Annotated in this window: 52 protein-coding genes (2 of these 52 only partly in view); 28 read left to right on the top strand and 24 right to left on the bottom strand. The window is 69.2% G+C overall.

The features are described 5' to 3' along the window. The 3 genes in view from cydD to ACZ6ZN_RS20860 are tightly spaced (at most 20 nt apart) and all read right to left on the bottom strand, a layout consistent with a single transcriptional unit that may run on beyond the window. A protein-coding gene (cydD, locus tag ACZ6ZN_RS20850; RefSeq protein ID WP_469648291.1) for a thiol reductant ABC exporter subunit CydD crosses the window boundary here: on the bottom strand, positions 1–855 show its 5' end (the start). It extends 2,634 nt beyond the left edge of the window; the window shows 855 of its 3,489 coding nt (coding positions 1–855); its start codon is at positions 853–855; the stop codon falls past the left edge of the window. A gap of 12 nt (positions 856–867) precedes the next feature. After that, positions 868–1,872 carry a cytochrome d ubiquinol oxidase subunit II gene (gene cydB, locus ACZ6ZN_RS20855; protein WP_469648293.1) on the bottom strand — a complete coding sequence of 335 codons (1,005 nt, stop codon included), beginning with the start codon at positions 1,870–1,872 and terminating at the stop codon, positions 868–870. A gap of 20 nt (positions 1,873–1,892) precedes the next feature. After that, positions 1,893–3,398, bottom strand: a complete 1,506-nt coding sequence (locus ACZ6ZN_RS20860; protein ID WP_398109210.1) for a cytochrome ubiquinol oxidase subunit I — start codon at positions 3,396–3,398, stop codon at positions 1,893–1,895. 142 nt (positions 3,399–3,540) lie between these two features. On the opposite strand from ACZ6ZN_RS20860, the gene ACZ6ZN_RS20865 reads away from it, so the two are divergent. Further along, complete coding sequence (locus ACZ6ZN_RS20865) at positions 3,541–3,933, top strand: cyclophilin-like fold protein (protein ID WP_398109209.1); 393 nt, start codon at positions 3,541–3,543, stop codon at positions 3,931–3,933. A gap of 35 nt (positions 3,934–3,968) precedes the next feature. Here ACZ6ZN_RS20865 and hisC read toward each other — a convergent pair whose 3' ends face one another. After that, on the bottom strand, positions 3,969–5,048 hold the full coding sequence (gene hisC / locus ACZ6ZN_RS20870) for a histidinol-phosphate transaminase (RefSeq protein WP_469648297.1): 1,080 nt from the start codon (positions 5,046–5,048) through the stop codon (positions 3,969–3,971). Positions 5,049–5,479: 431 nt separating this feature from the next. Here hisC and ACZ6ZN_RS20875 point away from each other — a divergent pair, with 431 nt between their 5' ends. From ACZ6ZN_RS20875 to ACZ6ZN_RS20885, 3 genes are all read left to right on the top strand, one after another. Further along, positions 5,480–6,592: a LacI family DNA-binding transcriptional regulator gene (locus tag ACZ6ZN_RS20875; RefSeq protein ID WP_469648299.1), complete on the top strand. Its 1,113-nt coding sequence runs from the start codon at positions 5,480–5,482 to the stop codon at positions 6,590–6,592. Positions 6,593–6,926: 334 nt separating this feature from the next. Beyond that, the gene (locus tag ACZ6ZN_RS20880) at positions 6,927–8,021 is read left to right on the top strand and encodes a metallophosphoesterase family protein (protein WP_451875980.1); all 1,095 of its coding nucleotides are present in this window, start codon (positions 6,927–6,929) and stop codon (positions 8,019–8,021) included. A gap of 183 nt (positions 8,022–8,204) precedes the next feature. Next, the gene (locus ACZ6ZN_RS20885) at positions 8,205–9,074 is read left to right on the top strand and encodes a hypothetical protein (protein ID WP_469648302.1); all 870 of its coding nucleotides are present in this window, start codon (positions 8,205–8,207) and stop codon (positions 9,072–9,074) included. A gap of 81 nt (positions 9,075–9,155) precedes the next feature. On the opposite strand, the gene ACZ6ZN_RS20890 is transcribed toward ACZ6ZN_RS20885, so the two are convergent. Both ACZ6ZN_RS20890 and thiC read right to left on the bottom strand, forming a co-directional pair. Then, positions 9,156–10,262 (bottom strand): hypothetical protein, encoded by a 1,107-nt coding sequence (locus ACZ6ZN_RS20890; RefSeq protein WP_469648306.1) that lies wholly within the window; start codon positions 10,260–10,262, stop codon positions 9,156–9,158. Positions 10,263–10,341: 79 nt separating this feature from the next. Continuing rightward, positions 10,342–12,126: a phosphomethylpyrimidine synthase ThiC gene (gene thiC, locus ACZ6ZN_RS20895; RefSeq protein ID WP_469648309.1), complete on the bottom strand. Its 1,785-nt coding sequence runs from the start codon at positions 12,124–12,126 to the stop codon at positions 10,342–10,344. Between the two features lie 254 nt (positions 12,127–12,380). Between thiC and ACZ6ZN_RS20900 the strand changes: the two genes are divergently transcribed. Beyond that, positions 12,381–14,174, top strand: a complete 1,794-nt coding sequence (locus ACZ6ZN_RS20900) for a YibE/F family protein (protein ID WP_469648311.1) — start codon at positions 12,381–12,383, stop codon at positions 14,172–14,174. A 137-nt stretch (positions 14,175–14,311) separates the two neighbouring features. Here the strand turns inward: ACZ6ZN_RS20900 and ACZ6ZN_RS20905 are convergent, their stop codons facing one another. The 4 genes from ACZ6ZN_RS20905 to ACZ6ZN_RS20920 form a co-directional block, all read right to left on the bottom strand. Further along, positions 14,312–14,746 carry an SsgA family sporulation/cell division regulator gene (locus ACZ6ZN_RS20905; RefSeq protein WP_031115219.1) on the bottom strand — a complete coding sequence of 145 codons (435 nt, stop codon included), beginning with the start codon at positions 14,744–14,746 and terminating at the stop codon, positions 14,312–14,314. A 99-nt stretch (positions 14,747–14,845) separates the two neighbouring features. Beyond that, positions 14,846–15,610 (bottom strand): IclR family transcriptional regulator, encoded by a 765-nt coding sequence (locus ACZ6ZN_RS20910; protein ID WP_398109359.1) that lies wholly within the window; start codon positions 15,608–15,610, stop codon positions 14,846–14,848. A 276-nt stretch (positions 15,611–15,886) separates the two neighbouring features. Then, positions 15,887–16,099 carry a DUF5326 family protein gene (locus ACZ6ZN_RS20915; RefSeq protein WP_333931721.1) on the bottom strand — a complete coding sequence of 71 codons (213 nt, stop codon included), beginning with the start codon at positions 16,097–16,099 and terminating at the stop codon, positions 15,887–15,889. 162 nt (positions 16,100–16,261) lie between these two features. Further along, a complete protein-coding gene (locus ACZ6ZN_RS20920; RefSeq protein WP_369196851.1) occupies positions 16,262–16,579 on the bottom strand; it encodes a cupin domain-containing protein in 318 nt (105 codons plus the stop codon). Between the two features lie 59 nt (positions 16,580–16,638). Here ACZ6ZN_RS20920 and ACZ6ZN_RS20925 point away from each other — a divergent pair, with 59 nt between their 5' ends. From ACZ6ZN_RS20925 to ACZ6ZN_RS20945, 5 genes are all read left to right on the top strand, one after another. Continuing rightward, positions 16,639–17,016 (top strand): phage holin family protein, encoded by a 378-nt coding sequence (locus ACZ6ZN_RS20925; RefSeq protein WP_398109202.1) that lies wholly within the window; start codon positions 16,639–16,641, stop codon positions 17,014–17,016. Between the two features lie 5 nt (positions 17,017–17,021). Continuing rightward, positions 17,022–17,513 carry a low molecular weight protein-tyrosine-phosphatase gene (locus ACZ6ZN_RS20930; RefSeq protein WP_469648314.1) on the top strand — a complete coding sequence of 164 codons (492 nt, stop codon included), beginning with the start codon at positions 17,022–17,024 and terminating at the stop codon, positions 17,511–17,513. After that, complete coding sequence (locus ACZ6ZN_RS20935; RefSeq protein WP_451875974.1) at positions 17,510–18,658, top strand: cystathionine gamma-lyase; 1,149 nt, start codon at positions 17,510–17,512, stop codon at positions 18,656–18,658. The genes ACZ6ZN_RS20930 and ACZ6ZN_RS20935 overlap by 4 nt, the downstream gene beginning before the upstream one ends. Positions 18,659–18,815: 157 nt before the next feature. Further along, positions 18,816–19,298: an NUDIX domain-containing protein gene (locus ACZ6ZN_RS20940; RefSeq protein ID WP_451875973.1), complete on the top strand. Its 483-nt coding sequence runs from the start codon at positions 18,816–18,818 to the stop codon at positions 19,296–19,298. Between the two features lie 191 nt (positions 19,299–19,489). Next, positions 19,490–20,356, top strand: coding sequence for a GNAT family N-acetyltransferase (locus tag ACZ6ZN_RS20945; RefSeq protein WP_469648317.1), 867 nt, complete (start codon positions 19,490–19,492; stop codon positions 20,354–20,356). A gap of 68 nt (positions 20,357–20,424) precedes the next feature. On the opposite strand, the gene ACZ6ZN_RS20950 is transcribed toward ACZ6ZN_RS20945, so the two are convergent. Next, complete coding sequence (locus tag ACZ6ZN_RS20950; protein ID WP_469648320.1) at positions 20,425–20,847, bottom strand: GlcG/HbpS family heme-binding protein; 423 nt, start codon at positions 20,845–20,847, stop codon at positions 20,425–20,427. A 68-nt stretch (positions 20,848–20,915) separates the two neighbouring features. Next, entirely contained in the window at positions 20,916–22,124 is a 1,209-nt protein-coding gene (locus tag ACZ6ZN_RS20955; protein ID WP_469648322.1) for an MFS transporter, read from the bottom strand. 141 nt (positions 22,125–22,265) lie between these two features. Between ACZ6ZN_RS20955 and ACZ6ZN_RS20960 the strand changes: the two genes are divergently transcribed. Beyond that, the gene (locus ACZ6ZN_RS20960; protein WP_398109196.1) at positions 22,266–22,730 is read left to right on the top strand and encodes a MarR family winged helix-turn-helix transcriptional regulator; all 465 of its coding nucleotides are present in this window, start codon (positions 22,266–22,268) and stop codon (positions 22,728–22,730) included. 41 nt (positions 22,731–22,771) lie between these two features. Next, positions 22,772–23,224: a GNAT family N-acetyltransferase gene (locus ACZ6ZN_RS20965; RefSeq protein ID WP_398109195.1), complete on the top strand. Its 453-nt coding sequence runs from the start codon at positions 22,772–22,774 to the stop codon at positions 23,222–23,224. A 56-nt stretch (positions 23,225–23,280) separates the two neighbouring features. Here ACZ6ZN_RS20965 and ACZ6ZN_RS20970 read toward each other — a convergent pair whose 3' ends face one another. Continuing rightward, positions 23,281–24,669: a serine hydrolase domain-containing protein gene (locus tag ACZ6ZN_RS20970; protein ID WP_469648325.1), complete on the bottom strand. Its 1,389-nt coding sequence runs from the start codon at positions 24,667–24,669 to the stop codon at positions 23,281–23,283. 80 nt (positions 24,670–24,749) lie between these two features. Continuing rightward, entirely contained in the window at positions 24,750–26,228 is a 1,479-nt protein-coding gene (dnaB, locus tag ACZ6ZN_RS20975) for a replicative DNA helicase (RefSeq protein WP_398109193.1), read from the bottom strand. A 460-nt stretch (positions 26,229–26,688) separates the two neighbouring features. Here dnaB and ACZ6ZN_RS20980 point away from each other — a divergent pair, with 460 nt between their 5' ends. Continuing rightward, positions 26,689–28,026, top strand: a complete 1,338-nt coding sequence (locus ACZ6ZN_RS20980; RefSeq protein ID WP_469648328.1) for an MATE family efflux transporter — start codon at positions 26,689–26,691, stop codon at positions 28,024–28,026. A gap of 174 nt (positions 28,027–28,200) precedes the next feature. On the opposite strand, the gene rplI is transcribed toward ACZ6ZN_RS20980, so the two are convergent. The 4 genes from rplI to rpsF form a co-directional block, all read right to left on the bottom strand. Then, complete coding sequence (rplI, locus tag ACZ6ZN_RS20985; RefSeq protein ID WP_398109191.1) at positions 28,201–28,647, bottom strand: 50S ribosomal protein L9; 447 nt, start codon at positions 28,645–28,647, stop codon at positions 28,201–28,203. An 18-nt stretch (positions 28,648–28,665) separates the two neighbouring features. After that, positions 28,666–28,902, bottom strand: coding sequence for a 30S ribosomal protein S18 (gene rpsR, locus ACZ6ZN_RS20990; RefSeq protein ID WP_003949403.1), 237 nt, complete (start codon positions 28,900–28,902; stop codon positions 28,666–28,668). A gap of 45 nt (positions 28,903–28,947) precedes the next feature. Beyond that, on the bottom strand, positions 28,948–29,532 hold the full coding sequence (locus ACZ6ZN_RS20995) for a single-stranded DNA-binding protein (protein WP_398109190.1): 585 nt from the start codon (positions 29,530–29,532) through the stop codon (positions 28,948–28,950). 71 nt (positions 29,533–29,603) lie between these two features. Then, positions 29,604–29,894, bottom strand: a complete 291-nt coding sequence (rpsF, locus tag ACZ6ZN_RS21000; RefSeq protein ID WP_003991486.1) for a 30S ribosomal protein S6 — start codon at positions 29,892–29,894, stop codon at positions 29,604–29,606. Between the two features lie 264 nt (positions 29,895–30,158). Between rpsF and ACZ6ZN_RS21005 the strand changes: the two genes are divergently transcribed. The 3 genes from ACZ6ZN_RS21005 (at position 30,159) to ACZ6ZN_RS21015 (ending at position 32,944) form a co-directional block, all read left to right on the top strand. Beyond that, a complete protein-coding gene (locus ACZ6ZN_RS21005) occupies positions 30,159–30,464 on the top strand; it encodes a hypothetical protein (protein WP_398109189.1) in 306 nt (101 codons plus the stop codon). 163 nt (positions 30,465–30,627) lie between these two features. Beyond that, the gene (femX, locus tag ACZ6ZN_RS21010) at positions 30,628–31,749 is read left to right on the top strand and encodes a peptidoglycan bridge formation glycyltransferase FemX (protein ID WP_398109188.1); all 1,122 of its coding nucleotides are present in this window, start codon (positions 30,628–30,630) and stop codon (positions 31,747–31,749) included. A gap of 163 nt (positions 31,750–31,912) precedes the next feature. Beyond that, positions 31,913–32,944: an alanine racemase gene (locus tag ACZ6ZN_RS21015; RefSeq protein ID WP_398109187.1), complete on the top strand. Its 1,032-nt coding sequence runs from the start codon at positions 31,913–31,915 to the stop codon at positions 32,942–32,944. Between the two features lie 78 nt (positions 32,945–33,022). On the opposite strand, the gene ACZ6ZN_RS21020 is transcribed toward ACZ6ZN_RS21015, so the two are convergent. Next, positions 33,023–34,534 (bottom strand): glycosyltransferase family 87 protein, encoded by a 1,512-nt coding sequence (locus tag ACZ6ZN_RS21020; protein ID WP_469648925.1) that lies wholly within the window; start codon positions 34,532–34,534, stop codon positions 33,023–33,025. A gap of 122 nt (positions 34,535–34,656) precedes the next feature. Then, a complete protein-coding gene (locus ACZ6ZN_RS21025; RefSeq protein WP_469648333.1) occupies positions 34,657–36,927 on the bottom strand; it encodes a transglycosylase domain-containing protein in 2,271 nt (756 codons plus the stop codon). Between the two features lie 766 nt (positions 36,928–37,693). On the opposite strand from ACZ6ZN_RS21025, the gene ACZ6ZN_RS21030 reads away from it, so the two are divergent. The 5 genes from ACZ6ZN_RS21030 to ACZ6ZN_RS21050 all read left to right on the top strand — a co-directional run bounded on the left by ACZ6ZN_RS21030 (position 37,694) and on the right by ACZ6ZN_RS21050 (position 42,503). Then, the gene (locus ACZ6ZN_RS21030; protein WP_398109185.1) at positions 37,694–38,377 is read left to right on the top strand and encodes a PadR family transcriptional regulator; all 684 of its coding nucleotides are present in this window, start codon (positions 37,694–37,696) and stop codon (positions 38,375–38,377) included. Between the two features lie 45 nt (positions 38,378–38,422). Then, entirely contained in the window at positions 38,423–39,505 is a 1,083-nt protein-coding gene (locus ACZ6ZN_RS21035) for an inositol-3-phosphate synthase (RefSeq protein WP_451875965.1), read from the top strand. A gap of 89 nt (positions 39,506–39,594) precedes the next feature. Beyond that, complete coding sequence (locus ACZ6ZN_RS21040) at positions 39,595–40,860, top strand: MFS transporter (RefSeq protein ID WP_469648338.1); 1,266 nt, start codon at positions 39,595–39,597, stop codon at positions 40,858–40,860. A gap of 126 nt (positions 40,861–40,986) precedes the next feature. Beyond that, positions 40,987–41,466 (top strand): LppU/SCO3897 family protein, encoded by a 480-nt coding sequence (locus tag ACZ6ZN_RS21045; RefSeq protein ID WP_469648341.1) that lies wholly within the window; start codon positions 40,987–40,989, stop codon positions 41,464–41,466. 269 nt (positions 41,467–41,735) lie between these two features. Beyond that, positions 41,736–42,503 carry a hypothetical protein gene (locus tag ACZ6ZN_RS21050; RefSeq protein WP_469648343.1) on the top strand — a complete coding sequence of 256 codons (768 nt, stop codon included), beginning with the start codon at positions 41,736–41,738 and terminating at the stop codon, positions 42,501–42,503. Positions 42,504–42,597: 94 nt separating this feature from the next. On the opposite strand, the gene ACZ6ZN_RS21055 is transcribed toward ACZ6ZN_RS21050, so the two are convergent. After that, on the bottom strand, positions 42,598–44,043 hold the full coding sequence (locus ACZ6ZN_RS21055) for a CCA tRNA nucleotidyltransferase (protein ID WP_469648345.1): 1,446 nt from the start codon (positions 44,041–44,043) through the stop codon (positions 42,598–42,600). 255 nt (positions 44,044–44,298) lie between these two features. On the opposite strand from ACZ6ZN_RS21055, the gene ACZ6ZN_RS21060 reads away from it, so the two are divergent. From ACZ6ZN_RS21060 to trxA, 7 genes are all read left to right on the top strand, one after another. Beyond that, on the top strand, positions 44,299–46,689 hold the full coding sequence (locus ACZ6ZN_RS21060) for a DUF6049 family protein (protein WP_469648348.1): 2,391 nt from the start codon (positions 44,299–44,301) through the stop codon (positions 46,687–46,689). Positions 46,690–46,732: 43 nt separating this feature from the next. After that, the gene (gene murJ, locus ACZ6ZN_RS21065; RefSeq protein WP_469648351.1) at positions 46,733–49,033 is read left to right on the top strand and encodes a murein biosynthesis integral membrane protein MurJ; all 2,301 of its coding nucleotides are present in this window, start codon (positions 46,733–46,735) and stop codon (positions 49,031–49,033) included. A 139-nt stretch (positions 49,034–49,172) separates the two neighbouring features. After that, positions 49,173–50,864: a protein kinase family protein gene (locus ACZ6ZN_RS21070; protein WP_469648353.1), complete on the top strand. Its 1,692-nt coding sequence runs from the start codon at positions 49,173–49,175 to the stop codon at positions 50,862–50,864. Positions 50,865–50,891: 27 nt separating this feature from the next. Next, positions 50,892–51,617: an RNA polymerase sigma factor SigM gene (gene sigM / locus ACZ6ZN_RS21075; protein WP_469648355.1), complete on the top strand. Its 726-nt coding sequence runs from the start codon at positions 50,892–50,894 to the stop codon at positions 51,615–51,617. Next, positions 51,614–52,552 carry an anti-sigma factor family protein gene (locus tag ACZ6ZN_RS21080; protein WP_469648358.1) on the top strand — a complete coding sequence of 313 codons (939 nt, stop codon included), beginning with the start codon at positions 51,614–51,616 and terminating at the stop codon, positions 52,550–52,552. Before sigM ends, ACZ6ZN_RS21080 begins: the two co-directional genes overlap by 4 nt. Positions 52,553–52,720: 168 nt before the next feature. Beyond that, positions 52,721–53,689 (top strand): thioredoxin-disulfide reductase, encoded by a 969-nt coding sequence (trxB, locus tag ACZ6ZN_RS21085; protein ID WP_469648361.1) that lies wholly within the window; start codon positions 52,721–52,723, stop codon positions 53,687–53,689. 45 nt (positions 53,690–53,734) lie between these two features. Next, positions 53,735–54,067 (top strand): thioredoxin, encoded by a 333-nt coding sequence (gene trxA, locus ACZ6ZN_RS21090; RefSeq protein WP_398109174.1) that lies wholly within the window; start codon positions 53,735–53,737, stop codon positions 54,065–54,067. 94 nt (positions 54,068–54,161) lie between these two features. On the opposite strand, the gene ACZ6ZN_RS21095 is transcribed toward trxA, so the two are convergent. The 3 genes from ACZ6ZN_RS21095 to ACZ6ZN_RS21105 form a co-directional block, all read right to left on the bottom strand. Continuing rightward, complete coding sequence (locus ACZ6ZN_RS21095; RefSeq protein ID WP_398109173.1) at positions 54,162–54,779, bottom strand: GNAT family N-acetyltransferase; 618 nt, start codon at positions 54,777–54,779, stop codon at positions 54,162–54,164. A 318-nt stretch (positions 54,780–55,097) separates the two neighbouring features. Beyond that, positions 55,098–56,195, bottom strand: a complete 1,098-nt coding sequence (locus ACZ6ZN_RS21100) for a ParB/RepB/Spo0J family partition protein (RefSeq protein ID WP_469648365.1) — start codon at positions 56,193–56,195, stop codon at positions 55,098–55,100. After that, positions 56,192–56,900, bottom strand: partial view of a ParA family protein gene (locus ACZ6ZN_RS21105; protein ID WP_469648927.1) — the 3' portion only. The gene runs 368 nt beyond the window's last position; only the last 709 of its 1,077 coding nucleotides appear in the window; its start codon lies beyond the right edge, outside the window; the stop codon is at positions 56,192–56,194. The genes ACZ6ZN_RS21100 and ACZ6ZN_RS21105 overlap by 4 nt, the downstream gene beginning before the upstream one ends.

The raw sequence follows: 56,900 nt of genomic DNA on the forward strand, positions 1-56,900 counted from the left end.
GGGCGCCAGGATCAGGATGACCAGGCCGATGGACAGGTCCATCTCGCCGTGCACGAGCCGCATGCCGACGGTCACGGCGACCAGTGCCACCGAGATCGTCGCGAGGAGTTCGAGCGCGAAGGACGACAGGAAAGCGATCCGCAGCGTCCGCATGGTCGCCCGCCGATATGCGCCGGTGATCTGCCGGATCGACTCCGCCTGCGCCTTGGCCCGGCCGAAGACCTTCAGCGTCGGCAACCCGGCGACCACGTCAAGGAAGTGCCCGGACAGCCGCGACAGCAGCCGCCACTGACGGTCCATCCGGGACTGGGTCGCCCAGCCGATCAGCACCATGAAGACCGGGATGAGCGGCAGAGTGCCCACGATGATCGCCGCGGAGACCCAGTCCTCGGTGACGATCCGCGCCAGCACCGCCACCGGCACGACCACTGCGAGACCCAGCTGCGGCAGGTACCGCGCGAAGTAGTCGTCCAGTGCGTCGACACCCCGGGTGGCCAGGGCGACCAGCGAACCGGTCCGCTGCCCGCCCAGCCACCCCGGTCCCAGGGAGGCCACACGCTCCAGCAACCGCCCCCGCAGCTCCGACTTCACCGCCGCACTCGCCCGATGGGCGGCGAGTTCCGTCAGCCAGCCGACCAGCGCCCGCCCGGCCGCCACGGCGGCCAGCAGCACCAGGGGAGTGGTGAGGTCGGACACCGTCATGCGGTGCTGGAACGCCCCGACCACCACCTCGGCGATGAGCATGGCCTGCGTGATGACCAGCCCCGCCCCCAGCGCACCGAGGGCAACGACGGCCACCAGGAACACCCGGGTGGCACGGGCGTACCGGAGCAGACGCGGATCGATCGGTTTCACGTGAAACACACCTCAGTGCACGGGATCGGCAAGGTGCTGGGTGCCGATCCGCTTGCGGAAGACCCAGTACGTCCAGCTCTGGTAGAGCAGGACCACAGGGGTGGCGATCCCGGCGCACCAGGTCATGATCTTCAGCGTGTACGGGCTGGACGAGGCGTTGGTGACCGTCAGGCTCCAGTCCGCGTTCAGCGTGGACGGCATGACGTTCGGGAACAGCGTCAGGAACAGCATCGCCACGGTGGCGACGATCGTGACGCCCGACAGGGCGAACGCCCAGCCCTCACGCCCCGCCCGTGCGGCACCCAGGGCCGCGACCAGCGCCGCCACGGCCACGACCAGCGCGACCAGCGACGCGCCGTCACCGCGCTCTGCCTGCGTCCAGAGCAGGAAGGCGAGCGCCAGCACGGCGGTGACCGCGCCGACCCGCAGTGCCAGCGTCCGCGCCCGTTCCCGGATCTCCCCGACGGTCTTGAGGCCGACGAACACCGTCCCGTGGAAGGTGAACAGCGTCAGCGTGACCAGACCGCCCAGCAGCGCGTACGGATTGAGCAGGTCCAGGACCCCACCGGCGTAGTTGAAGTCCTGGTCGATCTTCACGCCCCGCACGATGTTGCCGAAGGCCACGCCCCACAGGAAGGCCGGCAGGAGCGAGGTCCAGAAGATCGCCGTCTCCCAGTTGCGCTGCCACGTCTCCTCGGGCCGCTTCACGCGGTACTCGAAGGCCACGCCCCGGACGATCAGGCAGACCAGGATCAGCAGCAGCGGCAGGTAGAAGCCGGAGAAGAGCGTGGCGTACCACTCGGGGAAGGCGGCGAAGGTCGCGCCGCCCGCCGAGAGCAGCCACACCTCGTTCCCGTCCCAGACGGGCCCGATGGTGTTGATCAGGACCCGCTTCTCGGGCCGGTTGCGGGCCAGCAGCCGCGTGAGCACCCCGACCCCGAAGTCGAAGCCCTCCAGGAAGAAGTAGCCGGTCCACAGGACGGCGATCAGGACGAACCAGACGTCGTGCAGTTCCATGACTGTGCAGCTCCCTCGGCCTAGTACGAGAAGGCCATCGGCTTGTCGGCGTCCCGGGAGTCGCCGCCGATCTTCGTGGGCGGGTTGAGGTCGGCCTCGGTGAGCTCGGGCGGCCCGGCCTTGACGTACTTCACGAGCAGCTTGACCTCGATCACGGCGAGGACGGCGTACAACGTGGTGAAGACGAGCATCGAGGTGAGGACCTCGGCCTGGGAGACGCCGGGGGAGACCGCGTCCCGCGTCTGGAACAGCCCGTAGACGACCCAGGGCTGACGGCCCATCTCGGTGAAGATCCAGCCCCACGCGTTGGCGATCAGCGGGAAGGCCATCGTCCAGACCGCCGCCAGCCACCACAGGCGGGTGAGACGCGGCTGCAGCGGCTTGCGCAGCAGCACCAGATGCGGCACCTCGTCGTCGCCGGTGCGCCAGGCGGCCGGCAGCAGGAACTTCTTGCGGGTGAGCCACAGTCCGAGCAGGCCGATCGAGAACGACGCCATGCCGAACCCGATCATCCAGCGGAAGCCCCAGTAGGCGACGGGGACGATGGGCTTGTAGTCGCCGGGGCCGAACTTCTCCTGGAGCGCCTTGTTGGTGTCGTTGATGCCCGGCACGTACGACTCGAAGTCGCTGTGGGCCAGGAAGGAGAGCAGTCCGGGAATCTCCAGGGCGACCTTGTTGTGGCCCTCGTCGACGTCCCCGTAGGCGAACACCGAGAAGGGCGCCGGCTTCTCGCCGTCCCACAGCGCCTCGGCGGCGGCCATCTTCATCGGCTGCTGCTCGTACATGACCTTGCCCAGCGTGTCGCCGCTGACCGCGGTGAGCAGGCCGCCGACGGCGACGGTGACGAGGCCGAGGCGGAGGGAGGTCCGCATGACGGGGATGTGCTTCTTGCGCAGCAGGTGGAAGGCGGCGATGCCCACCATGAAGGCGCCTCCGGTCAGGAAGGCGGCGGAGAAGCTGTGGAAGACCTGGTTGAGCGCGGTGTTCTGGGTGAGTACCAGCCAGAAGTCGGTGAGCTCGGCGCGGCCCTTGGACTCGTTGATCCGGTAGCCGACCGGGTGCTGCATCCAGGAGTTGGCGGCCAGGATGAAGTACGCCGACAGCAGCGTGCCGATCGAGACCATCCAGATGCAGGCCAGGTGGATCTTCTTCGGCAGCTTGTCCCAGCCGAAGATCCACAGGCCGATGAAGGTGGACTCGAAGAAGAACGCGATGAGGGCCTCGAAGGCCAGCGGAGCACCGAAGACGTCACCGACGAAGCGCGAGTAGTCGGACCAGTTCATGCCGAACTGGAACTCCTGCACGATGCCCGTCACCACGCCCATCGCGATGTTGATCAGGAAGAGCTTCCCCCAGAACTTGGTCGCCCGGAGGTACTTCTCCTTCTCCGTCCGCACCCAGGCGGTCTGCAGACCGGCCGTCAGCGCGGCCAGCGAGATCGTCAGGGGGACGAACAGGAAGTGGTAGACGGTGGTGATGCCGAACTGCCATCGCGCCAGGGTCTCCGGCGCCAGAGCCAGGTCCACGTCGCCGCTCCTTACCTACGCTTGTGAAAGCGTTCACATTCACAAGCCATTATGCAGCACGCACATTCGAGGGTCGGAGGGGGCCCCGTGTGATGCTCGTCAACCCTTGGCGGGAACTTCAACATAATGTTGAATCTCCCGCATGCAGACGCACACACCGACCCGGATCCGGATCTCCTGGCCCTCCGGGCACCTCACCGCGACCCTCGACGACACTCCGACCACCCAAGCCCTCAGCAAGACGCTGCCGCTGGTTTCCACCGCCCGGACCTGGGGCGAAGAGGTGTACTTCGACACGGGAGTGTCGGTTTCACGTGAAACAGGCGCCCGGCAGGTCGTCGAGCCGGGCACGGTCGTCTTCTGGATGGACGGTGACGCACTGGCGCTCCCCTACGGCCCCACGCCCATCAGCCAGGGCGACGAATGCCGTCTCGCCAGCCCGTGCAACGTCCTGGGCCGCGTCGACGGCGACCCCAGGCTGCTGGCCACCATCCGTGACGGCGACCCGATACGCGTGGAGCCGGTCGACGACTGACGCCGACCGGCTCCACCACGGTTGTCCCGCTCGATTCAGAGCTCCCTGCGGAACCCTTCCGCCACCTTCAGGAAGATGTCGTTCGCCTCGGCCTCGCCGACCGTCACCCGCACACCCTCGCCCGGGAACGGTCGCACCACCACGCCCGCCTGCTCACAGGCCTCCGCGAAGCCGACCGTGCGCTCCCCCAGCCGCAGCCACACGAAGTTGGCCTGCGTCTCCGGCACGGTCCAGCCCTGGGTGCGCAGCCCGTCGACCACGCGCGTGCGCTCACACACCAGCGAACCGACCCGTCCGAGCAGCTCGTCCTCGGCCCGCAGCGAGGCGATCGCCGCCTCCTGCGCGAGCTGACTGACCCCGAACGGTACCGCGGTCTTGCGCAGCGCGGCCGCCACCGGCTCGTGGGCGACGGCGAACCCGACCCGCAGGCCGGCCAGGCCGTACGCCTTGGAGAAGGTGCGCAGGACGCAGACGTTGGGCCGGTTCCGGTACAGCTCGATGCCGTCCGGCACCTCGGGGTCGCGGATGAACTCGCGGTAGGCCTCGTCGAGCACCACCAACACGTCACCGGGGACCCGGTCGAGGAAGCGCTCCAGCTCCGCCCGGCGTACGACCGTGCCGGTCGGGTTGTTGGGATTGCAGACGAAGATCAGCCGGGTCCGGTCGGTGATGGCGTCCGCCATCGCGTCGAGGTCGTGGACATCCCCCGAGGTCAGCGGCACCTGCACCGAGGTCGCGCCGCTGATCTGCGTGATGATCGGGTACGCCTCGAAGGAGCGCCAGGCGTAGATCACCTCGTCGCCCGGACCGGAGGTGGCCTGGATCAGCTGCTGGGCGACGCCGACCGACCCGGTGCCGGTGGCCAGGTGGGTAGGGGGCACGCCGAACCGCTCGGACAGCTCGTTCATCAGCGCCGTGCAGGCCATGTCCGGGTAGCGGTTGAAGGTGCAGGCCGCCGCCGTCACGGTCTCCATGACGCCCGGCAGCGGCGGGTAGGGGTTCTCGTTGGAGGACAGCTTGTAGGCCACCGGTCCCCCGGCCGCAGCGGGCTTGCCCGGCTTGTAGGTGGGGATCCCCTCCAGCTCGGCGCGCAGCTTGGGGCTCGTCTCGCTCACCGCAGTCCTCCTCGTGAAGACCGGCGGCCCATGACCGCCGCCGACATCCAATACTCCTCACCTTATGAGGATTCGGCGCCGCTGCGTATAGCCACGGCGAAGCGACCGTGCGAGGGGCCCGGCAGCCCACCGGCATCCGGGGCATCGACGTATGAAGGCGTACGAATCCGGGGGCGCGCCGCACATATATCTACGCGCCGGTGGTGCACGCCCTGGCGCGCATCACCCGTGCAGGTGAGTTGAGACCTCTTCGCAACATCCGCCACGGGGCAGGTACGCACGCGCCACCACGTCACGTACTGCCATGGGAGCGCTCAACCCCCTTTGCTTCGCAGGCAATTGACGCCAAATGATCATGCAGAAACGTGTCTGTCAACGCGTGCATATGCGTCCGCCCTACCCCACCGCATGAGCCCTACTATCGGCTCGCCATGACAGCAGCAGGGAAGCACCAGGTGAGCCGCGCGGAAACCTCACGGCGAGGCAGCCGGCCGGGTCGGGCGGGTATCAGAGACGTGGCCGCCGCCGCCGGAGTCTCCATCACGACCGTCTCCGACGCCCTCAACGGCAAGGGCCGGCTCCCGGACGCCACCCGGCGGCATGTCCGAGAGGTCGCCGACCGGCTGGGCTACCGGCCCTCGGCCGCCGCCCGGACCCTCCGCACCGGCAAGTCGGGCCTCATCGGCCTGACCGTGACGACGTACGGGGATGAACCTTTCACCTTCACCGAGTTCGCGTACTTCGCCGAGATGGCACGGGCCGCCACCTCCGCCGCGCTGGCCCGCGGCTACGCCCTCGTCATCCTGCCCGCGACCTCCCGGCACGACGTGTGGTCGAACGTCGCGCTGGACGGCACGGTCGTCATCGACCCCTCCGACCAGGACCCGGTGGTCGGCGAACTCGTCCGGCAGGGTCTGCCCGTCGTCTCCGACGGCCGCCCGGCCGGCGCGCTGCCCGTCACGGCCTGGGTCGACAACGACCACGAGGCCGCCGTGCTCGGCATCCTCGACCACCTGGCCGACGCCGGCGCCCGCCGCATCGGCCTGCTGACCGGCACGAGCACGGACACCTACACCCACCTGTCCACCACCGCGTACCTGCGCTGGTGCGAGCGCGTCGGCCAGGACCCGGTCTACGAGGCCTACCCGGCGCACGACCCGTGCGCCGGGGCCGTTGCGGCCGACCGGCTGCTCGCCCGGCCCGACCGCCCCGACGCCGTCTACGGGCTGTTCGACCCGAACGGCACCGACCTGCTCGCCGCCGCCCGGCGCTACGGCCTGCGCGTCCCCGAGGACCTGCTGCTCGTCTGCTGCAGCGAATCCACCGTCTACGCGAACACCGAACCGCCGATCACCACGCTCTCCCTGAAGCCGCGGCGCATCGGCACGGCGGTCGTCCAGCTCCTCATCGACGCCATCGAGGGCGTCGAGTCGGAGCAGCCGGTCGAGCAGGTGATACCGACGGAGCTGATCGTGCGCACGTCGTCCCAGCGCCGGCCGCCGCGCACGACGGTCAGCCCGCCGCGGTCGCCCGAGGAGATGTGAGGCCCCGCTCCCGGGTGACTGCTCCCGGGTGGCTGCTCCCGGCCGGCTGCCTCCGGGTGGCCGCTCCCGGGTGACGGAAGGTCGCACTCCCCGGGGAAACGGGCCCGGTCCCCCGGAGAGACGGGATCGTTCTCGCGAAGAGAACAAGCGCGAGGACGGTCCCACGGTGGTGGAAGTCCGGCGTAATCGGGGCGAAAGCCGCGGCGAACCGGAGTCTTGGTCCGATTCACCACCCCTGGGTCATCACATGGCGCGATCCGCATTCCTATGATGGGCCCACGACACCGGCGGGCCGCTACGACCAGGCAGTCCGATGCGGTGCAGATGCGGCGCGATGGTGGAGGGGTCGATGACTCAGGGGGCCGGTCAGGGACCCGCGGTGGAGCGGACGGCGACGTTGCGCGACTTCCGGGTGCCCGCGTACGTCCACGAGACCGGTCCGTACGTCCACAGCGTCCACCCCGGCGAGGTCACCCCGCCGCCCGCCGAGACGTATCCGGAGGGCTACACGCCGACCCAGCGCGACCTTCCGGTCGTGAACCGGGGTGACACTGTCCAGGTGACCGTCGAACCCGAAGCCGCCGCCGCCCCGCAGTCCGCCGCCACCGGGCAGGGCCCGCTGTACGTCGTGGGTGACGTCCACGGCTACCTCGACCAGCTGGTGGCCGCCCTGCAGGAGAAGGGCCTGCTCGACACCGCCGGCAACTGGTGCGCGGGCACCGCCCGGCTGTGGTTCCTGGGCGACTTCACCGACCGCGGCCCGGACGGCATCGGTGTGATCGACCTGGTCATGCGGCTGTCCGCCGAGGCCGCCGCCGCCGGCGGCTACTGCAAGGCACTCATGGGCAACCACGAGCTGCTGCTGCTGGGCGCGAAGCGCTTCGGCGACACACCCGTCAATTCCGGGGCCGGCACCGCCACCTTCCAGGCGGCCTGGCTGCTCAACGGCGGCCAGAAGACCGACATGGACCGCCTCCAGGACCACCACCTGCAGTGGATGGCCCGCCTGGACGCCGTCGAGGAGGTGGACGGGCACCTGCTCGTGCACTCCGACACCACCGCCTACCTCGACTACGGCCGCTCCATCGAGGAGGTCAACGACACCGTCCGCGAGACGCTCACGCGCAACGACGCCGACGAGGTCTGGGACCTGTTCCGCAAGTTCACCAAGCGGTTCTCCTTCCGCGACGAGGGCGGCGCCGACGCCGTGCGCTCGCTGCTCGACACCTACGGCGGCACCCGCATCGTCCACGGCCACAGCCCGATCCCGTACCTGCTGGGCGAGGCGGGCTCCGAGGAGGACGAGGAGGCCACCGACCCCGTCGTCGAGGGTCCGCACGTCTACGCCGACGGGCTGGCCATCGCGATGGACGGCGGCGTGACGATGGCCGGGAAACTGCTGGTCCAGCAACTTCCCCTGGCCACCTGACCGTTCACCGGGCGGCAGCGGCCGTCCCCGGGGCCCCTCCCACGGGGGGCCAATTTCGGTAAACCCCCTGTCACCGCACACCGTCACCGCTCTACCATCGGCTTATCCGTAGCAGGCTCCCCTCCGTTTCTGCCCGACGGCTCGTCAGCATGCCGAGCCCCAAGCCCTACGGAGCATCGGGGGATGCACATGAACAGCGTTCCGCAGCACCTGCTGAGCGAGGACCGCCAGGAGTACGAGCGGGTCCTCGATGAGGCGCTGCGCTCCGCCCCACACCGTCCGGAACTGTCCGCCCTCGGACAGCGGCTCAACTCCGAGCAGTTGCGCACCATGGCGCTGAACGCCACCGCGCTCATCACGGCCGCCGCGTCGGCCGAGTACCAGCACTACGTCAAGCTCCGCGACGAACTCCGTCAGCCCGCCCCGTCCGCCTCGGCGCCCGTGCGCGACACGGGCTCGTCCGAGGAGGGCTCGGGCGCGGCCGGGCTGGCCGCGACCGTGGGCGAGGTCGCCGCCGAGACCGCCGGCGCGGGCGCCGTCGCCGTCGTCGCCGTGCTCGCCCCCGTCCTGGCCGGCACCGCCGCCGCGATCTTCCTGCTCGTCGGCTACATCCTGCGGATGATCGACCCCGACCAGGGATTCGCCCGGACCATGCTCACCACCGGCTGGGTGTTCGGCGCGGTGACCGCGGTCGCCATCCTGGTCGCCGCGGTCGGGCTGCTGCTCACCGCCCTGCGCAACAAGCCGACGGCCGACACGGGCCCGTACGGCGAGCTGCGCAGAGAGGTCGACCGGGCCCGGGAGGCATGGCGCGAGGCCCTGCTGGAGCGGGGCATCCTGCCGTTCCTGCGGGAGGCGCTCGCCGACCCCGGCGCGGCCGCCGCGCTCCACCACCCCGCGCCCTCGGCACCGGTCAGCCGCATGCCCCACCTGGGGTACGACCGCCCGGGCTTCTCCAGCCCGGACGACGGGGGCCGCGGCTCGCGGCCGAGCTTCAGCAGCCCGGACTACACGAGCCCGGACTTCGGGGGCCCGGAGCACCAGCCGGACTAGCCCCGGGCGCCCGCCCCCCGACGGGCGCCCGACGACCGCGCTTCCCGGACGACCCGGGCGCCGGGAAGCGGGGTCCCGGTTTCACGACAGGCGCCGGACGATCTGCGCTGCCACCCTCTCGACCGACGTGCGCCCGTAGGTGTGCACCAGAGCGAGATGGAAAAGGGCGGGGGCGAGTGGAGCCCACCGATGGATGCGATCGGCACGGAGCATGTACTTGATGACCGGCGCAGGGCGGAAAGGCACGTAGTCGATGGCCTGGTGTTCCCATCGGTCCGCGACCCCGCGGCTCATGCGTGATTGCAGCCCCTCACAGGTCAAGTCCGTCAGCCTGGCCTGGAAGTGGGCGCTCCAATGACGCTTGTCGAGGTCCAGCACGAAGGCCAGCAACTCGAGTGCGTACTCGTTCGGCTCGATCGCAAGCTCCTCCCGCATACCCCGCCGGGCGACGCCGTGCAGGTCGGGGGCGCTTCGGCCCGACGAGTCGATGTGCCGGGACAGCCCTTCGTTGACGGAGGAGTTCCACACGCCCGGGGCCATGCGAACCCGGTCGCTTCGACGGCTGACCACCAGCATGTCGTCAGCGGTCACCACCGCGATGTTGACGGCGAAACTGCAGTGCAGAAACGCGGGGGCCCGCAGCGGATCGTCCGGGTCGAGATAGCGGGTGCGCGGGGTCGTGCCGTCGGCCAGCCGGCGATCGAGCTGCTGGGCCGCGAGGAACGTGTAGTAGTCCGTCGGGCGCAACCGCAGGTGGATCTCGGGCTGCTCGTCGAGAGCGGTCCGGGACACGTCGAAGGACTCGACCGCATAGCGTGAACCGTTCCACAGGGGAGTCCGGCCTTCTGCCCGCAGGCGCACGCTCTCCGCCTCGATCTCCTCCCGCCAGCCCGCCATGTCCGCGGGCAGCCGGATCTCCTCGTCGAGTACCTGGACGAAGACGGAGTCGTTGGCTATGGACGACTCGCCGTCCCCCTCCACGATCAGGGCGGACGTGTGAAGGGGACCCAGGGAGAAGGTCCGCCACGCAGGGCCGGACTCCTCTCGCTGCCGCAGGCTGCGTACCGCCCTCATGGAGCGAGTACGCAGCCTGTACCAGGCGTCCTGCAGCGGTTGCTGGAAGAGCACCGCGCACAGCATCCCCAGCACGGCACCGACGACTCCGTTGGCCACGTCAACCCCACCCATGCCAGGCATGGTAGGGACTGCGATCACACCGCGCGTGATCTTGTCCTATTCAGGGGACCGTGGGCCTGCGTGAGCCGGCTCAGTCCGCGATCGGCAGGTACACCCTGTTCCCGCTCGCCGCGAACTCCTTGGACTTCTGGGCCATGCCCTCCTCGATCTCGCTCCGGCTGCCGCCGTGCTCCCGGCGGATGTCCTGCGAGATCTTCATGCTGCAGAACTTCGGGCCGCACATCGAGCAGAAGTGGGCCGTCTTGGCCGGTTCCGCAGGGAGCGTCTCGTCGTGGAACTCCCGGGCCGTGTCCGGGTCGAGGGCCAGGTTGAACTGGTCCTCCCACCGGAACTCGAAGCGGGCGTCGGACAGGGCGTCGTCCCACTCCTGGGCGCCCGGGTGCCCCTTGGCGAGGTCGGCCGCATGGGCGGCGATCTTGTACGTGATGACGCCGGTCTTCACGTCGTCGCGGTTCGGCAGGCCCAAGTGCTCCTTGGGCGTGACGTAGCACAGCATCGCCGTGCCCCACCAGGCGATCATCGCGGCACCGATGCCGGAGGTGATGTGGTCGTACGCGGGCGCGACGTCGGTGGTCAGCGGGCCGAGCGTATAGAACGGGGCTTCATCGCAGATCTCCTGCTGAAGGTCGATGTTCTCCTTGATCTTGTGCATCGGGACATGCCCCGGGCCCTCGATCATGGTCTGTACGTGGAAACGCTTCGCGATCCGGTTGAGTTCCCCGAGCGTCCTCAACTCCGCGAACTGGGCCTCGTCGTTGGCGTCCGCGATGGAACCGGGCCGGAGGCCGTCACCGAGCGAGTACGTGACGTCGTACGCCGCGAGGATCTCGCAGAGTTCCTCGAAGTTCTCGTACAGGAACGACTCCCTGTGATGCGCGAGGCACCAGGCAGCCATGATCGAGCCGCCGCGGGAGACGATGCCGGTCTTCCGGTTCGCGGTGAGCGGCACGTAGGCGAGGCGCACGCCCGCGTGGACGGTCATGTAGTCCACGCCCTGTTCGGCCTGTTCGATGACCGTGTCCTTGTAGATCTCCCAGGTCAGCTCCTCGGCGCGGCCGTCGACCTTCTCCAGGGCCTGGTAGAGCGGCACGGTGCCGATGGGGACGGGGGAGTTGCGCAGCACCCACTCGCGCGTGGTGTGGATGTTGCGGCCGGTGGACAGGTCCATCACCGTGTCGGCACCCCAGCGGGTCGCCCAGGTCATCTTCTCGACCTCCTCCTCGATGGAGGACGTCACCGCCGAGTTGCCGATGTTGGCGTTGACCTTCACCAGGAACCTCTTGCCGATGATCATCGGCTCGATCTCCGGGTGGTTGACGTTGGCCGGCAGAACGGCGCGGCCCGCAGCGATCTCGTCCCGCACCACCTCGGGTGCCACGTTCTCCCGGACAGCCACGTACTCCATCTCCGGGGTGATCTCGCCCCGTTGTGCGTAGGCGAGCTGCGTGACCGCCTTGCCGTCCCGGCTGCGGCGCGGCTGGCGCGGGCGCCCGGGGAAGACGGCGTCGAGGTTGCGGAGGCCGCCGCGGGGCGAGGTGTGCTTGATGCCGTCGTCCTCGGGACGGACGGGACGGCCCGCGTACTCCTCGGTGTCGCCGCGGGCGACGATCCAGTTCTCGCGCAGGGGGGCCAGACCCCTGCGCACGTCGGTCTCGACGAGTGGATCGGTGTACGGGCCGGACGTGTCGTACAACGTCACCGACTGCCCATTGGTGAGGTGCACCTGCCGGACAGGCACGCGCAGGTCGGGGCGGCTGCCCTCGAGGTACGCCTTGTGCCAGCCGATGGACTTCCCGGCCTCCTCGGACTGTGCGTCCTGAACGGAGGCAGGCGTGCGTGCGTCCTTGTTGGTCATGAGACCTACTCCCTACGCCGGCATTACCCGGTAACAGGTTCGGCGGTCGACGCAGCGGCTTCCGTCCTCCGACGTTCCGTGGGAAACATCACCCGACTTCGGTGATGTTTCATGTGAAACATCGCTGGGACGAAGGTCAGCGCCCTCTCAGCCCGGTGCTCCGAGCTCCCGCGTGTACAAAAGGTGACTCCACGCTAGCGGCAATCTTGGCGCGGTGACCAGAGGGCCCCCCTCGTTCTTGCGATGATCGGTGGGTGACCACCACGCATCGCTCCCCCTACCCACCGCCCGAGCCGCCCCGCGGACCCGGCGCCGGCAACGGCAACGGCAACGGCAACGGCCGGGGAGGCGACCACGACTTCGCCGCCGGTTCCGGCCATGGGCCGGGCATGGAGCGGGGACGCGGTCCTGCGGCGGTGCCGCCGCCGGAGCCACTCCAGGGTGACTGGCCGGGGCACGGACCGTCGGGTGCCTTCGGGCAGGGCCCGGGAGCTGAGCGGGGGTCAGGCGCGGGACCGGGCTACGAGCCGGGCACGGGTTTCCGCCCCGGCGACGGAAACGGTTCCGGAGCCGGCCACGGCGGCGGGCACGGCCATGGTGCCGACCACGGCGGCGTCGACGGCGGCGGCGGGCACGGCGGACCCGGACACGGGCACGGCGGACCCGGACACGGGCACGGCGGACCCGGACACGGGGGCGGCCACGGAAGCGGCCAGGGAGGCGGCCACGGCTCCGGTCCCTCTCCGGGGGGCGGGCACGGGCACTCGCACAGCCACGGCCCGGCCGCTCCCGTCTCGCAGCATCTGCGCAAGGTCATCGCCGCTGTCCTGATCCCGTTCGCGGCGGCCGTACTCATCGGTCTGGCCGTGCTGTGGCCGGGCGGTGCGCCGGGCCACGAGCGCACGGGCGTCGGGTTCGACCGGCAGACACAGCAGGCCACGGTGACCAAGGTCGTGGAGGTGAGTTGCAAGGAGGCCGGAGCGCAGGGCGTCCCGCCCACCGGCGACACTTCCACCGCCGAGGGCTCGTCCGCGAAGCAGCAGGAGGAGGGCACCTGCAAGCGGGCGACGATCCGGGTCGACACCGGCCCGGACGAGGGCCGCACGTTCACGGAGATCATCCAGCCCGACCAGTCCCGCCAGTTGAGCGAGGGCCAGGGGGTCGTGGTCGCCTACGAGCCCTCCGCGCCGAAGGATCTGCAGTACTCGGTCACGGACGTCGACCGGGGGCTGCCCCTCAGCCTGCTCGCCGGCATCTTCGCGGTCGCCGTGGTGGTCGTCGGGCGGCTGCGGGGCCTCATGGCGCTCATCTCGCTGGCCATCAGCTTCATGGTGCTGAACTTCTTCATCCTGCCCGCGATCCTGCAGGGCTCGAATCCGCTGCTGGTGGCGGTGGTCGGCTCGAGCGCGATCATGCTCATCGCGCTGTACCTGTGTCACGGCCTGTCCGCGCGGACCTCCGTGGCGGTGCTGGGCACGCTCATCTCGCTGCTGCTGATCGGCGTCCTGGGTTCGGTGTTCATCGACTGGGCCGCCCTCACCGGCAACACCGACGACAACACCGGCCTCATCCACGGCCTCTACCCGACGATCGACATGAGCGGTCTGCTGCTCGCCGGGATCATCATCGGGTCGCTCGGCGTGCTCGACGACGTGACGGTCACCCAGACCTCGGCGGTGTGGGAACTGCACGAGGCCAATCCCACGATGGGCTGGCGGGGGCTCTACCGCGCGGGCATCCGGATCGGCCGCGACCACATCGCCTCGGTCGTCAACACGCTCGTCCTGGCCTACGCGGGTGCCGCGCTGCCGTTGCTGCTGCTGTTCTCGATCGCGCAGAGCAGTGTGGGGACGGTCGCCAACAGCGAGCTGGTCGCCGAGGAGATCGTGCGCACGCTGGTCGGCTCGATCGGCCTGGTCGCCTCGGTGCCGGTCACCACGGCCCTGGCGGCGCTCGTGGTCTCCGCGGACCGTCCGGGATCGCAGCCGGCCACGGAGGCCACCGCCGCACCCGCGCGTGGAGGCAGAGGCCGCCGCCGCAAGCGCTGACGCGCGCCCGGGGGACACCCGCCTCATCGACGGCGGCGCCCCGCCCTCGGTCCCGACGGCACCTCACAAGAACGTTCCCGCAACCGTCCGGCGGCGCCCGGTGAAGCGTTCCTCCACCGTGCCGCGCGGACAGTCGGTCAGCCGGCGCCCTGTTCGGCGAGAATGCGGTCCAGCGCCTCGTCGAGATGGGCGTCGAAGTCGGCGAGGGAACCTTCCTGTCCCAGGGGCACCAGCTTGTCGGTGCGGTCGAGGAAGGCCACCAGCGGGGCCGTCGATGACCGGAACAGCGCCTGATCGCTGCCGACCTGAAGGCGGATCAGCACCTCGCCCAGCGCGTCGGGTTCGACGGGCGTGACCCGCACGTCGCCCTCCCCGCACGGCCGGCCGACCCCGTCGATCAGCAACTCCCGCCCGAAAGCCCAGGTGACCGGGGCGTCGCCCGGCAAGTGGAACGTCAGTCGGACGGCATAGGGATCACTGGTCTCATAGCGCAATTCCACCGGAATGCGGAACGAGAGCTCCTCGGACACGAGAAAGCTCATCATGACCTCTGCCTGTACGGACTCGCGCATCGATAACCCCGTCATTCGCCGTCGACTGGCCGGGTACGAACCTCTGACACTGGGAGGAATCTTGCTGAACGTACACAGCAGATCACAAGGAGTGAGTTTTCACATACTGATAGAGAGCGCCAGCGAGCCGAGCATCCGGCCGATCTCGCACTGCAACTGCCGGGCCGCAGGCAGCAGACGGTGCTCCTGGTGGGCCGGCAGCGAGATGGCGACGGTCGCGGCCGTGGCGCCCAGGGTGAGGGGGATCGCCGCGCAGACCGCGCCGAGGGCGTACTCCTGACGCTCGGTCACCGGCTCCATCCGCCGGAGCCGCTCCAGCCGCCTCAACAGGTTGTGGCTGTCCCGCACCGTGTACGGCGTGAGTGCCTGCACGGGATAGCGGTCGAGGTGGTCCCGCCGGGCCTCCTCGTCGAGCTGGGACAGCAGACACTGCCCGATGGCATGCGCGTGCCCCGTCTCGCGGAAGTCGGCCCACTCCTCCACCGCCGGGGTACCGGGGCTGTCGGAGACGCACATGATCTCGATCTCGCCCTCGCGGTACACCGCGTAGTACACGGGCACGCCGAGGGTGTCACGCCAGTGCGCGAGGGCGTCCACCACCGTGCTGCGACGTTTCTGCCGTGCTCCGCTGCTGCCCAGCCGCTCGGCGGCCTCACCGAGGAAGAACAGCCCCTTGTCCCGGCGCAGATATCCCTCGTGCACCAGGGTGCGCAGCAGGTGGTACGTCGTGGGCAGGGCCAGCCCCGTCTCGCGGGCCAGTTGCTTGGCCGGGGCGCCGTACTCGTGCCGGGCAACGGTCTCCAGCAGACGCATCGCGCGCTGCACGGATCCGATGAGCGTCGCCGGCGCTGCGGCGGGCGGCAGCGGTGGGACGGACGCCGCCGAGCGGGGCTGTGCGGGGACCGCGTGCAGGTGGACGGTGGCGGTGTCGGCGGGGACCAAGGGTCACTCCCGGAGCGCGAGGGGGAGACCGTGCGGGAAACACGGGTGGGGGCCGCTCGCGGGGTTGTCCCCGCGTCGAGTTCAGGACTCTATTCGCCCGCCACCGCGCGCAGACGGCCCAGGCGGGAATGTTCCCCCGCCCGAGGGAACCGATGATCCCACCCGTTTCCCTCTACCCCCACCGGTGTCCCAGGGGTCTCACCAGTCGCTGCGGGACGAAGAACTCGAGGTGAACTTCCGTACGACGTAGATCAGTCCGCCGACCAGGGCCACGAAGACCAGCAGCTTGAAGAGCAGTCCGATGACGAACCCGACCACGCTGGCGATGAGTCCGCCGAACACGACCAGGGCGATGACCGGCACCGCGACCCACTTCACCCACCACGGCAGTCCTGCGAAGATCTCACGCATCGCCCTCGTCCTTGCCTCTCCGCCCGTTCGTGCCGGGTCCTGTCGGTTGTGCGGACCTCTGGTGTCCTGCACTCGATGCTAGGTCCGCGAGGGTGCCCGGCGGGGGCCTCGCACCCCCCGTCTGCCCCTGACCGAACCCCTAGGGAACCCCGAGGCGCCGCGTCAGCTCTCGGGCGGAGAGAAGACCACCACGACCCTCAGGTCCTCGGTGATGTGGTGGAACTTGTGGGCCACGCCCGCCGGTACGTAGACCACGCTGCCGCGCGCCACCTGGGTCGTCTCCAGGCCGACGGTGATCGAGGCGCGGCCGCTGACCACGAGGTAGACCTCGTCCTGGTGGTGCGGCTTCTGTGGATCCTGCTCGCCGGCGTCGAGTGCGTACAGGCCGACCGACATGTTCTGCTCGCGAAGGAACTGCAGGTAGGCGCCCTCGTTGGCGGCGCGCTCCGCCTCCAGTTCGTCCAGCCGGAATGCCTTCATGCCTTGTCCGCCCCTGCCTCTTGTGCCCGCGTCCGATCACGTCTGCCACGATCAGACACATGAAGAATTTTCTAGTCAAGACGATCGCCAACGCGGGCGCCCTGGCCGTCGCGGTGTGGCTGCTCGACAAGATCACCCTGACCGGTGACAGCACGGCCAAGGAGATCGGCACGCTGATCGTCGTGGCGCTGCTCTTCGGGCTGGTGAACTTCCTGGTCAAGCCGGTCGTCAAGCTGCTGAGCCTGCCGCTGCTCATCCTGACGCTGGGCCTGTTCACGCTGATCGTCAACGCGCTGATGCTGCTGCTGACTTCATGGCTGGCCGGTCTGTTCGACCTCAGCTTCCACGTGGAGGGCTTCTGGACCGCCGTCCTGGGCGGCCTGATCATCTCGGTCGTCTCCTGGGCGCTGAACGTCGTCCTGCCGGACGGGGACTGAGCGGCATGACGTACCGCGTCTGCTTCGTCTGCACGGGCAACATCTGCCGCTCCCCCATGGCCGAGATCGTCTTCCGCGCGCGCGTCGCGGAAGCCGGGCTGGAGGGCGAGGTGGTGGTCGACAGTGCCGGCACGGGCGGCTGGCACGAGGGCGACGCCGCCGACCCGCGTACCGCGGCGGTCCTGGCGGAGAACGGCTACGCCACCGGTCACACGGCCCGGCAGTTCCAGCCGTCGTGGTTCTCCCGCCTCGACCTGGTGGTCGCACTCGACTCCGGCCACCTCGCGGACCTGCGCCGCCTGGCCCCGACGGAACAGGACGCACGGAAGGTACGGCTGCTGCGCTCGTACGACCCCGCCGCCGGCGACGACCCCGACGTTCCGGACCCTTACTACGGGGGCGCCGAAGGCTTCGACGCGTGTCTTGAGATGGTGGAGGCGGCGAGCGACGGCTTGCTCGCCGCAGTGCGCGAGGACATGGAAGGAAGAGCGGCATGAGCGAATCCGCTGCGGGTCACACGCTTGCGGGGGACGGCACCCGTGCGGTGCGGGCCGGGCTGCCCGAACCGGTGAAGCACGAGCCCACCCTGCCCGGCCCCGTCTTCGCCGCCCACTTCCACCTGCCCGGCGACCCCACCGGCCCCTACACCTACGGGCGCGACGAGAACCCCACCTGGACGCTGCTGGAACGCGCCATCGGTGAGCTGGAGGCCCCCGGCCACGACGACGTCGAGACGCTCGTTTTCGCGTCCGGCATGGCCGCGATCTCCGCGGTGCTCTTCTCGCAGCTGCGCACCGGCGACGTGTGCGTCCTGCCCGACGACGGCTACCAGGCGCTCCCCCTCGTGCGCGCACAGCTGGAGGCGTACGGCGTCGAGGTGCGCACCGCCCCGACCGGCGGTGACGCCCAGCTCGACGCCCTCGACGGCGCCAAGCTGCTGTGGATCGAGACCCCCTCGAACCCCGGGCTCGACGTGTGTGACGTCAGGCGGCTCGCCGAGGCGGCACACGCGCGGGGCGCCCTGGTTGCCGTCGACAACACCCTGGCGACCCCGCTGGGACAGCGTCCGCTGGAGCTGGGCGCCGACTTCGCGGTGGCCAGCGGCACCAAGCAGCTCACCGGGCACGGCGACGTCCTGCTGGGCTACGTCGCCGGCCGCGACCCCGAGGCCATGGCCGCGGTGCGCCGCTGGCGCAAGATCGTCGGCGCGATCCCCGGCCCGATGGAGGCCTGGCTCGCCCATCGGTCGATCGCGACCCTGCAGATGCGGGTCGACCGGCAGTGCGCGACGGCGCTGACGGTCGCGGAGGCGCTCCGCGACCGCCCGGAGGTGACGGGGCTGCGCTACCCCGGGCTGCCCGAGGACCCGTCGCACAAGATCGCCGCACAGCAGATGCGGCGCTACGGCTGCGTGGTGTCCTTCACCCTGCCCTCGCGCGAGCAGGCCGATCGCTTCCTGGAGGCGCTGCGGCTCGTGGACGACGCCACGAGCTTCGGCGGCGTGCGCTCCACGGCGGAGCGGCGCGGGCGCTGGGGCGGGGACGCGGTGCCGGAAGGCTTCATCCGTCTGTCGGTCGGCGCCGAGGACCCGGAGGACCTGGTGGCGGACCTGCTGCACGCTCTGGACGCGTCGAGGCCCTGAAACCTTCGGCGGACGGTCCGGGCCTCCCTTTCCTTATGGCTCGGACCGTCCCCCGGTTCCTCGTAACCGGGGCGCACGGAACACCGCCTCACCCGCGAAACCCTGCGGACCTGTGCGGCAATGTTTCACGTGGAACCAGCCGGGCCACATTTCCCCCATGACCGTCCGACCCGTGGTCAAGCGCACCGCCCGCGCCGTTCTCCTGGACGGTGACGACCTGATCCTGATCAAGCGCACCAAGCCGGGTGTGGATCCGTACTGGGTCACGCCCGGCGGCGGGGTCGAAGCCGACGACCCGACCGTCGTCGATGCCCTGCACCGGGAGGTGTACGAGGAGCTCGGCGCGAAGATCAGCGACGTGGTGCCGTGCTTCGTCGACACCGTGGAGCACATCGGTGACGACGGCGGCGCCACGGGTGTGAAGGTGCAGCACTTCTTCGTCTGTCACCTGGAGTCCATGGACGCCTCGCTCCGCCATGGCCCCGAGGTGGACGAGCCCATCGGCGAGTACGAGATCGTGCGCGTGCCGTTCACCCGCGTCGGCATCGCCTCGGTGCATCTCGTTCCCCTGTCGCTGCGGCACTACCTGGACGGCAACATCGAGGGTGTCCGCGCCATGCACGCACCCGACCTGGGCTGAACCGGTGGTCAGTACCCGGCCAGGACCGCCCCGCCAGCGGGAATGCGCCATGGTGCTGTTCCGCCGTGTTTCACGTGAAACGACCAGCGCCTGACCGCAGGTGGTGCGAGCGGCTACAACTGGCCAAAAGCTCGCGTCTCTCCACCGAAACAGGTGGACGCCGGGGGTCTTCGTCGGACAGCCTGACCTGCGTGCCGACTCCTTCCCTTGCCTCTCTGCCCGTTCGCCGTCTGACGCTTCGCGACCTCACCGCCTGCGCCGACCTGTCCGAAGACCGGGGGTGGCCACGGGAGGAGCACAAGTGGCAGTTTCTGCTCACAGCAGGCAAGGCCTACGGCATCGATGATCCCGACGGCGGTCTCGTGAGCGCCTGCGTGGTCACCGAGTACGGCCCGAGGGATCGTCCCGCCCTCGCCGCCATCGGCATGGTGCTCGTGGCCGGACGGCACGCTCGGCAGGGTGTGGGACGCCGTCTGATGCAGTACGTCGTGGCCGAGATGGGCACCACGCCTCTCACTCTGCATGCCACACCGTACGGCCGGCCTCTCTACGAGGAGCTCGGCTTCAAGGTCACCGGACGGGCCGAGATGGTGAGCGGGCACTTCGTCCCGGGCGGACCCGAACTCGAGGTCGCCACCCGTGCGGCCACCGCCGAGGATCTGGCGGCGATCCTCCGGCTCGACGAGCAGGTCTTCGGGGCGGACCGCACACACATCGTCACGCGGCTGCCCGCCTTCGCCGACCAGCTGCGGGTCGCCGAGGAGAACGGGCGGATCATCGGCTACGCGGCCGCGTGGCCGAACATGGCCACTCATGTCGTCGGCCCTCTCATCGCCCGGGACACGGCGGTGGCCCAGGCCCTCATCGCCTCTCTCGCCGCCCACACCGATCGCCCCCTGCGCACCGACATCGACGTGCGGCACGAAGACCTCCTGGCCTGGGTGAAGGAACGCGGCCTGGACTCCATCGCCTTCAACGCGGTGATGACGTACGGCATCACCGAGCTGCCCGGGGACTGGAGCCGGCGGTTCGCTCCGGTCACGGTGGCGGCGGGCTGACGTTCCGAGACGACGAACGCCGGCTCCCCTGGGACGAGGGAGCCGGCGTTCACGCTGTGGGAGCCGGGTCAGGCGAGAGATTCCACGGCCGCCGTGGCGAAGGCGTGGTCCTGCTCCGGAGCGCCGCCGCCCACGCCGATCGCACCGATCAGGCGGCCGTCGCGGTGCACGGGTACGCCGCCGGCGATGAACAGCAGAGGCCGGTCGAGCGCGGTGGGCAGCGTGTGGAAGGGGCCGCCGGGCTGCACGGCGTCCACGAGGTCGGCGGTGGGCGCGTTCAGCTGGAGGGCGGTGTAGGCCTTGCGGGTGCTGGTCTCACCGGAGATCAGCACGGCCCGGTCGTCACGCCGGAAGGCGAGCAGGTGTCCTCCCGCGTCGAGGACGGTGATGCTGACGGTGACGCCTGCGGCCTCGGCCGCACGGCCGGCGGCGGTGACGAGGGCGTCCGCGTCCTGCGTGGTCAGCGGGGCGACGGCGGTGGTGGTGCTCATGAGGTGTTTCTCCTGAAGAGTGGCCGAACAGGTGGAGGGGACGAGGTGGGCCTGGGCGGCCCGCATGCTCACTGGTGGACGCTGACCCGCTGCCCGGCGGAAGCGGGCCCCTCGACGACAGGGGCGGAGGTGCTGCCGCGGCGTTCCAGGGCGGCCGAGAGAACGGCCAGGACCAGGGCGGCAGCGGCGAGAGCGGCACCCACCCAGTTGGGGGCGGTGTAGCCGAGCCCCGCGGCGATCACGATGCCGCCGAGCCAGGCGGACAGGGCGTTGCCGAGGTTGAAGGCGCCGATGTTCACGGCCGAGGCCAGGGTGGGAGCTCCGTGTGCCTGGTCGAGAACCCGCTTCTGCAGCGGCGGCACGGTGGCGAAACCGAGGGCACCGATCAGGGCGATGGTGACGGCGGAGAGCACCTTGTCATGGGCGGTGAGTGTGAACAGCGCCAGCACGACGGCCAGAGCGCCCAGGGAGACGTACAGCATGGGCATCAGGGCGCGGTCCGCGAACTTGCCGCCGACCAGGTTGCCGCCGACCATGCCGAGGCCGAAGAGGACCAACAGCCAGGTGACCGAGCCGTCGGCGAAGCCGGCGACGTGGGTCATCATCGGCGCGATGTAGGTGATGGCCGCGAAGACTCCGCCGAAGCCGAGGACGGTCATCGCCATCGCAAGCAACACCTGCACGTTCTTCAGGGCGGCCAGCTCGTGCCGCAGGTGCACGCCTTCCGCCTTGGGCATGTCGGGGACGAGCCGGGCGATGCCGGCCAGGCCGATCACGCCGAGGGCGGCCACGATGGCGAAGGTGACCCGCCAGCCGATGGACTGACCGACGAGTGTGCCCAGCGGGACTCCGACGACGTTGGCCACGGTCAGACCGGTGAACATCATCGCGATGGCCCCGGCCCGCTTGTGCGGGGCGACGAGGTCGGCCGCGACCACCGAACCGATGCCGAAGAAGGCGCCGTGGGCGAGCGAGGCGACGATCCGCCCGAGCAGCATGACGGAGAAGGTCGGGGCGACGGCCGAGAGCAGGTTGCCGGCGATGAACAGGCCCATGAGCAGCATCAACATCCGCTTGCGGGAGACCTTGGTGCCGAGCACGGTCATCAGCGGAGCGCCGAACATCACGCCGAGCGCGTACCCGGTCACCAGGTACCCGGCGGTGGGGATGGAGACCCCGTAGTCGGCAGCGACCTCGGGCAGCAAGCCCATGATCACGAACTCTGTCGTTCCGATCCCGAAGGCCCCGATCGCGAGGGCCAGAAGCGCGAGAGGCATGGAGGGGTTACCTTCCCAGAAGATTGCAGGAGCGCTTTGCGTGCGTCCACAATAGTTGCACACGCGGGCTATATGCAACCGCCGTCTATTGCGGCGTTGCCCTATCCTGGAAGACAGCCGCTCGGGACGGAGGAAACGCCAATGACAGCGACGGACCCCGCGCTCACCGCTCTCGCCCAGGGGTGGTGCGCCCTCTCCCTGCTTCACGGGAGGATCGAGGCCCACATCGAGCGCGCCCTACAGGCCCAGCACGACCTGAGTGCGCGCGAATACTCCCTGCTGGACGTACTCAGCCGACAGCACGACGGCGAGGGGGGCCATCTGCAGATGAAGCAGGTGGCGGACGCGGTGGTCCTCAGCCAGAGCGCCACCACGCGCCTGGTCACCCGACTCGAGGACCGCGGACTCCTGGAGCGCTACCTCTGCCCCACCGACCGCCGGGGCATCTACACGAACGTCACCGAGGCGGGTCTGGCGTTGCTCGAGGCGGCACGGCCCACGAACGACGCCGCTCTGCGTGAGGCTCTCGACGAGGCGGCGAAGAACCCCGAGCTGGCTCCCCTGGTCCGGGTCGTCGAGACGCTGAAGGCCCCGGTACCGGCCTGAAAAGGGGGCCGGACAGCGGTCCACCTGCGTAGGGTGCCGCTATGGGAGATCTTGAAATACGTCCTGTCGTCGCCGACGACGTCCCGGCGATCGTCGCCATGCTCGCGGACGACCCCCTGGGTGCCCGCCGGGAATCACCGGACGACCTGACGCCGTACCTGACGGCACTCGAGCGGCTCAGCGCCGATCCGAACCAGCACGTGGTGGTGGCGGTCCGGGAGAACAGGGTCGTCGGCACGCTCCAGCTGACGATCATCCCCGGACTGTCCCGGCGGGGGTCCACCAGGTCGATCATCGAAGGTGTGCGTATCCACGCCGACGAACGGGGCAGCGGCCTCGGCACTCAGCTCATCGAATGGGCCATCGACACATCCCGCGAGCAGGGCTGCCAGCTGGTTCAGCTGACCTCCGACAAGACCCGCGTCGACGCCCACCGCTTCTACGAGCGGCTCGGCTTCGAAGCCTCGCACACGGGCTTCAAGCTCCAGCTCTGACCGAACATGGGAAGGGGCCGCTGTTTCACGTGAAACAGCGGCCCCCGTCCTTACGCCTACCGATCGATCCCGCGCCACCCGCCGGCGTCGACCCCGCCCGGCACCTCGGCTCCCTGCTCATAGGGCTGCCGTGTGAACACGAACGACCCCACGTCGAGATGGTCGACGCGCCCGTCACCCCCTCGCACGATCTTCAGCAGCTCGCCGGCGTAATAACCCTCCAGACCGGTCCAGGAGCCGTCACCGTTCGGCCGGAACCTTGAACGGCGGCCGCTGCCGGACAGCGGCTCCAGCGAGGCCAGTCCGTCGGACCTGAAGCGCAGAGCGAAGGCATACGTTCCCCAGTACCACTGACCTGCCAGCTCCAGCACCGTCGGATCGGCCTGGCGCAGCGGCGTCCAAGGGACGGGGATGCGCGGCTCGGCCTCGGCCACGATCCGGACCAGGTCGGCGGCGACCGTGGCCACCGCCGGGCCGGAGGTGCAGTTGGCCAGGACGACCGCCGCGGCATCGTCCTCCACGCTGATGGTCACGGTGGCCAGGAACCCCGGCAGGGAGCCCGAGTGCCCGACGAGGAGCCGGCCGTGCCGTCCCTGGATCTGCATGCCGAGGCCGTAGGCGTCACCGGACATCACGTCCGCCGCCTCTGCGGGTGCCGCCGGTGTCCGCATCTCCCGCAGGGACTCGGCGCTCAGCACCCGGTCGTCGCCCCGCACCAGGAAGGAGGCGAACCGGGCCAGATCCCCCGTCGTGGACCAGAGCTGGCCGGCCGGGGCCATCCGCCCGAGATCCTCGGCCGGTTCGGGCAGCAGTACGTCCGCCCAGGGGTGCACGGCCCAGCCACTCGCGTGGGGGGCTTCCGGCCGCACGCCGGTTCGGTTCAGTCCCAGCGGTTCGAGCACTTCCCGCCGTAGTGCCTCTTCCCAGGACGTCCCGCGCACCTCTTCCACGAGCGCGCCCAGGAGCGTGTAGCCAGGGTTCGAGTAGTGGTGCCGTCGACCGACGGGGTGGACCAGGGGCTGCTCGCCGAGGACGTCGGACAGTTCCGGCCGGAGGGATCCGGGAGTGCGCTCCCACCACGGCCCGGGGGACTCGGCCGCCAGCCCGCCGGTGTGGGCCAGCAGTTGGGCGATCGTGATTTCCCCGGCGCCGGTGCCCGGCAGGTGCTTCTCCAGGGGATCGTCGAGCCCCACCAGCCCTTCGTCACGCAGGCGCATCACGAGAACGGCGGTGAAGGTCTTGGTGATCGAGCCGACGCGGTACTGCGTGTTCTCATCGGGCGCGTGCCCCTCCACCGAGGACCTGCTCCCGTGCCACACCGCCCGCCCGTCACGCACGACGGCCGCGACGAGCGAGGGTGCCCGCCCCTCGGTCTGGGCCACGGCGATCCGATGCAGCAACGCCCGACGCGTGCCGGGGAGCAGCTCTTCCTGAGGTGTCGTCATGCCCCCAGTCCACCCGCCGACGGGCCCGGAGTCGACTCCATTTCACCGCGGGCGGAGCGGGTTCTCCCCATTCCCGGCGATCAGGTCTGCGCCATGTCCACGAAACGGGAGTAGTGGCCCTGGAAGGCCACCGTGATCGTTGCCGTCGGGCCGTTACGGTGCTTGGCCACGATCAGGTCGGCCTCACCCGCGCGTGGGGACTCCTTCTCGTAGGCGTCCTCGCGGTGCAGCAGGATGACCATGTCGGCGTCCTGCTCGATGGAGCCCGACTCACGCAGGTCGGAGACCATCGGCTTCTTGTCCGTACGCTGCTCGGGGCCACGGTTCAGCTGGGAGAGCGCGATGACCGGGATCTCCAGCTCCTTGGCGAGCAGCTTGAGGTTACGGGACATGTCCGAGACCTCCTGCTGGCGGCTCTCGGCTCGCTTGGAACCGCCGGACTGCATCAGCTGCAGGTAGTCGATGACGACCAGTCGCAGGTCGTTGCGCTGCTTCAGGCGCCGGCACTTGGCGCGGATCTCCATCATCGACAGGTTGGGCGAGTCGTCGATGTAGAGGGGTGCGGCCGAGACGTCCGGCATCCGCCGAGCCAGGCGGGTCCAGTCCTCGTCCGTCATCGTGCCGGACCGCATGTGGTGCAGGGCGACGCGGGCCTCGGCGGACAGCAGGCGCATCGCGATCTCGTTGCGCCCCATCTCGAGGGAGAAGATCACGCTCGGCAGGTTGTTCTTGATCGACGCCGCCCGGGCGAAGTCGAGTGCGAGCGTCGACTTACCCATGGCAGGACGCGCGGCGATGACGATCATCTGCCCCGGGTGCAGACCGTTGGTCAGCGAGTCGAAGTCGGTGAAGCCCGTCGGCACACCCGTCATCTCACCGCTGCGCGATCCGATCGCCTCGATCTCGTCGAGCGCGCCCTCCATGATGTCTCCCAGCGGGAGGTAGTCCTCGCTGGTGCGCTGCTCGGTGACCGCGTAGACCTCTGCCTGGGCGCGGTTGACGATCTCGTCGACGTCGTCGTCCGCCGCGTATCCCATCTGCGTGATGCGCGTGCCCGCCTCGACGAGACGGCGCAGCACCGCCCGCTCGTGGACGATCTCCGCGTAGTAGGCGGCGTTCGCCGCCGTGGGTACCGTCTGGACGAGGGTGTGCAGATACGAGGCCCCGCCGACCTTGTTGATCTCGCCGCGCTTGGTCAGCTCGGCAGCGATCGTGATGGGGTCGGCCGGCTCGCCCTTGGCGTAGACGTCGAGGACGGCCTGGTAGATCGTCTCGTGAGCCGGCTTGTAGAAGTCGTGTCCCTTGAGGATCTCGACGACGTCGGCGATGGCGTCCTTGGACAGGAGCATGCCGCCGAGGACGGACTGCTCCGCGTCGATGTCCTGGGGGGGTACCCGCTCGAACGACGGGGCCGAGCCGCCGTCCCATCCGTTGTCCCTGCCGCGCTCGTGTTGCTCCTCGCGGCCCCGCGCTCCGTCACCGCGTCGGCGGGAGGCGGGCAGACGATCACTGGGACCGCTGTCGGCCCACGGGTCGTCCAAGGGCTCGGAAATGCTCACCGAGCCACCTCCTCCCGTCCGCCGCAGCAGACCTCGCCGTGCCCCTTCTTTCTACGGCACGGCACTGACAAATGAGAGGCCCAACTCCGGTTGACGGAGGCCGGTTTTGTGGTGTTTTGAAAACCGGCGGACGGAGCGGGCGCCGGACCACCGTAGGCCCGTCGGCACCGTCAGCCAATCTGGTTATCCACAGGCCATGTGGACGACGGCCCAGATGCTGTGGAGAACTCCACGAAACCTGTGCACGACCCGGTGGACAGTCCTGTGAACAAGCTCCAACCGCCGCTCTCCTCAACCAGCTGACCTGCGACTTTGCCGTCCACCGGCTGTGCAGAAGAAAAACTTTCCCCGGCGGAGCAAGATCGCTTCGAATGGTGCACAGCAGTACGCACGACAGGAGGCCAAGTAAGGGTCGGAGAACCTTTGCATCTCTTACCTGTGGACGATTAGATTGGTGCACATGACACAGGCCCCCGAGCGCCGCCCAACCGGCCGCAGACAGCACGACCGAGAGATCGTCGCGCTGGCCGTTCCGGCCTTCGGCGCGCTCGTCGCCGAGCCCCTGTTCCTCATGGCCGACACCGCCATCGTGGGCCATCTGGGCACCGCACAACTCGCCGGACTCGGCGTCGCCTCGGCCTTGCTGATGACCGCGGTCAGCGTCTTCGTCTTCCTCGCCTATGCCACCACCGCGGCGGTCGCCCGACGCGTGGGCGCCGATGACCTCCCGGCCGCCATCCGACAAGGCATGGACGGTATCTGGCTGGCCCTGCTTCTCGGCGCCGCTGTCGTCGCCGCTGCTCTGCCGACGGCACCGCACCTCGTCGACCTGTTCGGCGCGTCCGACGCGGCCGCCCCGTACGCGACGACCTACCTGCGCATCTCCATCCTCGGCGTCCCCGCCATGCTCGTCGTCCTGGCCGCGACCGGTGTTCTGCGCGGCCTGCAGGACACCAAGACGCCGCTCTATGTCGCCGTCGCCGGCTTCGTCGCCAACGGCGCTCTCAACGTGGGGCTCGTCTACGGCGCCGACCTGGGCATCGCCGGTTCCGCGTGGGGCACGGTCATCGCCCAGTGCAGCATGGCCGGCGTCTACCTCGCGGTCGTCCTGCGAGGAGCCCGCAAGCACGGTGCCTCCCTGCGACCCGACGCAGCCGGGATCCGGGCCTCGGCGCAGGCCGGTGTGCCCCTGCTGGTGCGTACCCTCTCCCTGCGCGCGATCCTGATGATCGCTACGGCGGTCGCCGCCCGGCTCGGGGACGCCGACATCGCCGCCCACCAGATCATCCTTTCCCTGTGGAGTCTGCTGGCCTTCGCCCTGGACGCCATCGCCATCGCCGGGCAGGCCATCATCGGGCGTTACCTCGGAGCCGGTGACGCCGAGGGCGCCCGTGCCGTGTGCCGCCGCATGGTGGAGTGGGGAATCGCCGTCGGAGTCATTCTCGGTGTTCTGGTGGTCGCCGCCCGGCCGGTCTTCCTGCCTCTGTTCACCAGCGATCCGGCGGTCAAGGACGTGGCACTGCCCGCCCTGATCATCGTCGCCCTCTCCCAGCCGATCTCCGGGATCGTCTTCGTCCTGGACGGTGTCCTCATGGGCGCCGGTGACGGCCCCTACCTGGCGTGGGCCATGCTGGTCACGCTGGCGGTCTTCACACCGGCCGCCCTGCTGGTCCCGGTGCTCGGCGGTGGACTCACCGCCCTCTGGGTCACGATGACGTTGATGATGATCGTCAGGATGCTGACCCTGTGGCTGCGAAGCCGGTCGGGCCGCTGGATCGTGACGGGCGCGACGCGCTGACAACTCAGGGAAAGCCGAGGGCGCGTTTCACGTGAAACGAGCACCGGCCCACTGTTGAGCATCGGTCCGCCGAGGACGGTGTTTCACGTGAAACCAGCTCACAGCCGACACGACGAGGGGGCCGCATCCCGAAGGATGCGGCCCCCTCGCTCACTTCGTCAGTGAGGGCGGCACTCAGGCCGCGACGACCTCGATGCTGACCTTGGCGTCAACCTCGGGGTGCAGACGCACGGACGTCGTGTGGGCGCCCAGCGTCTTGATCGGCGAGCCGAGCTCGATGCGGCGCTTGTCGACCTCGGGGCCACCGGAAGCCTTGATCGCCGAAGCGATGTCGGCCGGCGTGACGGAACCGAAGAGACGACCGGCGTCGCCGGAGCGGACGGCCAGACGGACCTTGACACCCTCGAGCTGGGCCTTCACAGCGTTGGCCTGCTCGATGGTCTGGATCTCGTGGATCTTGCGAGCACGACGGATCTGCTCGACGTCCTTCTCGCCACCCTTGGTCCAGCGGATAGCGAACTTCCGCGGGATCAGGTAGTTGCGAGCGTAACCGTCCTTGACGTCGACGACGTCGCCGGCGGCACCGAGGCCAGAGACCTCGTGGGTGAGGATGATCTTCATGTGTCGGTCACCCTTCCCTTATCGCGCGGTGGACGTGTAGGGCAGCAGCGCCATCTCACGGCTGTTCTTCACGGCCGTGGCGACGTCACGCTGGTGCTGCGTGCAGTTGCCGGTCACGCGGCGGGCACGGATCTTGCCGCGGTCGGAAATGAACTTCCGCAGCATGTTCGTGTCCTTGTAGTCCACGTACGTGACCTTGTCCTTGCAGAATGCGCAGACCTTCTTCTTCGGCTTGCGCACAGGCGGCTTCGCCATGGTGTTTCTCCTGTGTGATCAAGAAGTGTGGGTGCGAGCCGGTCCCTAGAAGGGGGGCTCGTCCGAGTAGCCGCCGCCACCGCCGCCGGAGTTTCCACCCCAGCCGCCGCCACCGCCCTGGTTGCCACCGGCGGGAGCACCGGTCGCCCACGGGTCGTCGGCGGGAGCGCCGCCGCCCTGCTGACCGCCGCCGGGGCCGCCGCCCCAGCCGCCGCCACCCTGGCCGCCGCCGCTGCCACCGCCGTAGCCGCCCTGGCCACCCCGGCCGGTGGTCTTGGTGACCTTGGCCGTGGCGTTGCGCAGGCTGGCGCCGACTTCCTCGACGTCCAGCTCGTAGACCGTGCGCTTGACGCCCTCACGGTCCTCGTAGGACCGCTGCTTCAGCCGGCCCTGCACGATGACGCGCATGCCTCGCTGGAGCGACTCGGCGACGTTCTCCGCCGCCTGACGCCAGACCGAGCAGGTCAGGAACAGGCTCTCGCCGTCCTTCCACTCGTTCGTCTGGCGGTCGAAGGTGCGGGGAGTGGACGCGACACGGAACTTCGCGACGGCCGCACCGGAGGGGGTGAAGCGCAGCTCGGGGTCGTCGACAAGATTGCCGACCACCGTGATGACGGTCTCGCCTGCCATGGGGGAACCTCTCGGCGGGTTTGCTCTGGCTGCTTGCTACTCGAATCCCGGGATCAGCTGAGCGGGGAGGCTCAGTGGGTCTCGGGACGGAGGACCTTGGTCCGGAGGACCGACTCGTTCAGGTTCATCTGGCGGTCGAGCTCCTTGACGACCGCAGGCTCGGCCTGCAGGTCGATGACCGAGTAGATGCCCTCGGGCTTCTTCTTGATCTCGTACGCGAGACGACGACGACCCCAGGTGTCGACCTTCTCGACCTTTCCGCCGCCGTCACGGACGACAGAGAGGAAGTTCTCGATCAGCGGGGAGACAGCGCGCTCCTCGACGTCGGGGTCGAGGATGACCATCACCTCGTAGTGACGCATGTGGAACCCACCTCCTTTGGACTCAGCGGCCACGGTCGTTCCGTGGCAGGAGGGTTGTGATGCGTACGCAACGGTATCGGCCACCACTGACAATCAGGGGTCCTGTGGAGAAGCCCTCGCCATGGCATGGGCAGACACCGGTGCAGACGGTACACACTACCCGCCCGGTGGCTTCCGGTTGAAATCCGGCCGCCGGGGCAGCCAATCTGTACACATCGGGTGTGTATGGCGCTACGATGCGCCGACTTTCGCAGGAGGTGCCCTATGGCACAGGCATTGCGACCCAACACCGGCGGCGGCCTTCTCGCCACGGACGGAAAGCCCCACCCTCTCCAGGACGCCCTCCTCGCCGTGACCCTGGTGCTGGGCCTCACCGCCTTCCTCACGGCGATCATCGAGGACGACCTGCACATTCTCAGTTCCTGGGCCGGTCTGGTGGGCATCCTCACCGGTGCGTACGGCCAGTGGATCTCGGAGACGACCCGGGAGCGCTTCGGCCTCATCCTGGGCCTCGGCGCATCGGGGGTCGGGTTCTTCCTGGGCATGGCGCACGGCGGCCTCATCGGCTGACACCGAGCACTCCTTTTCGCACACCGGATCCCGCCCCGGCCGGCCTCGCGCCGGGGCGGAGATTCGTACGCCCAGACGACGCGCTCCCACGGCGCAGTAGGCTTCGCGCGAGAGCCGGAGCCCCTGAACCCATGGGGACACACCAGCCCGAGGAGCGCCCCGAATGAGCCTGACCCTGAGGACCATCAGTCGAGAGCAGCATCTGGCATACATCCAGAGCCTGCCGTCGGCGAGCCACATGCAGGTCCCGGCCTGGGCTGACGTCAAGGCCGAGTGGCGCTCGGAGAACCTCGGCTGGTTCGACGACCGCACCGGCGAGCTGGTGGGTGTGGGCCTGGTCCTCTACCGGCAGCTGCCCAAGATCAAGCGCTACCTCGCCTACCTGCCCGAGGGCCCGGTCATCAACTGGTACGCGCCCAACCTGCAGGAATGGATCGAGCCGATGCTGGCTCACCTGAAGCAGCAGGGCGCCTTCTCGGTGAAGATGGGCCCGCCGGTGATCATCCGGCGCTGGGAGGCCGCGTCCATCAAGCAGGGCATCCAGAACCCCGACGTGAAGCGCCTGCGCGACATCGAGGCCGACCACATCGAGCCGCGTGCCTTCGAGGTGGCCGACAAGCTGCGTCGCATGGGCTGGCAGCAGGGCGAGGACGGCGGCGCCGGCTTCGGCGACGTCCAGCCGCGCTACGTCTACCAGGTGCCGCTGGCGAACCGGTCCCTGGAAGAGGTCCACAAGAACTTCAACCAGCTGTGGCGCCGCAACATCAAGAAGGCCGAGAAGGCCGGCGTCGAGGTCGTCCAGGGCGGCTACCAGGACCTCGAGGAATGGCAGCGCCTGTACGAGATCACGGCCGTGCGCGACCACTTCCGTCCGCGCCCCCTGTCGTACTTCCAGCGCATGTGGACGGCCCTCAACACCGAGGACCCCAACCGCATGCGCCTGTACTTCGCCCGGCACAACGGTGTGAACCTCTCCGCGGCGACCATGCTGATCGTCGGCGGGCACGTCTGGTACTCCTACGGGGCCTCCGACAACATCGGCCGCGAGGTCCGGCCCTCGAACGCCATGCAGTGGCGGATGCTGCGCGACGCCTACGCGCTGGGCGCCACGGTCTACGACCTGCGGGGCATCTCCGACTCGCTGGACGAGACCGACCACCTCTTCGGGCTCATCCAGTTCAAGGTGGGCACGGGCGGCCAGGCCGCCGAGTACCTCGGCGAGTGGGACTTCCCGCTGAACAAGCTGCTGCACAAGGCGCTCGACATGTATATGTCGCGCCGGTGACGCGCCCTTCGGTGCCTCCCCACTCCCGGCCCGCGGCGGCCACCGCCCTGCGGCACCGCTGATCCACCGCGATCGTGATCCACCGCGATCGTTGATCCATCGCATCGCCGATCCACCGCATCGCCGATTCACGGCAACCACGAGAAAGGTTCCAGGTCCGGCCATGGCGCTCACGCTCTACGTCGACACCGCGCGCTGGCGGGCGCACCACAAGCACGTGCAGGAGCAGTTCCCCGGCCTGGTGCCGGTCTGCAAGGGCAACGGCTACGGCTTCGGGCACGAACGGCTGGCTGAGGAGGCCACCCGCCTGGGCTCGGACGTGCTGGCCGTCGGCACGACCTACGAGGCCGCCCGGATCAAGGACTGGTTCGGCGGCGACCTGCTGGTGCTGACGCCGTACCGGCGCGGTGAGGAGCCCGTACCGCTGCCGGACCGGGTGATCCGCTCCGTCTCCTCGATAGACGGTGTGTACGGCCTCGTCGGCGCCCGTGTGGTGATCGAGGTGATGTCCTCGATGAAGCGGCACGGCATCAGCGAGCAGGACCTCGCCCAGCTGCACTCCGCCATCGAGAACGTCCGCCTGGAGGGCTTCGCCATCCACCTTCCGCTGGACCGCACCGACGGCTCGGACGCCGTCGAGGAGGTCATCGGCTGGATGGACCGGCTCCGGGCCGCGCGCCTGCCGCTGCACACGATGTTCGTCAGCCACCTCAAGGCCGAGGACCTCGCCCGGCTGCAGCAGCAGTTCCCCCAGACCCGGTTCCGGGCGCGCATCGGCACGCGGCTGTGGCTCGGGGACCACGACGCCACCGAGTACCGCGGCGCGGTCCTGGACGTCACCCGCGTCGCCAAGGGCGACCGCTTCGGCTACCGGCAGCAGAAGGCGGCCTCGGACGGCTTCCTGGTGGTCGTGGCGGGCGGAACGTCGCACGGGGTGGGTCTGGAAGCCCCCAAGGCGCTGCACGGCGTCATGCCGCGCGCCAAGGGCGTCGCCCGGGCCGGCCTGGCGACGGTGAACCGGAACCTCTCGCCGTTCGTGTGGGGCGGCAAGCAGCGCTGGTTCGCCGAACCGCCGCACATGCAGGTGTCGATCCTGTTCGTGCCGGCGGACGCGCCCGAGCCGAAGGTCGGCGATGAGCTGGTGGCCCACCTGCGGCACACCACCACCCAGTTCGACCGGCTCATGGACCGCTGACGGGACACTCGGCGAGAAGGCCGGCACGGTTCCCCGTGTCCGGCCTTCTCGCTTTCCCAGCCCTCGAAGGACGTTCGCTCAGAGCGAACCGCCCGTGGCTCCCTGTCGTCCCCAGTCGACCGCAGGTCCTTGGGACCGGGCCACCTCCTGCCGCTTCGGCCGGGCCGCCGGGCCCACGACGAAGACATCCTCGGCTCCGTCCAGCACGCCGCCCGAGGGATCGTCGTCGCCGGACCTGCGCACCGGGTCGCGGTCCGGCCGGAGGATGTCACGCACCACCATGACGCAGAGGTAGAGCGTCCCGAGCAGATGCAGGCCGATGGCCCAGTGGTAGCCGTCGGTGGGCAGCCCCTTGTGGGCCTCTCCGCTGGTCGTGTACGCGAGGTACAGCCAGATCCCCAGAAAGTACGCCACCTCGCAGGCCTGCCAGATCAGGAAGTCCCGCCACTTCGGCCGGGCGAGAGCGGCCAACGGCACCAGCCACAGGACGTACTGCGGCGAGTAGACCTTGTTGGTGAGGATGAACGCCGCGACGATCAGAAAGGCGAGCTGGGCGAACCGGGGGCGGCGCCGCGCCGTCAGCCCCAGCACCGCGACGGCCGCGCAGCACACCAGCATCAGCAGTGTGGCGAGCGTGTTCACGGTCTCGGTACTGAGCGGGTCGTCCGAGTTCTGCGCCATGATCAGCCAGAAGGACCCGAAGTCGACGCCCCGCTCCTGGCTGAAGGTGTAGAACTTCGACCAGCCCTCGAAGGCGAACAGCATCACCGGACCATTCACCACGACCCACGCGACGACCGCGCCGCCCAGGGCCGTCCCGAACTCCCGCCACCTCCCCGCGCGCCAGCACAGCACCAGCAGTGGCCCGAGGAGCAGGAACGGATAGAGCTTGGCGGCCGTCGCCAGCCCCAGCAGGACGCCGAACGCGAGGGCCCGGCCTCGCGACCACATCAGCATCGCCGCGGCCGTCAGAGCGACCGCCAGCAGGTCCCAGTTGATGGTCGCCGTCAATGCGAACGCGGGCGCCAGGGCGACGAGCAGACCGTCCCACGGGCGCCGGGCGTGCGTACGGGTCACGCAGACGGCGATGACCGCCGCGCAGGCCATCAGCATCCCGGCGTTGACCATCCAGTACCACTGCTCCTGGTCCTGGATGGTGCCGCTGCCGGGCGTGAGCCAGGAAGCGACCTCCATGAAGACACCGGTCAGCACCGGGTACTCCAGGTACTGCATGTCACCGGGGAGCCGGTCGAAGTACGGCACGAGTCCGTCGGCGAAGCCACGCCCCTGGAAGAGGTGCGGGATGTCCGAGTAGCAGGCATGCGTGTACTGCGAGCTGGCGCCGTAGAACCAGGCGCCGTTGTAGCAAGGGGCCTTCTGGACCAGGCCGAGAACGAACATGCCGATCGCCACCAGCGCGATCACTCGCACCGGAGTCCACCACGACGTCCCGAGCAGGGCACGGCGCCCGATCGGGCCGCCGATCAGCTCACTGCCGGCCGCGGCGACCGCGTCCTCCTTGGTCGGCAGCACCGGCTCCGGCTCGTGGACGCCTGCTCGCGTCGATTCTGCACTGGGCATGCCGCACATCCTGCCGTACGAGTCCGGCCATACGCCGAGGGCCGCCACACCCGGGTGGGTGCGGCGGCCCTCGTTTCACGTGAAACACCTTCGCGTTTCACGTGAAACACCCAAGCCGGGCGTTTGTCCGGCTAGCCGTTGGGGCCTCCGAAGATGCCTCCGTTGCCGTTTCCTCTGTTGTTGCCACCGTCGTCGTTCGTCTCGGTGGGTCCTGTCGGCGGAGCGGTGATGCCTCCGTCCGTGCCGCCGTTGTCCTGGCCGCCGTTCTCCTGGCCTCCGTCTTCCTCACAGCCGAAGAAGCCGCAGGTGTCGCTCGGTGTGGGCGACGGAGACGTCGGCGTCTCGCTGGGCGTGGCGCTCGGCGTCTCGGACGGCGTCTGACTGGGCTGCTCACTGGGAGTCGGCTTGGGCGTGGGGGCGCCGAGGGCGTCCTGGACGGTTCCGATCTTCTCGGGCTCCGGGAAACCGAGGTCAGCCTTGCCCTTGAGAGCGGCCTTCATGTACTCGGTCCACACGAGGGTGGGGATGTCACCACCGTGGATGGACTCGACACCGGCGGTGCCGTTCATGGACAGCAACTTGGCGCTCTTGGGGTCTTCGCGGAACATCGCAACGGACGTCGACAGCTGCTGGGTGTAACCGACGAACCAGGCGGACTTGTTCTCGTCCGTCGTACCGGTCTTGCCGGCAGCCGTGCGCCCCAGGCTCAGGGCGTTCTTGCCCGTGCCGTTCTGGATCACGTTCTCCAGCACGTCGGTGACGTTGTTGGCGACGTTCTCCGGCATGGCCTGCGTCACGCGCGGCTTCTCGAAGCCGGGGACGTCCCGTCCCTCGTACTTGACGCTGGTCACCGAGTAGGGGGCTGCCTGCTTACCGGCGGCGGCGAACGTCGCGTATGCGTCAGCCATACGGATTGCGCTGGGGGTCGAGGTCCCGAGGGCGAACGACGGGTCCAGAGTCGCGAAGCTGGCGTCCAGAATGCCGGACTTCTCGGCCAGGTCTCGCACGTTCTTCATCCCCACGTCCATACCGAGCTGCACGAAGGGGGTGTTGACCGACTGCTCCATCGCCTTGCGCAGGGTGATGTAGCCCCAGGGGTGGTCACTCTCGTTCTCCTGGAAGAACGGCGTGTTGTCCTTCTTCAGGACGTAGGTGCCGTCGTTGTTCCTGACCTTGAGATGGTCGTTGCCGTTGTACTTGCTGAGCGGCGAGAGAGGACCGTCGCTGCGGTACGTTCCGTGCTCCATTGCGGCGGCGAGCACAAACGGCTTCCAGGTGGAGCCGACGGGGACGCCCGAGGTGTCGGCGTTGTTGTTGAAGTGACCCTTTTCGTAGCCCGCTCCGCCGTAGAGGGCGACGATCGCACCGTCCTTCGGCTTCACCGAGGCCGCACCGAACTGAACGTGCCTGTCGAGTTCACGCTTCGGGTTGATGTGCTGCTTCTCGACCTTCTTCACGGCGGCGGTCAGAGCCTCGACGTTCTTCTTCACGAAGGTCGTCTTGATCTGGTAGCCGCCCTGGTCGAACTGCTTCTCCGAGATGTTTGAGTGGTTCAGGACGTACTTCTTGGCCGTGTCCGCGAGGTAGCCGATCTGGCCGCTCATTCCCTTGGTCGCCTTGCGACCCTGGGGCTCGGGATACTTGCTGATCGCCTTCTGGTACTGCTCGTCCGTCAGCTTGTCGTCGTTGTGCATCTGCTCGAGGATCCAGCCCCAGCGCTCCTCCGACCGCTTGCGGTTGGCGTCCTTGGTCGCATTGGGGTCGAGGCCCTCGTTGCCCGCGGGGTCGTAGTACGTCGGCCCCTTCAGCAGGGCGGCGAGGAAGGCGCACTCACTCGGCGAGAGCCGGTCCGCGTCCTTGCCGTAGTACGTCTGCGCGGCCGCCTGGATGCCGTAGGCGCCACGGCCGTAGTACGAGGTGTTCAGGTAGCCCTGGAGGATCTTGTCCTTCGAGAGCTTGGTGCCCACCTTGATGGAGATGAACATCTCCTTAAACTTGCGGGAGAGCGTCTGCTCCTGGCTCAGGTAGGTGTTCTTGACGAACTGCTGCGTGATCGTCGAACCGCCCTGCGTGTCACCGCCCCGGGCCATGTTCGCCAGGGCGCGGGCGATACCCATGGGGTCGACGCCGCTGTCCTGATAGAAGCTCTTGTTCTCGGCCGAGATCACGGCCCACCGCATGGCCGGCGGGATCCGCTCGATCGTGACATTCTGCCGGTTGGTGCCACTGCCCGCCGCGACCATCTGGCTGCCGTCGGCCCAGTAGTAGACGTTGTTCTGCGACAGGGCCGCCGCGTTCTCCTCGTTGGGGACGCTCACCATGGCGTACCCGATGCCCGCCACGGCCACCAGGCTGCCCAGGAAGCCGATGCAGAGGCCGGAGACGAGCCTCCAGGAGGGCATCCAGCGCTGCCAGCCGTACTTCCCGGCCCGCGGGTAGTCGACCAGCCGCTTCCGGTCGGAAACGGCTGCGGCGCGGCCTCCTGCCGGAGCGGCGCGCCGGCCGCCCCGGGCCGGTTCGGCAGCACGGCGGCGGCTGCCGCCGCCGGTGCCTTTCTGCGCCGCACGCCGGGCCTCTGCACGGCCGCCGTACTGACGCTCCTCACCCCCCGAGCCGAGAGAACCCGACCCATAGGAGTCGGACGGAGACCCGGTTGCGCCTCGCGGTGCCGCGCGGCGGCCGGAGGACGAGCCGGACTGGCCGCGTCGGGCCGCGGCACGTCCGCCTCCCTGCGGCTGCGGCGGTTTGCGACGGTGCTCGCTCATCGAACGACTACTCCTCGGGCAGGCGCACCCCTGCGCGCCTGGAAACGGCGGCTTGTTTCCGGTCCCCCCGAAGTACGGATGCGGTGGGCTCGGTATTCATCGGTCCCGCATGCACCCGTACTACACCGAGGACCACGACGCCCACAGGCGTCACTCGGTTCCCGGCGATGTGCATGGCGCACAGACTACGCACCGCCAAAACCTGCCGAGCCCCCAAGTTCACCTCAAATCAGGCAAGTAGTGTCCGACGAATCGGTGATGTGATCCCGTTCACCACCCCCCCTCTTGTCGCATCCGGAAGGCCGTTCTATCGTCGTGATGTATCGAGTCGATACATCGGCACGACACATCGGTCCGACGCATCGGACCGATACACGCGCACCGCGGCAGAGAGGAGGCGACGATGAGCCGGCGTTCCGGGATCCTCGAGTTCGCCGTACTCGGCCTGCTCCGCGAGTCTCCGATGCACGGCTACGAGCTGCGCAAGCGTCTCAACACGTCACTGGGGGTGTTCCGGGCCTTCAGCTACGGGACGCTCTACCCCTGCCTCAAGACGCTGGTCGCCAACGGCTGGTTGATCGAGGAGCCGGGCAGTACCGCCGAGGACGCCCTCGCCGCCCCCCTCGCAGGGCGCCGGGCCAAGATCGTCTACCGGCTGACCGCGGAGGGCAAGGAGCACTTCGAGCAACTGCTCTCGCAGACGGGTCCCGACGCGTACGAGGACGAGACCTTCGCGGCCCGTTTCGCCTTCTTCGGGCAGACGTCACGCGACGTGCGCATGCGCGTGCTGGAGGGGCGCCGCAGCCGGCTGGAGGAGCGCCTCGAGAAGATGAGCGCCTCCCTGGCCCGGACCCGGGAGCGTCTCGACGACTACACGCTCGAACTCCAGCGCCACGGGATGGAGTCCGTGGAACGCGAGGTGCGCTGGCTGAACGAGCTCATCGAGAGCGAGCGGGCGGGACGGGACCTGAAGGGTTCCGCCACCGGGGAGCCCGCATCGCGCGACACCACATCTGGAGCGCCGGGCGGCCTGCCCCGGCCGGGGGACGACCCCCGGCCGGATACGCCCGGCGACACCGCCACGTGAGAGCCCGCTGATGGGCCTCACTCGTACACACAGGGAGCAACCGGAATGGGTTCGGTCCGCGTAGCCATCGTCGGTGTGGGCAACTGCGCCGCATCGCTGGTGCAGGGAGTCGAGTACTACAAGGACGCCGACCCGGCGTCCAGGGTGCCGGGCCTGATGCACGTCCAGTTCGGCGACTACCACGTCAGCGACGTCGAGTTCGTCGCCGCGTTCGACGTGGACGCCAAGAAGGTCGGTCTCGACCTGGCGGACGCCATCGGCGCCTCCGAGAACAACACCATCAAGATCTGCGACGTGCCCCACTCCGGCGTGACGGTCCAGCGCGGCCACACCCTCGACGGTCTCGGCAAGTACTACCGCGAGACCATCGAGGAGTCCGCCGAGGAGCCGGTCGACGTCGTCCAGGTCCTCAAGGACAAGCAGGTCGACGTCCTCGTCTGCTACCTGCCCGTGGGCTCCGAGGACGCGGCGAAGTTCTACGCCCAGTGCGCCATCGACGCCAAGGTCGCCTTCGTCAACGCCCTCCCGGTCTTCATCGCCGGCACCAAGGAGTGGGCCGACAAGTTCACCGAGGCGGGCGTCCCGATCGTCGGTGACGACATCAAGTCCCAGGTCGGCGCCACCATCACGCACCGCGTCATGGCGAAGCTCTTCGAGGACCGGGGCGTGATCCTGGACCGCACGATGCAGCTGAACGTCGGCGGCAACATGGACTTCAAGAACATGCTCGAGCGCGACCGCCTCGAGTCGAAGAAGATCTCCAAGACGCAGGCCGTCACCTCCCAGATCCGTGACCGCGAGCTGGGCGAGGGCAACGTCCACATCGGCCCGTCCGACTACGTGGCCTGGCTGGACGACCGCAAGTGGGCCTACGTCCGCCTCGAGGGCCGCGCCTTTGGTGACGTCCCGCTGAACCTCGAGTACAAGCTCGAGGTCTGGGACTCCCCGAACTCGGCCGGCGTCATCATCGACGCCCTGCGCGCCGCGAAGATCGCCAAGGACCGCGGCATCGGCGGCCCGATCCTGTCGGCGTCGAGCTACTTCATGAAGTCCCCGCCCGTGCAGTACTTCGACGACGAGGCTCGCGAGAACGTCGAGAAGTTCATCAAGGGCGAGGTCGAGCGCTGACGCGCCACAACTGATCGCTCCTGCCAGGGCTGTGAGGGGCCCCGGGTCGCATGACCCGGGGCCCCTCCCCGTATGTGAGGCTGGGGCCCATGGCCGTCGTCCGTGACCTGCGGGTCCTGTTGCGTTTCCAGGGGTTCAGACGCCTGCTCGCCGTGCGCCTGCTGTCCCAGGGGGCCGACGGTGTCTACCAGGTGGCGCTCGCCGCCTATGTCGTCTTCTCCCCCGAGAAGCAGACCTCGGCGGCCGCCATCGCCTCCGCGATGGCGGTGCTGCTGCTCCCGTACTCGCTCGTCGGACCCTTCGCCGGTGTCCTGCTGGACCGCTGGAGGCGCCGTCAGGTCCTGCTGTTCGGCAGCCTGTTGCGGGCCCTGCTGGCCATGGCGACGGCCCTGCTCATGCTCAGCCCCGCTCCGGACTGGCTCTTCTATGTCTCGGCCCTGTGCGTCACGGCCGTCAACCGCTTCGTCCTGTCTGGTCTGTCCGCCGCCCTGCCGCGCGTGGTCGACGCGGACCGGCTCGTCGTCGCCAACTCCTTGTCCCCGACGGCCGGAACCCTCGCCGCGACTGCCGGCGGCGGGATCGCCTTCGTCGTACGCCTCGCGACGGTGGACTCGGACGCGGTCGTCGTGCTCGTGGCGGCGGGGCTGTATCTGTGCGCCTCCGCCGCGTCGTTGAGCATGACCCGCGACCTCCTCGGTCCCGACAAGCGGGACGGACAGCCGCAGCGGATCAGGACGGCCCTCTCCGGCACCGCCCGGGACCTGGCGGCCGGCGTGCGCCATCTGGCCGCCCCGGCCCGCAGGGAGGCCGCCTGGGCCCTGGCGGCGATGTCGCTCATGCGGTTCTGCTACGGCGCCCTGCTGGTCATGCTGCTGATGCTCTGCCGGTACGCCCTCACTTCGACGACCGATGACGGACTGGCACTGCTGGGGCTGGCGTTGGGCGTCTCCGGCGCCGGCTTCTTCGCGGCGGCCGTGGTGACACCCTGGGTCGCGGGCCGGCTCGGCCCGGGCCGCTGGATCGTGGCGTGTGCGGGGGCCGCGGCACTGCTGGAGCCCGCCCTGGGACTGCCGTTCGCCGCCGTCCCACTGCTGGCCGCTGCCTTCGTGCTGGGCCTGACGACACAGGGCGCGAAGATCGCCACGGACACCATCGTCCAGTCGTCCGTCGACGACGGCTTCCGTGGCCGGATCTTCTCCGTTTACGACGTGCTGTTCAACGTCTTCTTCGTCGGAGCAGCCGCCGTGGCCGCCCTGATGCTGCCGCCGGACGGCCGGTCCGTGCCTCTGGTGATCACGATCGCCGTTATCTACGCGGCAGTAGCTGCTGCTATGGCCCGATCTGTCCGCCGGTAAGTGTCACATCAATGCCACAGAGCCTTCCCTGGCTACTGCGTTGTCGGTGGGGACCGATAACTTACGTGCGTCTTATCTCGCGACATGTTCGCGTCACTCATCGCGCGTTTCTAGGGGGACCCCCGTATGTCCACTCCGCCGCCCCAGGGCAACCCGTTCGCACAGGGCCAGCCCGCGGGCCAGCCGCAGGCTCCGTACCCGCCGCAGGGCGGCGTCCCTCAGCAGCCCGGCCAGCCCGGCTTCCCGCCCCCGGGCGGCGCCCCGGTCCCCCCGACGGCTCCTGGTCGGCGCTTCAGCAAGAAACTGCTGCGTGTAGTCGGCATCATCGTCGTCGCGATCATCATCGGCGTAGTCAAGTGGCAGATGGGCAAGACCGACGCGGAGAGCACCGCTGTCGGTAGCTGCATGCACAACAAGGGAACCCAGTCGCAGCCCGACCTCTCGACCGTCGACTGCGGGGCCAGTGACGCCCAGTACAAGGTTGTCGAGAAGTTCGACGACACCAGTGATGACAGCAAGTGTGCGACGGTCAAGGAAGCAGAGATCGCGTACTACCAGGTGGGCGACAACCACGACGTCGTCCTCTGCCTGAAGTCCGTCAAGTAGCCGACTCCGGTCTGCAGCAAGTCGTGTTTCACGTGAAACACGACTTCACCTCGCCGCACGACTGCGCCCTACTCAGTCATGAGTAGGGCGCAGTCGTGCGCTCGGAAGGCCGGCCCTGACAGCCAGCTCTGAGCTTGCTCAATTTCCTTGATCTCCCAGCCATCAGCCCCACAAGATCGACTCACACGGGCCTGACCAGTCCGCTCCAACCAACACCCAGGGGCTTGGCCTTCGAGCCATGCCCCGCGCACCAAGGGGGAACAAGCAGGATGAAGGCCACCAAGGGACTCGCCGCACTCGCGGGTACTGTCGCCCTGCTCGCCGGATCCGCCACCCAGGCGTCCGCAGCGGCCGAGCCAGCCTCCACAAGTCCGCTCGCCAGCGCTGCTGCGTACAGCGACTACCTCAAGCACTCCGACGAGGAGGGCGCTCTCGACACCCTCAAGGAGTTCCAGGCTCTGACGGCGGACGAGCAGAGCCGATTCCTCGGATACCTGCAGAACCCGTCTCTGTACAAGGAGTTCCTCACCGCGGGCCCGGAGGAGCAGAACGACCTGACCGCCTTCGCTCAGAACACCAGCAGCACCGCCTCGTCCCAGGGCGGGGATATCACCTATGAGGCCAAGAGCACTGTCAGCGCGCTAAAGGCTGGTGCAAGCAAGCCCTTGCCCAAGGGTGACCACACAGTGAAGCGCAGCAACAAGATCAAGGTCCTCGGTGTCACTGTCATCGAGTTCAAGATCTGGGAGACCTTCCACAGCGACGGGCGCACCATCACCAAGGTCATCAGCGCCGACGGCGGCAAGAAGAACTTCTCTGTTGCCGTATCGATCTCGAAGGGCGTTCCGAAGACATCGCTGGGTAGCCAGCGATTCTGCAAGCGTGGCAGCACCTGCGTCAGCGGTCGGACCGCGGTCGCTTCCATCGTCTGGGAAGGCAGCGCAGTGGTCTCCGGTGGCACCATCCAGGTAGACAAGAAGCAGACGCTCACGTCCAACGTGTACGGCACTGCCAGCAGCAGCTTGCAGAACGTGTAGGCGTCACTGGCGCGCTGCGCATGGTTGCGCGCTGTATGACGTCGAAGCCGGGGGGGCATGTTTCACGTGAAACATGCCCCCCCGCTTCGTGGGCTCAGCCCTGCTGCTCCGCCCACCACTCCTTCAGCGCGGTCACCGCGGCATCGCTCTCCATCGGCCCGTTCTCCAGCCTCAGCTCCAGCATGTGCTTGTAGGCACGGCCGATGACCGGCCCCGGACCCACACCGAGGATCTCCATGATCTGGTTGCCGTCGAGGTCCGGGCGGATGGAGTCCAGCTCCTCCTGCTCCTGCAGCTTCGCGATCCGCTCCTCCAAGCCGTCGTAGGCACGGGAGAGAGCGGCCGCCTTGCGCTTGTTGCGTGTGGTGCAGTCCGAGCGGGTCAGCTTGTGGAGACGGTCGAGGAGCGGACCGGCGTCACGGACGTAACGGCGGACCGCCGAGTCCGTCCACTCACCCGTGCCGTAGCCGTGGAAGCGCAGGTGCAGCTCCACCAGCTGTGAGACGTCCCGGACCAGCTCATTGGAGTACTTCAGGGCCGTCATGCGCTTCTTGGTCATCTTCGCCCCGACCACCTCGTGGTGGTGGAACGAGACCCGGCCGTCCTTCTCGAAGCGGCGCGTACGCGGCTTGCCGATGTCGTGCAGCAGGGCGGCCAGGCGCAGGGTGAGGTCGGGGCCGTCACTCTCCAGGGCCATCGCCTGCTCGAGCACGATCAGGGTGTGGTCGTAGACGTCCTTGTGGCGGTGGTGCTCGTCACGCTCCAGCCGCAGGGCCGGCAGCTCGGGCAGCACGCGATCGGCGAGACCGGTGTCCACGAGCAGGGTGAGGCCCTTGCGAGGGTGGGCGGAGAGGATCAGCTTGTTCAGTTCGTCCCGCACACGCTCGGCCGAGACGATCTCGATGCGTCCGGCCATCTCCGTCATGGCCGTGACGACCTCAGGGGCCACCTCGAAGTCCAACTGGGCCGCGAACCGCGCCGCCCGCATCATCCGCAGCGGATCGTCCGAAAAGGAATCCTCCGGAGTGCCGGGAGTGCGCAGGACACGTGCCGCCAGGTCCTCCAGACCGCCGTGCGGGTCGACGAACTCCTTCTCCGGCAGCGCGACGGCCATCGCGTTGACGGTGAAGTCCCGGCGCACGAGATCTTCCTCGATGGAGTCGCCGTAGGAGACTTCGGGCTTGCGCGAGGTCCGGTCATAGGCCTCGGACCGGTAGGTCGTCACCTCGATCTGGTAGCCGCCCTTGTGCGCACCGACCGTGCCGAACGCGATCCCGACCTCCCAGACGGCGTCCGCCCACGGGCGGACGATCTTGAGCACGTCCTGCGGTCGGGCGTCGGTCGTGAAGTCCAGGTCATTGCCGAGCCGGCCCAGCAGCGCGTCGCGTACCGAGCCGCCGACCAGGGCGAGCGAGAACCCGGCCTCCTGGAAGCGGCGGGCGAGGTCATCGGCGACAGGAGCGACCCGCAGCAGTTCACTCACGGCTCGCTGCTGCACCTGGCTCAGGGCACTGGAGGTGTCTTCATTGGCGTTCGGCACAACAGAAGAGGGTACGTGGCCCGCTGCCGTGGGCTCCCCCGGATATCGAGCGGACAGGTACTGCCATACCGGCACAAGGCATGCCCCGGACCGGTAAGGGACCGTTCGTTCTCCGGAGAACCGCATACCGGGCAGGCGAGCCGTCGTGAGTGATCTTGTGGTGCGGACCGCGGCACTTCACCTCCGCGCGCATCGTTACCATGCGTGGACGCACATTCCGACGACCACTGACGACGACGAGGGACGGACGAGCGCGTGGCCGAGGCGGCAGACTTCCAGGGGACCAGTGCCTCACCTGCCCGCCGGTGGCTGCGGCGCACCGGGGCACTGCTCGCGGGTGCGCCCCTGCTGACCGGCCTCCTCCAGCTGCCCGCCGCGAGCCCGGCGGACGCCGCCGGACAGGAATCCGCCCGGGCCGCCGCCGGCTCGGGCTCGGTGGCCGTCGCCGTTGATTCGCTCACACCCAGCGCCCCCACCGACGGTGACACGGTGACCGTGTCGGGCACGGTGACCAACAAGGGCAAGCAGGCCGTCACCGACGCCCACGTCGACCTTCAGGTCGGGCCCCCGCTGGACACCCGTTCGTCCATCGACGCCCTCGCCAGGAAGAGCGCCGGCATCCAAGGCCCCGCCGGTGAGACGGTCGGCGGCAAGTACACGGAGAAGTTCCCCGAGCTCACCCCCGGGGTGTCGGAGCCCTTCAGCATCTCGGTACCGGTCGACGAGCTGGATCTGGGTGAGGACGGCGTCTACCAGCTCGCCGTCGCGCTGTCCGGGGAGACCGCCGCGCAGCCCTGGGACCAGGTCCTCGGCATCCAGCGCACGTTCCTGCCGTGGCAGCCGGAGGAAGCCGGGACCAAGACGAAGACCACGTTCCTGTGGCCCCTCGTCTCCAGCTCCCACATGGTCGCCGAGACGGGCTCGAACGAGCAGCAGACGCCGGTGTTCCGCGACGACGAGCTCGCCGAGGAGATCGCTCCCGGCGGTCGCCTCGACCAGATGGTGTCGCTGGGCAAGGGGCTCGACGTCACCTGGGTGGTCGACCCGGACCTGCTGGCATCCGTCGACGCGATGACCAAGAGCTACGAGGTGCGCGGCCCGGACGGCGGCACCACCGACGGCACCCACCAGGCGGACGCCAACCGCTGGCTCGCAGACCTCCAGGAGGCGGTGTCGGGCAAGGAGGTCGTCGCCCTGCCGTACGGCGATCCCGACCTGGCGTCCATCGCCCACAAGGGCACGAGCGTCACCGGCACCCTCAATCACCTGAAGGAGGCCACCGACGTCATCGACAACACGATCCCGACGATCCTCCACGTGAAACCGTCCAAGGACTTCGCATGGCCCGTGGACGGTGCCGTCGACCCGTCGATCGTGAAGGTCGCGACCTCCGCGGGCGCCGACAAGGTGATCGCCCGCAGCGACAGCATGCAGGACGACCTCTCCTACACCCCCTCCGCCGCCCGCCCCATCGGTGGGGGCACCACGGCGGTCGTGAGCGACGCCCGGATGTCCACGGCGTTCCAGGGCGACCTGACGCGCGCCTCGGCCTCCACACTGGCGGTACAGCGGTTCCTGGCCCAGAGCCTGGCCTTCGGCCTCCAGACGGGCAAGGAGCGCAGCGTCGTCGTCGCCCCGCAGCGCATGCCGTCCGTCAGCCAGGCCCAGGCCATGGCCAAGGCGCTCGGGACCCTGCAGGACGGGACCTGGTCCGAGTCCCAGGACCTCACGGCCGCCGCCAGGACGAAGCCCGACCCCGCGGCCACCACCAGGGTGCCGTCGGCGTCGGCGTACCCCTCCTCGCTGCGCAGGCAGGAGCTGCCGCGGGCCGCGTTCGAGCAGATCGCCCGGACCCAGGCCAAGCTGAACAAGTTCAAGGTGATCCTCACCCGCCAGGACCGCGTGGTGACGCCCTTCGGGCGCGCCATGGAGCGCGAGATGTCCACGACGTGGCGGGGGCGCGGCGTCGCGGCGGTGGGCTACCGCGACGGCATCGAGGGCTACCTCGACGGCCTCATCAACGGGGTCAAACTGATCAACAAGTCGGAGACCAAGCTCTCCGGCCGCAGCGCCACCATCCCCGTGACCGTCCAGAACAACCTGGTCCAAGGTGTCGATCACCTGGAACTGCGGCTCACGTCGAAGAACCCGACCCGACTCAAGATCAGCGGCGAGCCCTACGACGAGCAACCGGTCACCGTGAACGGCGGCCACGCCCAGTCGGTGAAGTTCACCACGTCCGCCAACGCCAACGGCCGGGCCGAGGTCATCGCCCAGCTGTACACGCAGGACGGTCAGAAGTACGGCGAGCCGGTCACCTTCGACGTGCGCGTCACCGAGGTCACGCCCACGGTCATGCTGGTCATCGGCGGTGGCGTACTGCTGCTGGTCCTGGCCGGCTTCCGGATGTACACCCAGCGCAAGCGCGCCGCCGCCCGCGAGGCGGCCGAGGACGAGGCCGCCGAGACCGACGGCGAAGCCGACGGACCGGCGGACGCCCCGCGGAACCCGGAGGCCCCCGGCCACCGTCAGGAAGAGGAGGCCGGTGCCCGCGCGGACGCGCCCGAGCAGCCGAGTGACCCGGCCCCGGACACCGCAGCGGAAAGCGCCGACCCGTCCGGCACGGGTGAGAGAGTGGACCGTTGAGATGTCGTGGCCGGTGGGCCCGGGACGATGAGGTGGGGTAACCATGAACGCGCCGTACGACGGTGACCGCGGCCGTGCCGCGGGCAGCCCGGGCCGGCCCGAGACGGGCGGGCCCGAAGGCGCGCCGGACGAGCACGGCCAGGTGCCGCCCCACCCGGCGGACGCCTACCTCCAGGACGCCTACGCACAGGACGTCTACGCACAGGACGCGTACGCACAGGACGCCTACCGGACGCAGGGCCCCTCCGCCCAGGACCCGGGCGCCGATGCGCTCTACGACCGCGCCGCGCACCAGCCGCCCGCTCCGGGCACCTCTCAGGCACAGCAGCAGCTGTACGGACAGCCGCCGCAGTCGCCCTACGCGCCCGACCCGCGGGTCTGGGCCCGGACACCCGCACCGGAGCCAGACGGACCGACCCGGCACCTGCCCTACGGCGACGACCCGCGCACCACCCAGTTCGTGGGTGTGGACGACCTCGTCTCCCAGGCCGGCGAGCCGCGCCAGGAGCCGGACGCCTTCGCGCACCTCTTCCGTGACCAGCAGCAGGGCAGCGGGCACCCCTCGTACGAGTCGCCCTCGGTCCCCGGCCCGTCTCCCGCCCCGGGCCAGGCCCCGCAGGGCCCCTACGCGGCGTACGGCCAGACGGCACCGGCCCCGCTGGTGGAGGAGGCTCCCGAGCCGGAGCCCGTGTCCGCCCCCGCCGCCAAGAAGGGCGGACGGGCCGCGGGCCTGCTGAAGTCCAGCGCCGTGATGGCGGCGGGCACGATGGTCTCCCGCCTCACCGGCTTCGTCCGCTCCGCACTGATCGTGTCGGCCCTGGGCGTCGGCCTCCTCGGCGACACCTTCCAGGTCGCCTACCAGCTGCCGACGATGATCTACATCCTCACCGTCGGCGGCGGCCTCAACTCCGTGTTCGTGCCGCAGCTCGTGCGCGCCATGAAGAACGACGAGGACGGCGGCGAGGCATACGCCAACCGTCTGCTGACCCTCGTCATCGTGACGCTCGGCGGGCTCACCGCGCTCTCGGTCATCGGGGCGCCGCTGCTCATCCGCGTGCTGTCCAACGGGGTCGCCAGCGACCCGGCGGCGAACCAGGTCGCCATCACCTTCGCCCAGTTCTTCCTGCCCACGATCTTCTTCATGGGCGTCCACGTGGTGATGGGCCAGATCCTCAACGCGCGCGGCAAGTTCGGCGCGATGATGTGGACCCCGGTCCTGAACAACATCGTCATCATCGTGACGCTGGGCATGTTCATCTACGTCTACGGCACCGCCGCAGAGTCCGGGATGGAAGCCGGGACGATCCCGCCGGAGGGCCAGCACCTGCTCGGCGTCGGCGTCCTGCTCGGCCTCGTGGTCCAGGCGCTGGCGATGATCCCCTACCTGCGCGAGACCGGCTTCCGGCTGCGACTGCGCTTCGACTGGCGGGGCCAAGGCCTGGGCAAGGCCATCACACTGGCCAAGTGGACGGTCCTGTTCGTCCTCGCCAACCAGGCCGGCGCCATGATCGTCATCCAGCTGTCCACCGCGGCCGGCAAGGCCTCACCCGTCGACGGCACCGGCTTCGCCGCGTACGCCAACGCCCAGCTGATCTGGGGCCTGCCCCAGGCGATCATCACCGTCTCCCTGATGGCCGCGCTGCTGCCGCGCCTGTCGCGTTCGGCGGCCGAGGGGGACGGCGGCGCCGTCCGTGACGACATCTCGCAGGGCTTGCGCACCACCGCCGTCGCGATCGTCCCGATCGCGTTCGGGTTCCTCTCCCTCGGCATCCCGATGTGCACGCTGATGTTCGGCTCCTCCGGCACCAGCGAGGCCACGAACATGGGCTTCATGCTGATGGCGTTCGGCCTCGGACTGATCCCGTACTCGGTGCAGTACGTCGTCCTGCGTGCCTTCTACGCCTACGAGGACACGAGGACCCCCTTCTACAACACGGTCATCGTGGCCGCCGTCAACGCGGGCGCCTCGGCGATCTGTTACTTCGTCATCCCGTCCCGCTGGGCCGTCGTCGGCATGGCCGCCTCCTACGGCCTGGCCTACGCGATCGGAGTGGGCGTCGCCTGGCGCCGGCTGCGCAAGCGGCTGGGCGGCGACCTCGACGGCGCCCGGGTGCTGCGCACTTACGCCCGGCTGTGCATCGCGTCGATCCCCGCCGCGCTGCTCAGCGGCGCGGCCTGCTACGGCATCGCCCAGACGCTCGGCCAGGGCGTCGCCGGTTCGCTCGTCGCGGTGTTCGCGGGCGGTGCCGTGCTGCTCGCCGTCTTCTTCGTCGCCGCCCGCCGCATGCGCATCGAGGAGCTCAACTCCCTGGTGGGCATGGTCCGCGGGCGCCTGGGACGCTGACGCGGGGGCGGGCGCACAACCATCGTCGGGCACCGCGTGTCGTGCATAGCGGCGGACTGTGGGCACAATTGGTTTCGGCGTCGGACGGCACGCAACGGATGCCGGCCGGCGCGCAATGGATGGGGAGGCAGGAACGACGGTGGCGGAACGGAGTACGGCTGCCGTCGACGTGGCAGACAACAGCGACGAGACGTCGCTGACCGCACAGGCGGACCAGTCCACGGCCGACGGGGTGGCCAAGAACCGGGAGCGGGACACGGACAGCGACGAGGTACAGGAGAGCCCCCGGGCCGACGGTTCCGGAAAGACCTCGCCGCCCGAACTGCACAGCGGTCACAAACTCGCCAGGCGCTACCGCTTGGAGGAGTGCGTCACCCGCCTCGACGGTTTCAGCAGCTGGCGTGCCGTCGACGAGAAGCTCCGCCGTGCCGTCGGAGTTCACATCCTGCCTGCGGACCACACGCGCGCCCGCTCCGTCCTGGCCGCCGCCCGCTCCTCCGCCCTCCTTGGTGACCCACGGTTCGTCCAGGTCCTCGACGCGGTCGAGGAGAACGACGTCGTCTACGTCGTCCACGAGTGGCTCCCCGACGCCACCGAACTGACCACCCTCCTGGCCTCCGGACCGCTGGAGCCGTACGACGCCTACCAGCTGGTGAGCCAGGTCGCCTCCGCCATGGCCGCCGCGCACCGTGAGGGCCTGGCCCATCTGCGCCTGAACCCCAACGCCGTGCTGCGCACCTCGACCGGCCAGTGGCGCATCCGCGGTCTCGCCGTGAACGCCGCCCTGCGCGGCGTCTCCTCCGAGACCCCGCAGCGCACGGACACCGAGGCCATCGGCGCCCTGCTGTACGCGGCGCTCACCCAGCGCTGGCCGTACGAGAGCGACGCCTACGGGCTGTCCGGCCTGCCGAAGGACATCGGCCTGATCGCGCCGGACCAGGTGCGCGCCGGTGTGCACCGAGGCCTGTCCGAACTCTCCATGCGCGCACTGGCCAACGACGGCGCCACCGCCTCCCGGCACGAATCGCCCTGCACCACGCCCGAGGAGCTGGTGAAGGCGATCGGTGACATGCCGCGTATCCGCCCGCCGGAGCCGGCGTTCACCGCCCCGCCCGAGTACCAGCGCACCACCTACCAGCAGGGCACCTACGGCCGGCAGAGCGGGCATCCCGGAGCGACCCAGCCGGTCACCACTCCGCCGCCCCCGCTGCAGAGCCGCACGGGCAAGGCCCTGAAGTGGGCCGTGTCCGCACTGCTCATCGCCGCCCTGGGCCTCGGCAGCTGGCAGCTGGCGGACGCCCTGATGGACCACGGCGGCACGGACGACGACCCGGGGCAGACCCAGACCAACGACGGGAACGACAAGAGCCCGAAGAAGCCGCTCAGTAAGCCTGTCGCCATCGAAGGCGCCAAGGACTTCGACCCGTTGGGCAGCGACGGCTCCGAGAACCCGGACGAGACGAACCGCGTCCACGACAGCGCCCCGGGCACCTACTGGGAGACCAGCTTCTACACCAGCGCCGACTTCGGCCGGCTGAAGTCGGGCGTGGGCGTCATCCTCGACCTCGGCAAGGTCCAGAAGGTCGGACAGGTGACGGTGTCCTTCCAGGGCGCCACCTCCGTGGAACTGCGCGCCGCCGGTGACGCGACCACGCAACCCACCTCCCTCGACGCCTACGACAAGGTCGCCCAGGGATCCGGTACGACCGTGGCGCTCAAGCCCGGCGAGTCGGTCAAGAGCCGGTACCTCCTGGTCTGGCTGACCAAGCTGCCGCTGACCGCCGAGGGCAACTACCGCGGACGCGTGGTGGACATCAAGGTGACCAGCTGACGGCATCTGCCTCGAGGAAGGGGGCCGATGGCAGACGGCACCGGGTACGACGGAGTGAGCGACCAGGACCTCCTCGCCCGACACGTCCAGGGCGACCCCGACGCCTTCGGTGAGATCGTGCGGCGGCACCGGGACCGGCTGTGGGCCGTCGCGCTGCGCACCCTGGGGGACCGCGAGGAGGCCGCTGACGCGGTGCAGGACGCCCTCGTCTCCGCCTACCGGGCCGCTCACACCTTCCGGGGCCAGTCGGCCGTCACGACGTGGCTGCACCGCATCACGGTCAACGCCTGCCTGGACCGCGCCCGCAAGGTGGCCTCCCGCAAGACGTCCCCGGTCGACGACACCGAGCGGCTGGAGCAACTCCTGGAGCCGCACGAGTCCGCCTCGGCACCGGTGGAACGCAACGATCTCCACCGGCAGCTGGTCCAGGCCCTCGGCACCCTGCCGGCCGACCAGCGCGCCGCCCTCGTCCTGGTCGACATGCAGGGCTACCCCGTCGCGGAAGCGGCCCGGATCCTCGACGTGCCGACCGGCACGGTGAAAAGCCGTTGCTCACGCGGCCGGGCCAGACTCCAGCCGCTGCTGACCCACCTCCGGCCGGAGGGCGACGCCGGGAGCGAGAAACCGGACGAGGAACGGAACCGGACGCAGGAGCCGACCGTCCCACCCGCAGCGGGACCGCCTCGGGCGCACCCGCCGGACACAGGACCGAGTGACTCAGCCGCAGTGAAGGGCGGAGGTGGACGAGCGTGACGTCGACGACAGACATGGCCGGGCACCCGGACGTCGCAGAGATCTCCGACCTCGCCGAAGGCCTTCTGCCACCGTCCCGCGGCTCCGCTGTGCGCCGTCATCTCGACGTGTGCGAGCTCTGCGCGGACGTCTATGCCTCCTTGGAGGAGATCCGCGGACTGCTCGGGACACTGCCGGGCCCACCGCGCATGCCCGATGACGTCGCGCACCGCATCGACGCCGCTCTGGCCGCCGAAGCCCTGCTGAACACCAAGAACACCGAGGGGCGGGAGTCCACCGAGGAGCCACTCGACAGCTCCGGTGCCCGCACCGAGGACGAGTCCGTCGCGCGTGTTTCACGTGAAACATCGACGCCGGCCGGCCGCCCCACAGGCCATCCCCGCACCTCCACCACTGGCCCCGGCCGCAAAGGCCGCACACGCAGCGGGCGTCGCAGGATCGCCGTCCTGGGCACCGTCTTCACCGTCGCCGCTCTCGGTCTCGGTTCGGTCCTGCTGGCATCGCTCGGCGACGACCAGCCGTCGCACGACACGGCAGGGGAACGGGCAACCGCGCCGGCGGACACCTTCTCCGAGGGAGAGCTGCAGCAGCAGGTAGCCGGTCTCCTTGCCGAGGAGAAGTCCGAGAAGACCGAGGGCGGCGGGAACTCCCGCACCCCTTTCGGCGCCGCGACCGCACCGGACGGCAATCGCACCAAGGTCTTCCAGGAGCCTGTCGTACCGGGCTGTGTCCGCGACGGCATCGGCCGGGACGACGCCGCCCTGGCCGTCGAGGACGGCAGGTACCAGGGGAAGAAGGCCCTGCTCGTCCTGCTTCCCGCAGCATCGGACCCGACTCGGGTCACCGCGTACATCGTCGATGCCACGTGTGTGGATCATCGAGCGTCCTCCACCTCCGGCAAGATCCTTCTGGAGCGCACGTACCCGTCTGTGTGACGGAGCGCTTCACCTTCGCCCTGTGTGGTAACCGGCACGGTGGGGGCGGCTCCGTGTGCCCGGGCACAGCGGGAATGCCAGCCCCTTAGGATCCGTTGGGTGGGGTGAGAGTTCCGAGACGAGCTTTCACCGGTCGAACGACGCAGTCCAGAGACGAGGAATCCAGCCGTGAGCGACGTCCGTAACGTGATCATCATCGGCTCCGGGCCCGCCGGCTACACGGCGGCGCTCTACACCGCGCGCGCGTCGCTGAAGCCGCTGGTCTTCGAGGGCGCCGTCACCGCCGGTGGCGCGCTCATGAACACCACCGACGTCGAGAACTTCCCGGGCTTCCAGGACGGCATCATGGGCCCGGAGCTCATGGACAACATGCGTGCCCAGGCGGAGCGCTTCGGCGCCGAGCTCGTCCCGGACGATGTCGTGGCCGTCGACCTCAGCGGCGAGATCAAGACCGTCACCGACACGGCCGGCACCGTCCACCGGGCGAAGGCCGTCATCGTGACCACCGGCTCGCAGCACCGCAAGCTCGGCCTGCCGAACGAGGACGCACTCTCCGGGCGTGGCGTGTCCTGGTGCGCCACCTGTGACGGGTTCTTCTTCAAGGACCAGGACATCGCCGTGATCGGTGGCGGAGACACCGCGATGGAGGAGGCAACCTTCCTCTCGCGGTTCGCCAAGTCCGTGACCGTCGTCCACCGTCGCGACACCCTGCGTGCCTCCAAGGCCATGCAGGAGCGCGCCTTCGCCGACCCGAAGATCTCGTTCGTCTGGGACAGCGAGGTCGCCGAGATCCAGGGTGACCCGAAGCTGTCCGGCCTGAAGCTGCGCAACCTCAAGACGGGGGAGCTGTCGGACCTGGCGGTGACGGGACTGTTCATCGCGATCGGTCACGACCCGCGCACCGAGCTCTTCAAGGGCCAGCTCGACCTGGACGAGGAGGGCTACCTCAAGGTGGACGCCCCGTCGACCCGGACGAACGTGACCGGTGTCTTCGCCGCCGGCGACGTGGTCGACCACACCTACCGGCAGGCGATCACCGCAGCCGGCACCGGCTGCTCCGCCGCTCTCGACGCCGAGCGCTACCTCGCCGCCCTGGCGGACGAGGAGCAGCCCGAGCCCGAGAAGACCACCGCCTGACCTTCCCCCTACCCGCCCCACGCACCAACAGTTAAGGAGCCCGCCGTGGCCGGCACCCTGAAGAACGTGACCGACGACTCCTTCGAGCAGGACGTCCTCAAGAGCGACAAGCCTGTCCTGGTGGACTTCTGGGCCGCCTGGTGCGGCCCGTGCCGCCAGATCGCTCCGTCCCTCGAGGCGATCGCCTCCGAGTACGGCGACAAGATCGAGGTCGTCAAGCTCAACATCGACGAGAACCCGGGCACGGCCGCCAAGTACGGCGTCATGTCCATCCCGACCCTGAACGTCTACCAGGGTGGCGAGGTCGCCAAGACGATCGTGGGTGCCAAGCCGAAGGCCGCCATCGTGCGCGACCTGGAGGCCTTCATCGCCGAGTAAGGCGATCGCACCGCCGCACCGTCGGTGCGTGTTTCACGTGAAACACGAATGGGCCAGCCCGAGAAGGCTGGCCCATTCGTTTGCCCGGGAACACCTACAGGGGCCGCAGCGCCGGCTCCTTCTGCACGGCGCCGAGCAGTCGATCCAGCGCCATCTCGACGTCCTCCTTCCAGGAGAGCGTCGATCGCAGTTCCAGCCGCAGGCGCGGATGCGTGGGGTGCTGCCGCACGGTCTTGAATCCGACCGCCAGGAGATGCTCGGCAGGCAGCACGCAGGCCGGTTCCTTCCAGCGGGCGTCACCGAATGCTTCGATCGCCTTGAACCCACGGCGGAGCAGATCTTTGGCGACCGTCTGGACCATGACCCGGCCCAGACCCTGCCCCTGGTATCCCGGCAGGATGAACGCCGTCATCAACTGCACGGCGTCAGGGGAGACAGGGCTGGTGGGAAACGCCGTGGACCGGGGGACGTACGCGGGCGGGGCGTAGAGCACGAAGCCGACCGGGACGTCGTCCACATAGACGACGCGACCACAGGACCCCCAGTCCAGGAGGACCGCCGAGATCCAGGCTTCCTTCTCCGAGGCGGCCGTGCCCGCCTTTATCGCGGCCTCACCACTGACCGGGTCGAGTTCCCAGAAGACACACGAGCCACAGCGCTGGGGGAGATCCTGAAGGTTGTCCAGCGTGAGCGGTGCGAGCCGGCGCCCCATGAAGGCTGATCCTCACTTCCTTCGCCCGCGGCGTCGCGGGCTGCTGTCAGAGCGCTCCGTTCCCTGAGCAGGCTGCCGATGAACCCACCGACCGCCCCCAGCCCCAAACCGGCGCCCACCAGTCCGGTGCGGCTCATCGTTCGCATGGGCCCCTGCCTCCCTTTCAGAGGTGCTGCCGAGTGGTCGCGCCGTACTCGATCGCATCGTATCCACGATGCCATTCCGTCGATACCGCCAAAAAGGAAAGAGCGGGCCACCTTCCGGCACACACCGGACACGGCCCGCTCTGTCACCTGCGCGGCAGACGTCCCTCGAACGTCAGGACTCGCCGTCCTCGGCGTCGCCCTCGAGGAGGCTCCTCTGCAGGACCGGTCCCTCGCCCGGGGCGAGTGAGCCGAGGATCCGCTCGAGGTCCTCCATGGAGGCGAACTCGACGGTGATCTTCCCCTTCTTCTGCCCCAGGTCGACCTTCACCCGGGTCTCGAAGCGGTCCGAGAGCCGCGTGGCCAGGTCGGAAAGGGCAGGAGAGACCCGTGCGCCGGCTCGCGGGCCCTTGGGCTTCTGAGCCTTCTGCGGCCGCGACCCCATCAGGGTCACGATCTCCTCGACCGCACGCACCGAGAGGCCTTCGGCCACGATGCGGTGGGCGAGCCGGTCCTGCTCCTCCGAGTCCTCCACGGAGAGCAGTGCCCGCGCATGCCCCGCCGAGAGGACACCGGCGGCGACCCGGCGCTGCACGGCAGGCGAGAGCTTCAGCAGCCGCAGGGTGTTGGAGACTTGCGGCCGGGACCGACCGATGCGGTCCGCCAGCTGGTCGTGCGTGCAGTTGAAGTCCCGCAGCAACTGGTCGTAGGCCGCAGCCTCTTCCAGCGGGTTGAGCTGCGCTCGGTGCAGGTTCTCGAGCAGGGCGTCGAGGAGGAGCTTCTCGTCGTCCGTGGCCCGCACGATGGCCGGGATCGCCTCCAGCCCCGCCTCGCGGCAGGCACGCCAGCGGCGCTCGCCCATGATGAGCTCGTAGCGCGCGGGGCCGACCTGCCGGACGACAACCGGCTGGAGGAGCCCGACCTCTTTGATGGAGGTGATGAGCTCGGAGAGCGCGTCCTCGTCGAAGACCTCACGCGGCTGCCGCGGGTTCGGCGTGATGGCGCCGAGCGGGATCTCTGCGAAGTGCGCCCCGATCGGTGCCGCATGGGTGGGCGCGCTCGGCTGCTTCGGCTCCTCTGTTTCACGTGAAACAGGAGGCAAGGTCGCCACCTTGGCCGCGGCCACGCCTCGATCGTGCGGGACTGTAGGCACTGCCGCCGGGGATGCGGAAGCGGTATTGCCCACCGCGGCCTGGGCCACCGACTTCTCCGTCGGGGCGGCAGGGATCAGTGCGCCGAGACCACGGCCCAGCCCCCTCCGTCGCTCGCTCACTGGATGCCCTCCACCATGCTCGGGTTGTTCTGCTGTGCACCGATGTGGGCGTGCGTCGCGTCATAACTGATGCCGACGCCCTTCAGTGCGATCTCGCGCGCCGCCTCCAGGTAGGAGAGAGCACCGCTCGATCCAGGATCGTAAGTCAGTACCGTCTGTCCGTAGCTCGGCGCCTCCGAGATACGGACGGACCGGGGGATGCTCGTCCGCAGTACCTCGTCGCCGAAGTGCGTCCGCACCTCGTCGGCGACCTGTGACGCGAGTCGGGTCCGGCCGTCGTACATGGTGAGCAGGATGGTCGACACGTGCAGGGCGGGATTGAGATGCCCTCGCACCAGGTCGACGTTACGCAGGAGCTGCCCCAGGCCTTCGAGCGCGTAGTACTCGCACTGAATCGGGATCAGCACCTCCTGCCCCGCCACCAACGCGTTGACCGTCAGCAGCCCCAGAGAGGGCGGGCAGTCGATGAGGATGTAGTCCAACGGCTGCTCGTACGCCTGAATGGCACGCTGCAGCCGGCTCTCTCGTGCGACCAGGGACACCAGCTCGATCTCTGCACCGGCCAGATCGATGGTGGCAGGGGCACAGAAGAGTCCCTCGACGTCGGGAACGGGCTGGACCACTTCGGAGAGGGGCCTGCTGTCCACCAACACGTCATAGATGGACGGGACTTCTGCGTGATGGTCGATGCCCAGAGCAGTGGAC

This window comes from Streptomyces sp. NPDC053665 (assembly GCF_055585285.1).

Coding starts and splice junctions, on each gene's coding strand:
- cydB (WP_469648293.1), bottom strand. CDS start 1,872: ATGGAACTGCACGACGTCTGGTTCGTCCTGATCGCCGTCCTGTGGACC.
- ACZ6ZN_RS20865 (WP_398109209.1), top strand. CDS start 3,541: ATGCAGACGCACACACCGACCCGGATCCGGATCTCCTGGCCCTCCGGG.
- ACZ6ZN_RS20875 (WP_469648299.1), top strand. CDS start 5,480: ATGACAGCAGCAGGGAAGCACCAGGTGAGCCGCGCGGAAACCTCACGG.
- ACZ6ZN_RS20880 (WP_451875980.1), top strand. CDS start 6,927: ATGGTGGAGGGGTCGATGACTCAGGGGGCCGGTCAGGGACCCGCGGTG.
- ACZ6ZN_RS20885 (WP_469648302.1), top strand. CDS start 8,205: ATGCACATGAACAGCGTTCCGCAGCACCTGCTGAGCGAGGACCGCCAG.
- ACZ6ZN_RS20890 (WP_469648306.1), bottom strand. CDS start 10,262: ATGGGTGGGGTTGACGTGGCCAACGGAGTCGTCGGTGCCGTGCTGGGG.
- thiC (WP_469648309.1), bottom strand. CDS start 12,126: ATGACCAACAAGGACGCACGCACGCCTGCCTCCGTTCAGGACGCACAG.
- ACZ6ZN_RS20905 (WP_031115219.1), bottom strand. CDS start 14,746: ATGCGCGAGTCCGTACAGGCAGAGGTCATGATGAGCTTTCTCGTGTCC.
- ACZ6ZN_RS20915 (WP_333931721.1), bottom strand. CDS start 16,099: ATGCGTGAGATCTTCGCAGGACTGCCGTGGTGGGTGAAGTGGGTCGCG.
- ACZ6ZN_RS20920 (WP_369196851.1), bottom strand. CDS start 16,579: ATGAAGGCATTCCGGCTGGACGAACTGGAGGCGGAGCGCGCCGCCAAC.
- ACZ6ZN_RS20925 (WP_398109202.1), top strand. CDS start 16,639: ATGAAGAATTTTCTAGTCAAGACGATCGCCAACGCGGGCGCCCTGGCC.
- ACZ6ZN_RS20930 (WP_469648314.1), top strand. CDS start 17,022: ATGACGTACCGCGTCTGCTTCGTCTGCACGGGCAACATCTGCCGCTCC.
- ACZ6ZN_RS20935 (WP_451875974.1), top strand. CDS start 17,510: ATGAGCGAATCCGCTGCGGGTCACACGCTTGCGGGGGACGGCACCCGT.
- ACZ6ZN_RS20940 (WP_451875973.1), top strand. CDS start 18,816: ATGACCGTCCGACCCGTGGTCAAGCGCACCGCCCGCGCCGTTCTCCTG.
- ACZ6ZN_RS20950 (WP_469648320.1), bottom strand. CDS start 20,847: ATGAGCACCACCACCGCCGTCGCCCCGCTGACCACGCAGGACGCGGAC.
- ACZ6ZN_RS20955 (WP_469648322.1), bottom strand. CDS start 22,124: ATGCCTCTCGCGCTTCTGGCCCTCGCGATCGGGGCCTTCGGGATCGGA.
- ACZ6ZN_RS20960 (WP_398109196.1), top strand. CDS start 22,266: ATGACAGCGACGGACCCCGCGCTCACCGCTCTCGCCCAGGGGTGGTGC.
- ACZ6ZN_RS20965 (WP_398109195.1), top strand. CDS start 22,772: ATGGGAGATCTTGAAATACGTCCTGTCGTCGCCGACGACGTCCCGGCG.
- ACZ6ZN_RS20970 (WP_469648325.1), bottom strand. CDS start 24,669: ATGACGACACCTCAGGAAGAGCTGCTCCCCGGCACGCGTCGGGCGTTG.
- ACZ6ZN_RS20980 (WP_469648328.1), top strand. CDS start 26,689: ATGACACAGGCCCCCGAGCGCCGCCCAACCGGCCGCAGACAGCACGAC.
- rplI (WP_398109191.1), bottom strand. CDS start 28,647: ATGAAGATCATCCTCACCCACGAGGTCTCTGGCCTCGGTGCCGCCGGC.
- rpsR (WP_003949403.1), bottom strand. CDS start 28,902: ATGGCGAAGCCGCCTGTGCGCAAGCCGAAGAAGAAGGTCTGCGCATTC.
- ACZ6ZN_RS20995 (WP_398109190.1), bottom strand. CDS start 29,532: ATGGCAGGCGAGACCGTCATCACGGTGGTCGGCAATCTTGTCGACGAC.
- rpsF (WP_003991486.1), bottom strand. CDS start 29,894: ATGCGTCACTACGAGGTGATGGTCATCCTCGACCCCGACGTCGAGGAG.
- ACZ6ZN_RS21005 (WP_398109189.1), top strand. CDS start 30,159: ATGGCACAGGCATTGCGACCCAACACCGGCGGCGGCCTTCTCGCCACG.
- femX (WP_398109188.1), top strand. CDS start 30,628: ATGAGCCTGACCCTGAGGACCATCAGTCGAGAGCAGCATCTGGCATAC.
- ACZ6ZN_RS21015 (WP_398109187.1), top strand. CDS start 31,913: ATGGCGCTCACGCTCTACGTCGACACCGCGCGCTGGCGGGCGCACCAC.
- ACZ6ZN_RS21020 (WP_469648925.1), bottom strand. CDS start 34,534: ATGTGCGGCATGCCCAGTGCAGAATCGACGCGAGCAGGCGTCCACGAG.
- ACZ6ZN_RS21025 (WP_469648333.1), bottom strand. CDS start 36,927: ATGCCCTCCTGGAGGCTCGTCTCCGGCCTCTGCATCGGCTTCCTGGGC.
- ACZ6ZN_RS21030 (WP_398109185.1), top strand. CDS start 37,694: ATGAGCCGGCGTTCCGGGATCCTCGAGTTCGCCGTACTCGGCCTGCTC.
- ACZ6ZN_RS21035 (WP_451875965.1), top strand. CDS start 38,423: ATGGGTTCGGTCCGCGTAGCCATCGTCGGTGTGGGCAACTGCGCCGCA.
- ACZ6ZN_RS21040 (WP_469648338.1), top strand. CDS start 39,595: ATGGCCGTCGTCCGTGACCTGCGGGTCCTGTTGCGTTTCCAGGGGTTC.
- ACZ6ZN_RS21045 (WP_469648341.1), top strand. CDS start 40,987: ATGTCCACTCCGCCGCCCCAGGGCAACCCGTTCGCACAGGGCCAGCCC.
- ACZ6ZN_RS21050 (WP_469648343.1), top strand. CDS start 41,736: ATGAAGGCCACCAAGGGACTCGCCGCACTCGCGGGTACTGTCGCCCTG.
- murJ (WP_469648351.1), top strand. CDS start 46,733: ATGAACGCGCCGTACGACGGTGACCGCGGCCGTGCCGCGGGCAGCCCG.
- sigM (WP_469648355.1), top strand. CDS start 50,892: ATGGCAGACGGCACCGGGTACGACGGAGTGAGCGACCAGGACCTCCTC.
- ACZ6ZN_RS21095 (WP_398109173.1), bottom strand. CDS start 54,779: ATGGGGCGCCGGCTCGCACCGCTCACGCTGGACAACCTTCAGGATCTC.